Source organism: Pantoea piersonii, assembly GCF_003612015.1.
GTDB classification, from domain to species: domain Bacteria; phylum Pseudomonadota; class Gammaproteobacteria; order Enterobacterales; family Enterobacteriaceae; genus Pantoea; species Pantoea piersonii.
Map to the genome: position 1 here is coordinate 187,691 of NZ_RARB01000003.1, position 57,671 is coordinate 245,361.

46 protein-coding genes (2 of these 46 running past the window's edge) are annotated in these 57,671 nt (G+C 59.4%); 21 read left to right on the plus strand and 25 right to left on the minus strand.

Going from position 1 to position 57,671, the window contains the following annotated elements:
* The 3 genes from D7S44_RS10365 to speA form a co-directional block, all read right to left on the minus strand.
* Positions 1 to 11,292, minus strand: the 5' portion of a protein-coding gene (locus D7S44_RS10365) for an Ig-like domain-containing protein (RefSeq protein WP_120454561.1). It extends 5,340 nt beyond the left edge of the window; only the first 11,292 of its 16,632 coding nucleotides appear in the window; the start codon lies at positions 11,290 to 11,292; its stop codon lies beyond the left edge, outside the window.
* A 238-nt stretch (positions 11,293 to 11,530) separates the two neighbouring features.
* Entirely contained in the window at positions 11,531 to 12,307 is a 777-nt protein-coding gene (locus tag D7S44_RS10370; RefSeq protein WP_120454563.1) for an EAL domain-containing protein, read from the minus strand.
* Positions 12,308 to 13,013: 706 nt separating this feature from the next.
* Positions 13,014 to 14,990: a biosynthetic arginine decarboxylase gene (gene speA / locus D7S44_RS10375; RefSeq protein ID WP_120454565.1), complete on the minus strand. Its 1,977-nt coding sequence runs from the start codon at positions 14,988 to 14,990 to the stop codon at positions 13,014 to 13,016.
* Between the two features lie 809 nt (positions 14,991 to 15,799).
* Between speA and metK the strand changes: the two genes are divergently transcribed.
* The 8 genes from metK to ruvX all read left to right on the plus strand — a co-directional run bounded on the left by metK (position 15,800) and on the right by ruvX (position 23,133).
* A complete protein-coding gene (gene metK, locus D7S44_RS10380; protein ID WP_081140879.1) occupies positions 15,800 to 16,951 on the plus strand; it encodes a methionine adenosyltransferase in 1,152 nt (383 codons plus the stop codon).
* Positions 16,952 to 17,385: 434 nt separating this feature from the next.
* Positions 17,386 to 18,783: a sugar porter family MFS transporter gene (locus tag D7S44_RS10385; RefSeq protein ID WP_120455116.1), complete on the plus strand. Its 1,398-nt coding sequence runs from the start codon at positions 17,386 to 17,388 to the stop codon at positions 18,781 to 18,783.
* Positions 18,784 to 18,908: 125 nt separating this feature from the next.
* The gene (locus tag D7S44_RS10390; protein ID WP_120454567.1) at positions 18,909 to 19,421 is read left to right on the plus strand and encodes a SprT family zinc-dependent metalloprotease; all 513 of its coding nucleotides are present in this window, start codon (positions 18,909 to 18,911) and stop codon (positions 19,419 to 19,421) included.
* Between the two features lie 77 nt (positions 19,422 to 19,498).
* Positions 19,499 to 20,206 carry a deoxyribonuclease I gene (gene endA / locus D7S44_RS10395; protein WP_120454569.1) on the plus strand — a complete coding sequence of 236 codons (708 nt, stop codon included), beginning with the start codon at positions 19,499 to 19,501 and terminating at the stop codon, positions 20,204 to 20,206.
* Positions 20,207 to 20,279: 73 nt separating this feature from the next.
* Positions 20,280 to 21,011: a 16S rRNA (uracil(1498)-N(3))-methyltransferase gene (rsmE, locus tag D7S44_RS10400; protein ID WP_120454571.1), complete on the plus strand. Its 732-nt coding sequence runs from the start codon at positions 20,280 to 20,282 to the stop codon at positions 21,009 to 21,011.
* Positions 21,012 to 21,127: 116 nt separating this feature from the next.
* The gene (gene gshB / locus D7S44_RS10405; RefSeq protein WP_120454573.1) at positions 21,128 to 22,072 is read left to right on the plus strand and encodes a glutathione synthase; all 945 of its coding nucleotides are present in this window, start codon (positions 21,128 to 21,130) and stop codon (positions 22,070 to 22,072) included.
* Positions 22,073 to 22,153: 81 nt separating this feature from the next.
* Complete coding sequence (locus D7S44_RS10410) at positions 22,154 to 22,717, plus strand: YqgE/AlgH family protein (RefSeq protein WP_120454575.1); 564 nt, start codon at positions 22,154 to 22,156, stop codon at positions 22,715 to 22,717.
* Positions 22,717 to 23,133 (plus strand): Holliday junction resolvase RuvX, encoded by a 417-nt coding sequence (gene ruvX / locus D7S44_RS10415; protein ID WP_081140873.1) that lies wholly within the window; start codon positions 22,717 to 22,719, stop codon positions 23,131 to 23,133. The genes D7S44_RS10410 and ruvX overlap by 1 nt, the downstream gene beginning before the upstream one ends.
* Before the next feature lie 9 nt (positions 23,134 to 23,142).
* Here ruvX and D7S44_RS10420 read toward each other — a convergent pair whose 3' ends face one another.
* Positions 23,143 to 24,168 (minus strand): type IV pilus twitching motility protein PilT, encoded by a 1,026-nt coding sequence (locus D7S44_RS10420; protein WP_120454577.1) that lies wholly within the window; start codon positions 24,166 to 24,168, stop codon positions 23,143 to 23,145.
* Between the two features lie 16 nt (positions 24,169 to 24,184).
* Between D7S44_RS10420 and D7S44_RS10425 the strand changes: the two genes are divergently transcribed.
* Genes D7S44_RS10425 through hemW form a run of 4 tightly spaced genes read left to right on the plus strand, consistent with a single transcriptional unit; the run spans position 24,185 to position 27,202 of the window.
* Positions 24,185 to 24,892 (plus strand): YggS family pyridoxal phosphate-dependent enzyme, encoded by a 708-nt coding sequence (locus D7S44_RS10425; RefSeq protein WP_120454579.1) that lies wholly within the window; start codon positions 24,185 to 24,187, stop codon positions 24,890 to 24,892.
* Between the two features lie 12 nt (positions 24,893 to 24,904).
* Complete coding sequence (locus D7S44_RS10430) at positions 24,905 to 25,459, plus strand: YggT family protein (protein WP_120454582.1); 555 nt, start codon at positions 24,905 to 24,907, stop codon at positions 25,457 to 25,459.
* 17 nt (positions 25,460 to 25,476) lie between these two features.
* Positions 25,477 to 26,070 (plus strand): XTP/dITP diphosphatase, encoded by a 594-nt coding sequence (locus D7S44_RS10435; RefSeq protein ID WP_120454584.1) that lies wholly within the window; start codon positions 25,477 to 25,479, stop codon positions 26,068 to 26,070.
* Positions 26,063 to 27,202 (plus strand): radical SAM family heme chaperone HemW, encoded by a 1,140-nt coding sequence (gene hemW / locus D7S44_RS10440; protein ID WP_120454586.1) that lies wholly within the window; start codon positions 26,063 to 26,065, stop codon positions 27,200 to 27,202. Before D7S44_RS10435 ends, hemW begins: the two co-directional genes overlap by 8 nt.
* Before the next feature lie 37 nt (positions 27,203 to 27,239).
* Here hemW and D7S44_RS10445 read toward each other — a convergent pair whose 3' ends face one another.
* The 5 genes from D7S44_RS10445 to D7S44_RS10465 all read right to left on the minus strand — a co-directional run bounded on the left by D7S44_RS10445 (position 27,240) and on the right by D7S44_RS10465 (position 33,753).
* Entirely contained in the window at positions 27,240 to 28,310 is a 1,071-nt protein-coding gene (locus D7S44_RS10445; RefSeq protein ID WP_120454588.1) for an ABC transporter ATP-binding protein, read from the minus strand.
* Positions 28,303 to 30,072 carry an ABC transporter permease gene (locus tag D7S44_RS10450; RefSeq protein ID WP_120454590.1) on the minus strand — a complete coding sequence of 590 codons (1,770 nt, stop codon included), beginning with the start codon at positions 30,070 to 30,072 and terminating at the stop codon, positions 28,303 to 28,305. Before D7S44_RS10450 ends, D7S44_RS10445 begins: the two co-directional genes overlap by 8 nt.
* Before the next feature lie 71 nt (positions 30,073 to 30,143).
* Positions 30,144 to 31,232, minus strand: coding sequence for an ABC transporter substrate-binding protein (locus tag D7S44_RS10455; RefSeq protein WP_120454592.1), 1,089 nt, complete (start codon positions 31,230 to 31,232; stop codon positions 30,144 to 30,146).
* Positions 31,233 to 31,406: 174 nt separating this feature from the next.
* Positions 31,407 to 32,108, minus strand: coding sequence for a response regulator (locus D7S44_RS10460; RefSeq protein WP_120454594.1), 702 nt, complete (start codon positions 32,106 to 32,108; stop codon positions 31,407 to 31,409).
* Positions 32,101 to 33,753 carry an ATP-binding protein gene (locus D7S44_RS10465; RefSeq protein WP_120454596.1) on the minus strand — a complete coding sequence of 551 codons (1,653 nt, stop codon included), beginning with the start codon at positions 33,751 to 33,753 and terminating at the stop codon, positions 32,101 to 32,103. The genes D7S44_RS10460 and D7S44_RS10465 overlap by 8 nt, the downstream gene beginning before the upstream one ends.
* Positions 33,754 to 34,062: 309 nt before the next feature.
* Between D7S44_RS10465 and D7S44_RS10470 the strand changes: the two genes are divergently transcribed.
* The 4 genes from D7S44_RS10470 (at position 34,063) to D7S44_RS10485 (ending at position 36,087) form a co-directional block, all read left to right on the plus strand.
* A complete protein-coding gene (locus D7S44_RS10470) occupies positions 34,063 to 34,353 on the plus strand; it encodes a hypothetical protein (protein ID WP_120454598.1) in 291 nt (96 codons plus the stop codon).
* Between the two features lie 481 nt (positions 34,354 to 34,834).
* Positions 34,835 to 35,047, plus strand: a complete 213-nt coding sequence (gene cspE, locus D7S44_RS10475; RefSeq protein WP_120454600.1) for a transcription antiterminator/RNA stability regulator CspE — start codon at positions 34,835 to 34,837, stop codon at positions 35,045 to 35,047.
* Positions 35,048 to 35,298: 251 nt separating this feature from the next.
* The gene (locus D7S44_RS10480; RefSeq protein ID WP_120454602.1) at positions 35,299 to 35,775 is read left to right on the plus strand and encodes a cold-shock protein; all 477 of its coding nucleotides are present in this window, start codon (positions 35,299 to 35,301) and stop codon (positions 35,773 to 35,775) included.
* 66 nt (positions 35,776 to 35,841) lie between these two features.
* Positions 35,842 to 36,087, plus strand: a complete 246-nt coding sequence (locus tag D7S44_RS10485) for a DUF2543 family protein (RefSeq protein ID WP_120454604.1) — start codon at positions 35,842 to 35,844, stop codon at positions 36,085 to 36,087.
* A 160-nt stretch (positions 36,088 to 36,247) separates the two neighbouring features.
* On the opposite strand, the gene D7S44_RS10490 is transcribed toward D7S44_RS10485, so the two are convergent.
* The 3 genes from D7S44_RS10490 to trmB form a co-directional block, all read right to left on the minus strand.
* Positions 36,248 to 36,961 carry a YggN family protein gene (locus tag D7S44_RS10490; protein WP_120454606.1) on the minus strand — a complete coding sequence of 238 codons (714 nt, stop codon included), beginning with the start codon at positions 36,959 to 36,961 and terminating at the stop codon, positions 36,248 to 36,250.
* Positions 36,962 to 37,041: 80 nt separating this feature from the next.
* Positions 37,042 to 37,368 (minus strand): YggL family protein, encoded by a 327-nt coding sequence (locus D7S44_RS10495; protein ID WP_120454608.1) that lies wholly within the window; start codon positions 37,366 to 37,368, stop codon positions 37,042 to 37,044.
* Positions 37,368 to 38,087: a tRNA (guanosine(46)-N7)-methyltransferase TrmB gene (gene trmB / locus D7S44_RS10500; protein ID WP_120454610.1), complete on the minus strand. Its 720-nt coding sequence runs from the start codon at positions 38,085 to 38,087 to the stop codon at positions 37,368 to 37,370. The genes D7S44_RS10495 and trmB overlap by 1 nt, the downstream gene beginning before the upstream one ends.
* A 155-nt stretch (positions 38,088 to 38,242) precedes the next feature.
* Here trmB and mutY point away from each other — a divergent pair, with 155 nt between their 5' ends.
* The 3 genes from mutY to mltC are packed head-to-tail and all read left to right on the plus strand — an operon-like array spanning position 38,243 to position 40,737.
* Positions 38,243 to 39,325: an A/G-specific adenine glycosylase gene (gene mutY / locus D7S44_RS10505; protein WP_120454612.1), complete on the plus strand. Its 1,083-nt coding sequence runs from the start codon at positions 38,243 to 38,245 to the stop codon at positions 39,323 to 39,325.
* 2 nt (positions 39,326 to 39,327) lie between these two features.
* Entirely contained in the window at positions 39,328 to 39,600 is a 273-nt protein-coding gene (locus tag D7S44_RS10510) for an oxidative damage protection protein (protein WP_033792153.1), read from the plus strand.
* Positions 39,601 to 39,657: 57 nt separating this feature from the next.
* Entirely contained in the window at positions 39,658 to 40,737 is a 1,080-nt protein-coding gene (gene mltC, locus D7S44_RS10515) for a membrane-bound lytic murein transglycosylase MltC (protein WP_120454614.1), read from the plus strand.
* A gap of 944 nt (positions 40,738 to 41,681) precedes the next feature.
* Here mltC and D7S44_RS10520 read toward each other — a convergent pair.
* Positions 41,682 to 43,832: an ornithine decarboxylase gene (locus D7S44_RS10520; protein ID WP_120454616.1), complete on the minus strand. Its 2,151-nt coding sequence runs from the start codon at positions 43,830 to 43,832 to the stop codon at positions 41,682 to 41,684.
* Positions 43,833 to 44,402: 570 nt separating this feature from the next.
* On the opposite strand from D7S44_RS10520, the gene acuI reads away from it, so the two are divergent.
* Positions 44,403 to 45,386: an acrylyl-CoA reductase (NADPH) gene (gene acuI / locus D7S44_RS10525; RefSeq protein ID WP_120454618.1), complete on the plus strand. Its 984-nt coding sequence runs from the start codon at positions 44,403 to 44,405 to the stop codon at positions 45,384 to 45,386.
* Here the strand turns inward: acuI and D7S44_RS10530 are convergent.
* From D7S44_RS10530 to D7S44_RS10555, 6 genes are all read right to left on the minus strand, one after another.
* Positions 45,383 to 45,892, minus strand: coding sequence for a CinA family protein (locus tag D7S44_RS10530; protein WP_120454619.1), 510 nt, complete (start codon positions 45,890 to 45,892; stop codon positions 45,383 to 45,385). The genes acuI and D7S44_RS10530 overlap by 4 nt on opposite strands.
* Positions 45,893 to 45,988: 96 nt before the next feature.
* Complete coding sequence (locus D7S44_RS10535; protein WP_371315483.1) at positions 45,989 to 46,765, minus strand: heme ABC transporter ATP-binding protein; 777 nt, start codon at positions 46,763 to 46,765, stop codon at positions 45,989 to 45,991.
* Positions 46,765 to 47,763 (minus strand): FecCD family ABC transporter permease, encoded by a 999-nt coding sequence (locus D7S44_RS10540; protein WP_120454623.1) that lies wholly within the window; start codon positions 47,761 to 47,763, stop codon positions 46,765 to 46,767. The genes D7S44_RS10535 and D7S44_RS10540 overlap by 1 nt, the downstream gene beginning before the upstream one ends.
* Positions 47,756 to 48,577: a heme/hemin ABC transporter substrate-binding protein gene (locus D7S44_RS10545; protein WP_120454625.1), complete on the minus strand. Its 822-nt coding sequence runs from the start codon at positions 48,575 to 48,577 to the stop codon at positions 47,756 to 47,758. Before D7S44_RS10545 ends, D7S44_RS10540 begins: the two co-directional genes overlap by 8 nt.
* Positions 48,574 to 49,605: a hemin-degrading factor gene (locus D7S44_RS10550; protein WP_120454627.1), complete on the minus strand. Its 1,032-nt coding sequence runs from the start codon at positions 49,603 to 49,605 to the stop codon at positions 48,574 to 48,576. The genes D7S44_RS10545 and D7S44_RS10550 overlap by 4 nt, the downstream gene beginning before the upstream one ends.
* A gap of 55 nt (positions 49,606 to 49,660) precedes the next feature.
* Positions 49,661 to 52,018: a TonB-dependent receptor domain-containing protein gene (locus D7S44_RS10555; protein WP_120454628.1), complete on the minus strand. Its 2,358-nt coding sequence runs from the start codon at positions 52,016 to 52,018 to the stop codon at positions 49,661 to 49,663.
* A gap of 241 nt (positions 52,019 to 52,259) precedes the next feature.
* Between D7S44_RS10555 and D7S44_RS10560 the strand changes: the two genes are divergently transcribed.
* Positions 52,260 to 52,556 carry an Rdx family protein gene (locus D7S44_RS10560; protein ID WP_120454630.1) on the plus strand — a complete coding sequence of 99 codons (297 nt, stop codon included), beginning with the start codon at positions 52,260 to 52,262 and terminating at the stop codon, positions 52,554 to 52,556.
* A gap of 4 nt (positions 52,557 to 52,560) precedes the next feature.
* Here D7S44_RS10560 and D7S44_RS10565 read toward each other — a convergent pair whose 3' ends face one another.
* From D7S44_RS10565 to D7S44_RS10590, 6 genes are all read right to left on the minus strand, one after another.
* Positions 52,561 to 53,442, minus strand: coding sequence for a LysR family transcriptional regulator (locus tag D7S44_RS10565; RefSeq protein ID WP_120454632.1), 882 nt, complete (start codon positions 53,440 to 53,442; stop codon positions 52,561 to 52,563).
* Positions 53,443 to 53,475: 33 nt separating this feature from the next.
* Positions 53,476 to 54,192, minus strand: coding sequence for a DUF554 domain-containing protein (locus tag D7S44_RS10570; RefSeq protein ID WP_120454634.1), 717 nt, complete (start codon positions 54,190 to 54,192; stop codon positions 53,476 to 53,478).
* Positions 54,193 to 54,202: 10 nt separating this feature from the next.
* Complete coding sequence (locus D7S44_RS10575; protein ID WP_120454636.1) at positions 54,203 to 54,781, minus strand: UbiX family flavin prenyltransferase; 579 nt, start codon at positions 54,779 to 54,781, stop codon at positions 54,203 to 54,205.
* 11 nt (positions 54,782 to 54,792) lie between these two features.
* A complete protein-coding gene (locus D7S44_RS10580) occupies positions 54,793 to 56,274 on the minus strand; it encodes a UbiD family decarboxylase (RefSeq protein ID WP_120454638.1) in 1,482 nt (493 codons plus the stop codon).
* A gap of 193 nt (positions 56,275 to 56,467) precedes the next feature.
* Positions 56,468 to 57,004 carry a PadR family transcriptional regulator gene (locus D7S44_RS10585; RefSeq protein ID WP_120454640.1) on the minus strand — a complete coding sequence of 179 codons (537 nt, stop codon included), beginning with the start codon at positions 57,002 to 57,004 and terminating at the stop codon, positions 56,468 to 56,470.
* An 83-nt stretch (positions 57,005 to 57,087) separates the two neighbouring features.
* Positions 57,088 to 57,671, minus strand: the 3' portion of a protein-coding gene (locus D7S44_RS10590) for a siderophore-interacting protein (protein ID WP_120454642.1). The gene runs 208 nt beyond the window's last position; 584 of the gene's 792 nt are visible here — the last part of the coding sequence; the start codon falls outside the window, past its right edge; the stop codon is at positions 57,088 to 57,090.

The following is a 57,671-nucleotide window of genomic DNA, read 5'->3' on the forward strand; positions in this document are numbered from 1 at the left end:
GCCGTTGGCCAGCGGGCCGGTGGTGACGCCCGCATCGTCGCTTACCACCAGATCGGCGATTGCCGCCGGAGGCGTCAGATCGACGTTAATCGTGTAAGGCTGCGCCTCAATGCTGGTATTGCCCGCCGCATCGGTGACCGATACGGTAAAGGCGTACTGGCCGTCAGTAAGCGCGTCGGTTTCAAAACGCCAGACGCCGCTTTCGTTCACCGTGGCGCTGCCGATCAGATCGCTGCCCTGATAGATATTGACGGTCGTGCCCGCCTCGGCGGTCCCGCGCAGCACGGGCGTGGTGTCGTTGGTATAGCCGTCATTGCCGATCAACAGCGGCGTCGCGCCGTCAGTGTCGTAAATGTCGAAGGTGGCGACCGGCTGCGGCGCAACGGTGTCTACCGTCAGGGTGGCTGAAGAGGTGGCGCTGATATTGCCCGCCGCATCGGTCACCGTGACGTTCAGCGTATGGGTGGCGTCGGAGAGCGCAGCAGCGGGGGTAAGGCTCCATGCGCCCGCGCCGTCCGCCAGCACCGACCCAATCGCCGTGGTGCCGTCATAGACAGTGACAAGACTGTTCGCCTCCGCCGTGCCGCTGATGGCGGGCGTGCTGTCGTTGGTCACGCCGCCGTCGGCAATGATCGTACCGCCATCGTTACGCAGCGTCAGCGCGCCAGCCGGTTCCGGCGGCGTCACGTCGACTACCAGGGTAAAGCTTGCAGAACGCGCACTGACGTTGCCGATCTCATCAGTGACCGTCGCGCTCAGCGCATGGGTGCCCTCTACCAGCGTCGGCGAGCTAAAGCGCCACGCGCCGTCGCCGCCGGCCGTCGTCGACCCGATAATCACGTCGCCGTCATAGAGGGTGACCAGACTGTTGGCTTCCGCCGTACCGGTCAGCAGCGGCGTGTTATCGCTGGTGGCGGCACCCTGCGTCAGCGCAACATTTTCCGCGCCGTTGTCGTTGCTGACCGTCAGCGCGGTCACAACCGGCGCCAGCGTATCGACCGTAAAGCCGATCGCCGTCGAAGGCAGACTGGTATTGCCCGCCGCATCGGTAAGGGTCACGGTCAGGCTGTGAGCGGCGTCGCTCAGCGTCGGCACCGAGAAGCTCCACAGCCCGCTGGCGCCCACCGTGGTAGTGCCCAGCGCGGTGGTACCGTCATAGACGGTGACGATAGTGCCCGCCTCTCCGCTGCCGCTCAGCAGCGGCGTGCTGTCGCTGGTGGTGGTGCCGTCGGCGATCGCCACTGCGGTTGCGCCGTTATCGCTGCTGAGAGCGATATCCGCCGCCGTCGCTGGCGCGGTGGCGTCAACCACCACGCTGATGGCGGCGGATGCGCCAACGTTGCCCGCCGCATCCACAGGCGTGACGGTAAAGGAGTGGGTGCCGTCGGCGAGCACAGGCGAAATCAGGCTCCAGCTGCCGTCGGCGTTAACTGCGACGCTGCCCAGCAGCGCTGCGCCTTCATAGACGATGACCGTGCCACCCGCCTCCGCAAAGCCGCTCAGCACCGGGGTGCTGTCGCTGGTGAGACCGCCGTCCGGTATCGCCACCGTCCCCGCACCGCTGTCGTTGCTCAGCGCCAGGCTGGTGACCGCCGCAGGCGGCTGGGTATCGACGCTCAGCGCGATCGCGTCGCTTGCCGGGCTGACGTTGCCCGCCAGATCCGTCACGACCGCGCTCAGGCTATGCGCACCGTCGTTAAGCGTCGGCGCGGTGAAGCTCCAGTTGCCGTTGCCGTCCACGGTAGCGGTGCCGAGCACCGCCGTACCGTCCAGCACGGTAACCACCGTGCCCGCCTCCGCCGTGCCGCTCAGCACCGGCGTGTTGTCATTGCTCAGGCCGCCATCGGGAATAGCCGAGCCGGTCGCGTCGTTGGTCAGCGTCAGCCCGGCCGCGGCCACAGGCGCGACGGTATCGACGGTGAAGCTAACCGGCGTGGTAGTGCCGCTGCTGTTGCCCGCCGCATCCGTCACGTTAACGCTCAGGCTGTGCAGCCCGTCCGCCAGCGTCGGCGTGCTCAGGCTCCAGCTGCCGTCTGGCGCTGCGGTGACGGAGCCGAGCACTGCGGCGCCGTCATAGAGGGTGACGAGGCTGCCCGCTTCAGCCGTGCCGGTCAGCTCCGGCGTGGCGTCGTTAGTTGTGCTGCCGTCGACAATCGGTGTCAGCGTCTGGCCGGTGTTGTTGTTGACCAGCACATTGTCAGCCAGCGCTGGCGCGGTGGTATCGACGCTAAAGCCAAAGGCGTCTGATGCCGGGCCAACGTTACCCGCCGCATCGGTAACCGCGGCGATCAGGCTGTGCGCGCCGTCGGCCAGCGTGGGCGACGTAAAGCTCCAGCTACCGTCAGCGCCGACGGTCGCCGTACCGAGTACGGTAGCGCCATCGGAAACGGTCACCGTACCGCCCGGCTCCGCCGTGCCGCTCAGTACCGGCGTGGCGTCATTGGTCGAGCCGCCCGCCGCGATCGCCGTGCCGCTGGCATCACTGGTGAGCGCCAGATCCGTCGCCGCCGCTGGCGCGGAGGTGTCGATGGTAAAGCCGATCGCCCCAGACGGCGCGCTGCTGTTGCCAGCGGCGTTAGTGACCACCACGCTCAGGCTGTGCGCGCCTTCGCTAAGGGTCGGCGCGCTGAAGCTCCAGTTGCCGTTGCCGTCGACCGACGTGCTGCCCAGCACGGTCGCCCCATCAGAAACGGTGACGATGGTGCCAGCCGCGGCGGTGCCGCTCAGCACCGGCGTGGTGTCGTTGGTCTGCCCGCCCGCCGCAATCGCCGTGCCGCTGGCGTCACTGGTGAGCGCCAGGTCCGTCGCCGCCGCTGGCGGCGTCAGATCCACGCTAAAGAGATAGGCCGCCGAGGCCGGGCCGGTGTTACCAGCAGGATCGGTAACGGTGGCGGTCAGGCTGTGTTCGCCCTGCGCCAGCGCAGGGGTGGTGAAGCTCCAGCTGCCGTCGCTGGCCGCGGTTACCGTGCCCAGCACCGTGTTGCCGTCGGAAACGGTGACAATGCCGCCCGGCTCCGCCGTGCCGCTCAGTACCGGCGTCGCATCGCTGGTGGTGCCATCCGCAGGGATCGCTACCCCGCTCTGATCGTTGCTGAGCGAGAGATCCTGCGCTGCTGTCGGCGGCAGGGTATCTACCCTAAAGCTCAGCGCATCGGTCGCCGGGCTGACGTTGCCCGCGCCGTCGGTCACAGTCGCCGTCAGGCTGTGCAGGCCGTCAGCCAGCGCAGGCGAGGTGAAGCTCCAGCTGCCGTCGGCGTTGGCGGTTACCGTGCCCAGCACGTTATCGCCGTCAGAGACGGTAATCAGGCTGCCCGCGTCGGCAGTGCCGCTCAGCACCGGCGTGTCGGAGTTGGTCAGCCCGCCGGAAACGATAGCCGTGCCGTTCTCACTGCTGAGCAGCAGATCGGCCGCCGCCGCTGGCGGCGTGGTGTCGACGGTAAAGGCCAGCGCATCAGAAGCCGGGCCGACGTTGCCCGCCGCATCGGTAACGGTGGCGCTCAGGCTGTGACTACCCTCGCTCAGCGCTGGGGCGATAAAGCTCCAGCTGCCGTCCGTGCCTGCGACCGCGGAGCCGAGCGCGGTATTGCCGTCATAAACGGTGACGATGCCGCCCGCCTCTGCGGTTCCGCTCAGCACCGGCGTCGGATCGTTGGTGACGCTGCCGGTAACCGGTACAGGCGTGCCGCTCTGGTCGTTGCTGAGCTGCAGGCCGGTCGCCGCTATCGGCGCCAGGGTATCAACGGTGACGAGAAGTGGCGTTGTCGCCACGCTGCTGTTGCCCGCCAGATCGGTGGCCGCGGCGGTCAGGCTGTGGTCGCCGTCAGCCAGCACTGGCGCGGTATAACTCCAGCTGCCGTCGCTGCCCGCCGTGACGCTGCCCAGTACCGTAGCGCCATCGGAAACGGTCACGATGCTGCCAGCGTCGGCCGTCCCGCTCAGCGTCGGCGTCGCGTTATTGGTCGCATCGCCAGAGGCGAGCGGCGCGCCATCGTTGCTCAGCACTACATCCGCAGGCACGGAGGGCGGCTGGGTATCGACGGTGAAGGCGACAGGGGTGGAAGCCGGTCCGGCGTTGCCAGCCGCATCGGTGACTACGGTGGTGAGGCTATGCGCGCCATCGGAGAGCGTCGGCGTGGTGAAGCTCCAGCTGCCGTCGCTGGCCGTGGTTACCGTGCCCAGCACCGTGCTGCCGTCGGAAACGGTGACGCTACTGCCCAGTTCGGCGCTGCCGCTCAGTACCGGCGCGCTGTTACTGGTCGGTGTATCGGTCGCGACCGGATTGCCGCTGGCGTCGGTGAGCGTAACGCCCGTCGCGGCTGCCGGCGCGGTGGTGTCGATAGTCAGGGTCAGCGGCGTGGATTCAACCAGGTTGCCGGTCGCATCGGTGTAGCTGGCGAGGAAGGTATAGGTGCCGTCCGTCTGCGCCGCAGGGGTAAAGGACCACTGGCCGCTGGCGTCCGCGGTCACGCTGCCCAGCGCGACATCGCCGCTAAAGAGCGTCACCAGCGCGCCCGCCGTCGCCAGGCCGCTCAGCAGCGGCGTCGCATCTGACGTCGTGGCGCCGTCGGCCAGCGCTACCAGCTGGCTGCCGCTGTCATCGGTTGCCTGCAGAGAGAGGGTCGCGGGCGGCAGATCCGCCTGAATATTCAGGTTAAAGGCGGATGTCGGCAGGCTGACGTTGCCCGCCGCGTCGGTAACGGTGACGGTCATGCTGTGGTTGCCGTTGCTCAGCGCGGTGGTGGTCAGGCTCCAGTTGCCTGCGCCATCCGCCGTGACGGTGCCGATCAGCACGTTGCCGTCATAGAGGCTGACGAGCGCCCCCGCCTCGGCCTGGCCGCTCAGGGTCGGCGTGTTGTCATCGGTAGTGTCGCCAGAGGTCAACGGCCCCTGCGAGCCGCCGACGTCATCGCTTACCACCAACCCGCTGGCGGCGGCTGGCGGCGTGGTATCAACGGTAAAGGTAAGCGGCGCTGTCGCCGGGCTGACGTTGCCAGCGACATCGGTCACGGTGGTAGTGAAGCTGTGCGCGCCCTCCGCCAGCGCTGGCGAGGTAAAGCGCCAGCTGCCGCTGGCATCCGCCGTCGCGGTGCCCAGCAGATTGCCGCTGTCGGAAATGGCGACGGTGCTGCCCGGCTCGGCCGTGCCGCTCAGTACCGGCGAGACATCATTGGTGGCGCTGCCTTCGCCGATCGGCACGCTGGTGCTGCCTGCATCATCGGTGAGCTGCAGGTTGTCGGCTGCCGCTGGTGCGACAGTGTCGACGGTGATATTCAGCGGGCCAGAGGTGGTCGTAGCGCCGGTCGGACTGACCGCAGTGGCAAAGAAGGCGTGCGAACCGTTCGACAGCGCAAAGAGCCTGAAGAACCAGTGGCCGCTGCTGTTTGCCGTGGTGCTGCCGGCCAGCGTCTGGCCGTCATAGAGCGTAACTACGCTGTTTGGCTCGGCGAGGCCGCTCAGCACCGGGCTGTCGTTATTGGTGGTCGTGCCGTCTGCCAGCGGCGTGACCGTGCTGCCCGTTTCATTAACCGCCTCAAGCGGGGTGGTGGCTGGCGGCAGGCCGCCCTCGACGGTGAGGTTGAAGGCGTCGGAGGCGCTGCTGACGTTACCTGCCGCGTCGGTGACAGTGGTGGTCAGGCTGTGCAGACCGCTGCTCAGGGTCGGCGTGGTGAAGCTCCAGCTGCCATCGGTATCGACAGTGGTGTAACCCAGAACGGTCTGACCGTCATAAATGGTCACCAGCGCGTCTGGCTCCCCCTGCCCGCTCAGGGTCGGGGTGCGGTCATCGGTGGTATCGCCCGAGGCGAGCGCGCCCTGGACATCACCGTAATCGTCTGTCACCACCAGGCCGCTAACGGCCGCTGGCGCGGTGCTATCGACGGTAAAGGCCAGCGGAGCGGAGGCCGTGCCGGTATTGCCCGCCGGATCGGTCACCGTAGTGGTCAGGCTGTGGCTGCCCTCGTCCAGCGCTGGCGTAATAAAGCGCCAGCTGCCGTCGGTATTGACCGTGGCGGTGCCCAGCACCGCGTTGCCGTCAGAAACGGTAACGATGCTGCCCGGCTCCGCCGTGCCGCTCAGGGTGGGGCTGGTGCTGCTGGTGGTTCCGCCTGCGGCTATCGGCTGCAGCGTGCCGTCGCGGCTGTCGCTCAGCACCAGATCGGCTGCCGCCGCTGGCGGCGTGCTGTCGACGCTAAAGGTTACCGGTGCGGAGGCGTTGCTGACGTTACCCACCGCATCGGTGATGGTCGCGCTCAGGCTGTGGTCGCCTTCGCTCAGCGCGGGCGTGGTGAAGCTCCAGCTGCCGTCCTGGGCAGCGGTTACCGAGCCCAGCACGTCGTCGCCGTCAGAAACGGTGACGATGCCGCCCGGCTCCGCCGTGCCGCTCAGCAGCGGCGTCGTATCGTTAGTCGCGCCCGTGGTGACGGCAACCGGCGTGCCGCTGCTGTCGCTGCTCAGCTGCAGATTGCTGACCGCGTCCGGCGCGACGGTGTCGACAGTGATATTAAGCACAGGCGAATCAGTCACGGTGCCTGCGCCGTCAGCGGTAGCAGCGCGGAAGGCGTAGCTGCCGTCCGTCAGCGCGTCCGGCGTAAAGCTCCACTGCCCGTTAGCGTCGGCGGTGACGCTGCCTAGCAGCTGATCGCCGTTGTAGAGCGTTACCAGCGCACCGGCGGTGGCGACGCCGCTCAGCACCGGCGTCGCGTCGCGCGTGCTGGCCCCGTCGGTCAGATCGACCGGCGCGCTGCCGCTGTCGTCAGTCGCCACCAGCGTCAGGGTGGCAGGTGGCTGACCGGTCGCCACAGTCAGGTCGAAAGGCGCCGTCGGCACGCTGACGTTGCCTGCCGCATCGGTCACGGTGGTCGTCAGGCTGTGCGGCCCGTCGCTCAGTGCCGGCGTGGTAAAGCGCCAGCTGCCGTCGGCGTTGACCGTGACGCTGCCCAGCAACGTACTGCCGTCATAGACGCTGACAATGCTGCTCGCTTCCGCCTGGCCGCTCAGGGTCGGCGTGCTGTCGTCGGTGGTGTCGCCGAACGCCAGCTCGCCCTGCTGGGCGCCGACGTTATCGGTGACAATAACGCCCGAGGCCGTTTGCGGCGCGGTGGTATCAAGGGTAAACGTCACCGCCGTGGCAGGCGCGCTGACGTTGCCCGCCGCATCGGTGATGGTCGAGGTCAGGCTGTGGACGCCCTGCGCAAGCGTCGGCGCGGTAAAGCTCCAGCTGCCGTCCTGCGCCACGGTGGTGGTGCCCAGTACGCTGCTGCCGTCAGAAACGGTGACGATACTGCCCGGTTCCGCCGTACCGCTCAGCACAGGCGTGCTGCTGCTGGTAACGCCGTCGGCGGCAATAGCATTGCCGTTCGCATCCGTCAGCGTGACGCCCGCCGCGCTTTCCGGCGCAACGGTGTCAACGGTGATATTAAGCACAGGCGAATCGGTAACTGTGCCTGTGCCGTCATCGCTGGCGGCGCGGAAGGCGTAGCTGCCGTCCGTCAGCGCGTTCGGCGTAAAGCTCCACTGCCCGTTTGCGTCAGCGGTGACGGAGCCAAGCACCTGATCGCCGTTATAGAGCGTCACCAGCGCACCGGCGGTGGTGACGCCGCTCTGTACCGGCGTCGCGTCGCGCGTGCTGTCGCCGTTTGCCAGCTGCACCAGCGTGCTGCCGCTGTCGTCGGTCACGACCAGCGAGCTGGTAGCAGGCGGCGCCCCTGCGTCAACGGTCAGAGCGAAGGCGTCCGTCGGCGTGCTGACGTTACCTGCCGCATCGGTCACGGTCGCCGTCAGGTTGTGCTGGCCGTCGCTCAGCGCAGGGGTGGTGAAGCGCCAGCTGCCGTCCTGGGCGGCGGTGACGGTACCCAGCAGCGTGTCGCCGTCATAGACGCTGACGAGGCTGCTCGCGGGTGCCTGGCCGCTCAGGGTCGGCGTGCTGTCGTCGGTGGTGGCGCCCGGGAGGAGTTCGCCCTGCGTCGCGCCCACGTCGTCGCTGACCAACAGCCCGCTGACCGCCGCTGGCGGGAGAGTATCCACGCTGAACAGCAACGGTTCAGAAACCGGTCCGGTGTTGCCCGCCGGATCGGTGACGGTCGTGGTCAGGCTGTGACTCCCCTCGGCAAGGCCAGGCGCGGTAAAGCTCCAGCGGCCGTCTGCGCCAACCGTGGCGCTGCCCAGCGCCACATCGCCGTCAGAGACAGTGACGATGCTGCCCGGCTCCGCCGTGCCGCTCAGCACCGGTGAGGCGTCGTTTGTCGTACCGCCCGCAGTGACCGGCACGGAAACGCCGCTGCTGTCGCTGTTAAGCGCCAGATCGGCGGCGGCGGCAGGTGCCTGGGTATCCAGGGTAAAGAAAACCGGCACGGTCGCAGCGCTGGCGTTGCCTGCCGGATCGGTCACGACCGCCGTCAGGCTGTGGCTGCCGTCAGCAAGGCCTGCTGGCGTATAGCTCCAGCTGCCGTCTGTTCCGGCCGTGGCGCTGCCCAGCACCGTGTCGCCATCGGAAACGGTGACGGTGCTGCCCGGCTCGGCGCTGCCGCTCAGCACCGGCGCGCCGCTGTTGGTCAGGCCGCCGCTGACGATCGGATCGCCGCTGGCGTCAGCCAGCGAAACGCCGGTTGCGGCTGTTGGCGCGACGGTATCGACGGTGAGCGCCAGCGTCGCGGAGTTGATGGTGTTCCCTGCGGCATCGGTAGCGGTCGCGCGAAAATCGTAGGTGCCGTCCGCCAGCGCGGCGGGTGTAAAGCTCCACTGCCCGTTCGCATCGGCGGTGGCGCTGCCCAGCAGCTGGTCGCCGTTGTAGAGCGTTACCAGCGCGTTAGCGAGGGTCGCGCCGCTCAGCACGGGCGTGGTGTCGCGCGTGCTGGCGCCGTCGGCCAGCGCGACCGGCGTGCTGCCGCTGTCGTCAGTGGCTACCAGCGTCAGGGTGGCAGGCGGATCGCCTGCGGCGACGGTAAGATCGAATGGCGTGGTCGGCGCGCTGACGTTGCCTGCCGCATCGGTCTGGGTCAGGGTCAGGCTGTGTGCGCCGTTGCTCAGCGTCGGCGTGGTAAAGCGCCAGGTGCCGTCGGCGCCTGCCGTCAGGCTACCGATGGCGACGCCGTTATCGTAAATCGTCAGCAGCGAACCGGGTTCCGCCTGGCCGCTGAGAAGAGGCGTGTTGTCGTCGGTGGTGTCGCCAGAGGTCAGCGGGCCGGTGCTGGCGCCAGCGTCGTCGGTCACCACCAGACCGCTGACCGCAGCGGGTGGTTGGGTATCGACCGTAAAGTTCAGCGGCGCGGACGGCGCGCTGACGTTGCCCGCCGCATCGGTGACGGTGACAGCCAGGCTGTGGCTGCCATCGGTCAGCGCGGGAGAAGTAAAGCTCCAGAGCCCGTCGCTGCCTACGGTGACGGTGCCCAGCAGCGTATCGCCATCCAGAACAGAGACGGTGCTGCCAGGCTCAGCGCTTCCGCCCAGCGTCGGCGTATTGTCACTGGTCGCACCGCCGGAGGCGATCGCGCCGCCGCCGTCATTGCTCAACTGCAGGCTGGATGCAACATCCGGCGCAAGGGTATCAATGGTAATAGTAATGGTCGGCGACGTGGTAACGTTGCCGTTTGCGTCCGTACTGGTGGCGCTAAAGGCATAGGTGCCGTCCGCCAGCGTGGCGGGCGTAAAGTTCCACTGGCCGCTGCCGTCGGCGGTCACGCTGCCCAGCAGCTGATCGCCGTTATAAATCGTCACCACCGCACTGGCGGTGGTCAGGCCGCTCAGCACCGGCGTCGCGTCGTTGGTGCGGGTGCCGTCCGCTATCGGCACCAGGCCGCTGCCGTTGTCGTTAGTAATTTCCAGCGAGCTGGTTGCTGGCGGCAAATCCGCCGCAACGTTGATAACGATCCCCGTCGTCGGCGCGCTGACGTTGCCCGCCGCATCGGTCACGGTCGCCGTCAGGCTGTGGCTGCCGTTGCTCAGCGTCGGGGTGGTAAAGCGCCAGACGCCGTCTGCGCCTGCCGTCACCGTGCCCAGCAGCGTGTTGCCGTCATAAACGCTGACGGTCGCGCCCGCTTCGGCCTGTCCGCTTAGCTCAGGGGTATTGTCATCGGTCGACTCGCCGGACGTCAGCGGGCCCTGGCTGGTGCCGACATTATCTGTCAGCTGCAGGTTGCTGGCCGCATCCGGCGCCAGAGTATCGACGGTAAAAGAGAGAGTGGTCGCCGGGCTGGCGTTGCCCGCCGCATCGGCGGCGGTAATACTCAGCGTGTGGCTGCCTTCGCCCAGCGCGGGCGTCGTGAAAGACCAGCGTCCATCGCTGCCTGCGATAACGGTGCCCAGAACGGTGCCGTTGTCAGAAAGAGTAACGGTGCTGCCCGCTTCGGTAGTGCCCTGCAGCAGAGGCGTGGCGTCATTGGTCGCGCCGTTAGCGGCGATGGGCGTCAGGGTCGTGCCGTTGTCGCTGGCGGCACTGACATCGGATAGCGTCGGAGCGACGGTATCGACGGTGAAGGTAACCGGCGCGGTGGCGCTGCTGGTATTGCCTGCGGCATCGGTGACCGTCGCCGTCAGGCTGTGCTGGCCATCCGCCAGCACAGGCGAAGTAAAGCTCCAGGTGCCGTCTGCGTTGACGGTCGCCGTTCCCAGCAGCGTGCCGTTGTCGTAAACGCTGATGGTGGTGCCCGCTTCAGCCGTTCCGCTTAGAACCGGCGTATTGTCATCGGTGGTGGCGCCTGCGGTAATCGCGCCCTGAATGGTGCCGACGTTATCGTTAATAGCCAGATCGGTAACCGCGCCGGGCGCAGTGGTGTCGCTACCCGTGCCACCGCCTGTACCGCCGTCTGTTCCACCGCCCGTACCGCCATTATCGCCGCTGCCCGTACCGCCGCCGGTCGCGCCGCCGCTGTCGCCTGAACCGTTGCTGCCGTTAGAACCGGCGAACATCGCGGCAATACCCGCCAGCGCCCCGCCGCCGATACCGTAGGCAGCAATCGTGCCATCGTTGGTGATGTTATCCGCCAGCAGCCCCTCGGTGCTGTCGATAGAGACAAACTGGAAGCCCGGCTGACCCGGATCTTCTACCCACCACAGCGCGCCATGGTCATCCTGCAGCACCAGCTCGCTTTCGCCTGCCGGGCTATAAAAATTATGAATAACAACTGTTTCCCCAGATTTCGTGGTGACGACCAGGTCATTGCCGTTGCGCGCAAAAGATTTAATGTCAGATCGATTGAGGTTGAGCTTAACCACACTCGGAGCGTTTAAATTGACGTCGCTGCCACTCAGCTGCGAGGCGATCGTGCCGCCTTTAGGCGTTACTGAGATATTATTCATGTTATGTATATCCCACTGAGGTTATTAATATTCATAAAAATGCCCGGCATCCTGAGATCCCGGTTTATCCGTGAATAACGCTGTGTGCTATTCACTCCCCTCTTTGTCGATCCCATCCTTTTGACGAAATCGCTCTGAGCCGTGTTGAATCTTTATCCTGGTGAGGGAATCACTTTTATTTGTTTTAATAACCGCAATGGGCTAGCCCGCTTCCGTAATAACAGGAGCAGGCGGCATATCACAAAAAGTTTCGGTAGTGTGTTATTGCAGATCGTTGATTTTTTAGCGCTCCGGACAGCGGAACGTTTACAGATTGATCAATAAAATCATCTAAATATGCTGTGTTCCAGCAACGCCCTTGCAAACCAGCCGCCTGCTTGCTCGTCGCCATTTCCAGCTGTTGCTGCGTATCTACACCCTGAATAATGACGCCCTTGCAGAAATCATTGACGTGATTAAGCAACGTATCAAAGGCGTAGCCTGTGCCATATTTCCAGAAGAAGCTGCGACTGATTTTCACATATTCAACTATTCCGCTGCTCAGCATAGATAAGGTCGAACTGCCTGCGCCGAAATCATCAAGCCATAATAACGCCGGGGTAATACCTGCCAGTTTTTGCAGCAGCAGGCGATCGGCGGCGTGATAACGCGCAGTGAAAAAGGCGGAAATTTCGAGACGTAACAAAGGCAGCTGATCGAGTTTTTGCTGAACCGCGTGGTTATTCAGAATGCCGCGAATAATATCGCTGTCGATATTAAGGCTGAGAACAGACGAGAAACCAGACTGATAAAGCGCATCGATCCGTTCGAGCTGCAGCAAAAACAACTGCCATTTTTCCGCCTCAAGCAGGCGGTCAAATAGCCGGTGCCCGCTGTCGGCATCTGCCTGAACGGCACTTTCGTTCCCCTGCATGCAGCGCGTCAACAGCTCCCACGCCATCACTTCCCCGGAAGGGGCATGAATCGGTTCGAGCAGAAAGACGTAATGCTGACGAAGATGTAGTTGGCGACCCATGCTGCTGCTACCTGATCCACCCGATAAGTCAGCTACCTGAAAACAGCAACGGAAATGTCAGGAAAACTCATGTGAACGTTAAGAAAACCCAGAAGATTCTTAACACCTTAACCTGATGCTAACGTACAACTTACATTTTGAAAAATAGATTTAAGCCAAACCAGAAGAAATTTTCAATAGCCAAAACCAATCAAAAATGTTTTTTAAAAAGGTTTTTTAGAATTAAAGGGTCATAAAATATGCTTAAAATTAATTATTTCATCGACCTTGACGAATTAATAATTAATTACTCACCTGATTTTATTAAAAAATAATTTAAGGTGTCGCCCATAAACATCACTTTATCTGATAAATATTACTGGAAACCATGATTACAGTAAATTCCATTAAAAACCGTAAAACGCACGCAATCCACAAATTTTGCTTTAGCTATAAACTTTAATTTAATTAATGCATACACAATGAATGAAGGTTGAATACTCGACAGTAATTTACTATTTCAGCCAGTTTCAAACGGCACGGCTGGTAACGCCTCGTTTTTTCTGAAAAATTCCGCGACGCAGAAATGACCTACAAAATAAAGGGTCTTAAAGAAACTTAACGCAGCGTTAAACAGTGATGGCGATCACAAAGTCAGCAAAAAGCGGATAAGGGGGCGGGAAAGTGAAAAGCTGAGCCTCTGGCGAGGCCCAGCGTGAAGCGTTAATTATTCATCTTCGAGATAGGTATAGCCGTACAGACCGCTTTCAAACTCTTCCAGGAACTGCGCGCGCAGTTCGTCGTCAATATCGGTCTCTTTAACCTGATTACGGAACAGCGTCATCAGCTCGTCCGGATTAAGCTGCACGTACTCCAGCATATCCGCCACGGTATCACCCTCATCCGACAGCTCCACTTCGACTTCGCCGCCCGCACGCGCATAGACGTTGACCGCCTCGGTATCGCCGAACAGGTTGTGCATATTGCCGAGAATCTCCTGATAAGCACCCACCATAAAGAAGCCGAGCATCGGCGGGTTCTCAGGATCGTACTCTGGCATCGGCATCGTGGTGGCGATACCGTCGCCATCAACGTAGTGGTCGATAGTGCCGTCGGAGTCGCAGGTGATATCCAGCAGCACCGCGCGGCGCTCCGGCTTTTTATGCAGCCCTTCCAGCGGCAGCACCGGGAACAGCTGATCGATACCCCAGGCATCCGGCATCGACTGGAACAGCGAGAAGTTAACGTACATCTTATCCGCCATGCGCTCCTGCAACTCGTCGATAATCGGACGGTGCGCGCGGTTGCTCGGATCGAGATGCTGCTGAATATAGTGGCAGATGCTGAGGTAAAGCTGTTCCGCCCAGGCGCGCTGCGACAGATCGTAAGTGCCGGAGGCGTAGCCGGTGTGGATATCGTGGAGATCCATCTGGCTGTCGTGCAGCCACTCGCGCAGCGAACGACGCACGTTTGGTTCGTGCATCTCCTGCCAGGTTTCCCACATGCTAAGGATCGGGCGCGGCGCCTCTTCCTGCGGTGCCTGCGGCGTGATGAACTCATTACGCTCTACGCCGATAATGTTGGAGACCAGCACGGTATGGTGCGCGGTCACGGCGCGGCCCGACTCGGTGATCACCGTAGGATGTTCCAGCCCATGCTCTTCGCAGGCATCGCCAATCGCCCAGATCACATTGTTGGCGTATTCGTTCAGACCGTAGTTGACCGAGCAGTCAGACTGCGAACGGGTGCCTTCATAATCGACGCCCAGACCGCCGCCGACGTCGAAGCATTTAATATTGACGCCAAGCTTAGCCAGCTCAACGTAGAAACGCGCCGATTCGCGCACGCCGGTGGCGATGTCGCGAATGTTAGCCATCTGCGAGCCGAGGTGGAAGTGCAGCAGCTGCAGGCTGTCGAGACGGCCCGCGTTGCGCATAATCTCTACCAGCTGCAGCACCTGCGACGCCGCCAGGCCGAACTTCGATTTTTCGCCGCCGCTCGACTGCCACTTGCCGGATCCCTGCGACGCCAGGCGCGCGCGGATGCCCAGGCGCGGCACCACGTTCAGACGCTCGGCCTCCTCCAGCACCAGGCGCACTTCAGTCATCTTCTCAATCACCAGATAGACTTTGTGGCCGAGCTTTTCGCCAATCAGCGCCAGACGGATATATTCGCGGTCTTTGTAGCCATTACAGACGATAACCGTGCGGGTTTTGCCCGCGTGCGCCAGCACCGCCATCAGCTCCGCTTTCGATCCCGCTTCGAGACCCAGCGGTTCGCCGGAGTTAACCAGCGACTCGATTACGCGCTTATGCTGGTTGACCTTAATGGGATAGACCAGGAAGTAGTCGCCGCGGTAGCCGTAGGATTCACGCGCGCGCTTGAACGCCGCGTTAATCGAGCGCAGGCGATGCTGCAGAATCTGCGGAAAGCAGAACAGCGCGGGCAGACGCTGGCCCTGGGCTTCGCGCTCTTTCACCAGATTAGCCAGATCGACGCGCAGCGTCGGCTCATCCGGATTTGGACAGACGCTGACGTGGCCGAGTTCGTTGACGTCGTAGTAGTTATTGCCCCACCAGGCAACGTTATAGGTACGCAGCATTTTGCTGGCATCCTGGTCGTTCATTGCAACCTCCTGCATCGAGCGGAGCACACCCTGTTCGCCAGCTGACGAACCCTTGATAGTCTTCATGTCGTCAGACATCACGAACCTCGAATTTCTGTTGGAATGTGAAACAGTTACGCGCTTTCGCCACGCTCTGTCTGTTAATGAGTTGCCGCATAAAACGCTTTGCCCCGTCTGCCTGACGGCGAAGTCAGGATCAAAAAAGCATAAAACTAAGTGTAAAACACCCAGGCCCGTTACGTGTAAATGGACTGCGAATGCATTACGACGTTCACCAACGCGTGCTGGCCGGTAAGAGTGAATAAGGACGTACAGATTAACCGGCGCGCGTGTCGGGCGAATGACCGCAACAGGAGATACGTCGGCAAATCAGAGAAAAAGCAGGAAAGGAGAACGCCAGCGCGCCGGTAGAGCGCAGAGAACCGCAAGAAAGGAAAGCGTGGTTCATTACTTCTGTCACCTCCACACATGTTTTCGCATGTGGAAACAATCTGGGTGAACGTCAGAGAAGCTCTGACAGTGGCTACGCGCGGCGGCGGCGTCCTGATGGATGCGCCAGGGCAGCAGCGGCGTTTTATACCGCCTGACGGCTAAAAATGCAAAGCGTTTCGCTGGTTTGGCGCCGTTTCGCGTCACGTTTTTTTGCCAGGCGGCGCGTTTTCGAAAAATGCGGAAACAGAAAAAGGGCTGGCATTTAGTTCACGCCTTAACCTAAAATAGCCATCCAGATGGTTTTCCATCTAAACTGGTTAACATCCAGGCGTTTTACATCTGACATACTGACACTTCTTAAACTGCTCGCGGCTTTGCCTGAAGGGGCGTCAAGTAAGTTCATCTCACTTACGCTATGCAGTCGAATTCAAACCATTTGTAAGGTAAAGAACAGAATGGCTAAACACCTTTTTACGTCCGAGTCCGTATCAGAAGGACATCCTGATAAAATCGCTGACCAAATTTCTGACGCCGTACTGGACGCTATCCTCGAACAGGATCCCAAAGCGCGCGTGGCCTGCGAAACCTACGTAAAAACCGGTATGGTGCTGGTCGGCGGTGAGATCACCACCAGCGCATGGGTCGATATCGAAGAGATCACCCGTAATACCGTACGTGAAATCGGTTATGTTCATTCCGATATGGGCTTTGACGCCAACTCCTGTGCCGTTCTGAGCGCCATCGGCAAGCAGTCGCCTGATATCAATCAGGGCGTTGACCGCACCGATCCGCTGGAGCAAGGCGCGGGCGACCAGGGCCTGATGTTTGGCTACGCCACTAACGAAACTGACGTGCTGATGCCAGCGCCGGTGACCTATGCGCACCGTCTGGTACAGCGTCAGTCTGAAGTGCGTAAAAACGGCGCGCTGCCGTGGCTGCGTCCGGACGCGAAAAGCCAGATCACGTTCCAGTATGACGGCGGCAAAATCGTTGGTATCGACGCGGTAGTGCTCTCAACCCAGCACGCGGAAGATATCGATCAGGCCACTCTGCGTGAAGCGGTAATGGAAGAGATCATCAAACCGGTATTGCCGAGTGAGTGGATCAACGCCAGCACCAAATACCATATCAACCCAACCGGACGCTTCGTTATCGGCGGCCCGATGGGCGACTGCGGCCTGACCGGACGTAAAATCATCGTAGATACCTACGGCGGCATGGCGCGTCACGGCGGCGGCGCTTTCTCTGGTAAGGATCCGTCAAAAGTTGACCGTTCCGCAGCCTACGCGGCGCGCTACGTTGCGAAAAACATCGTTGCCGCTGGCCTGGCCGACCGCTGCGAGATTCAGGTCTCCTACGCTATCGGCGTTGCGGAACCAACCTCCATCATGGTGGAAACCTTCGGCACCGAGAAGATCTCGACCGAACAGCTGACCCTGCTGGTGCGCGAGTTCTTCGACCTGCGTCCTTACGGTCTGATTCAGATGCTGGATCTGCTGCAGCCGATCTATAAAGAGACCGCCGCTTACGGTCACTTCGGCCGCGAACATTTCCCGTGGGAAAAAACCGACAAAGCCGCTCAGCTGCGCGAAGCTGCGGGTCTGTAAGTTTTTTACTATCAGGCTCTCCTCCTCTTCAGGAGGAGAGCCTTGTTTTTTAAGCGCCTTTTCTTGCCCCTTCCCGCCCCGGTCAGCAATTTTTCTTTTCTCAACTACACTTCTGAGACTCGTCAACAGCAAGCGTGTTACCGATTACAAATTGAAACGCTTTATTTATCTGCTATTTAGGATTTAACCTCCGTGGTTATTCGGCTGAAAATGCGTTATTTTCAGCGTCCTCTGATAGCCGATAATTGACGCCATGTCAGAAACTTAACAGGTGCTATACCTTACTGGTTACTTAACCTTTTCGGGCTGAATATGCTGAATTTCAGGGTTTCGGCGTGTGTAAGCGATTACATTAGCGTGATCGCCCTCACTTTTTCCCCGAGAAAGGTTTTTTAACATTGATAACAACAATGATGGATAAACTCGGAGGCAAAATGCCTGGCAATACTCACAAAAGCAGAACCTCAAACAAGGCGATGACCTTGTTTGTCTGCTTTCTTGCGGCCCTTGCAGGGCTGTTATTTGGACTGGATATCGGCGTTATTGCGGGCGCGCTGCCGTTTATCGCCAAAGACTTTAACGTTACCGCACACCAGCAGGAGTGGATCGTCAGCTCCATGATGTTCGGCGCAGCCGTCGGCGCTGTCGGCTCCGGCTGGATGTCGTCACGTCTCGGTCGTAAAAAGAGCCTGATGGCGGGCGCCATTCTGTTTGTTATCGGTTCGCTCTGGTCCGCCATGGCGCCGAACCCGGAAATGCTGATCGTTGCGCGCGTGGTGCTGGGCCTGGCCGTTGGCGTCGCCTCTTATACCGCTCCGCTCTATCTTTCTGAAATCGCGCCGGAAAAAATCCGCGGCAGTATGATTTCTCTGTATCAGCTGATGATCACCATCGGTATTCTCGGCGCTTATCTCTCCGACACGGCCTTCAGCGCGTCCGGCGACTGGCGCTGGATGCTGGGCATCATCACGATCCCGGCGGTGCTGCTGCTGGTAGGCGTCTTCTTCCTGCCCAACAGCCCGCGCTGGCTGGCGGCTAAAGGCGATTTCCGCGACGCCCAGCGCGTGCTGGATCGCCTGCGCGACACCAGCGAGCAGGCGAAACGCGAGCTGGAAGAGATCCGCGAGAGCCTGAAGATCAAGCAGTCCGGCTGGCAGCTGTTCCAGAGCAACAGCAACTTCCGTCGCGCGGTGTTCCTCGGCGTGCTGTTGCAGGTCATGCAGCAGTTCACCGGTATGAACGTTATCATGTACTACGCGCCGAAGATTTTTGAGATTGCTGGCTTCTCTAATACCACCGAGCAGATGTGGGGCACCGTGATTGTCGGACTGGTCAACGTGCTGGCGACCTTTATCGCCATCGGTCTGGTGGATCGCTGGGGCCGTAAGCCGACTCTGATCCTGGGCTTCCTGGTAATGGCGGCGGGTATGGGCGTGCTGGGCACGATGCTGCATATGGGCATCCACTCGCAGGGCGCACAGTACTTCGCTATCGCCATGCTGCTGATGTTTATCGTCGGCTTCGCCATGAGCGCCGGCCCGCTGATTTGGGTGCTGTGTTCGGAAATCCAGCCGCTGAAAGGCCGCGACTTCGGTATTACCGTCTCTACTGCGACGAACTGGATCGCCAACATGATTGTCGGCGCGACCTTCCTCACCATGCTGAATTCGCTGGGCAACGCGCCGACCTTCTGGGTCTATGGCCTGCTGAACGTCTTCTTCATTCTGCTGACGGTTATGCTGATCCCAGAGACCAAAAACGTCTCGCTGGAGCATATCGAGCGCAACCTGATGTCCGGTAAGAAACTGCGCGATATCGGTTCAAACAACTAATCCGCGCCTGTGCCGGTTAGCGGGCCATCTTACCCGCGCCGCACATGAGCACCAAAAGGCGGGCCGCAAGGCCCGCCTTTTTTATTTGATTGAGTTCCCTTTCGTCGCCCCTTATCCTTTCCTGCATGAAAACGCCCCGACTTCCTATCGCCCTGCAGCAGGCAGTAATGCGCTCGCTGCGTCATTTTTTACAGCTTGCCAGCGACAGGCTGGAGCGCCCTTTTGCCGAACCGGCGCTGGTCTACCAGCAGCGCGGCACGGCGGCTGGCACCGCCTGGCTGGAGAAGTGGGAGATTCGCCTGAATCCGGTGCTGCTGATGGAAAACCAGCAGGCGTTTATCGAAGAGGTGGTGCCGCACGAACTGGCGCACCTGCTGGTATGGAAAGTTTTTGGCCGCGTGCCGCCACACGGCAAAGAGTGGAAGTGGATGATGCAGGAGGTGCTTGGCGTGCCCGCGCGCCGTACCCATCAGTTTGAGATCGCCTCGGTGCGCGCCGCGACTTTCCCCTACCGCTGCGGCTGCCAGCAGCATCACCTTACCGTCCGGCGCCACAACCGCGTACTGCGCGGCGAAAGCGAGTATCGCTGCGTGCGTTGCAAAAACCTGTTAAAACCCGGCGACTATTCGCCAGCCTGAGCGGAATTCTCATTCCGCTCGCCGCGCCGTTCTGCTACCCTGCCGCCCTTTTTTACCGACCGAGTAGATTCTGGAAAATGTCTCGCAAACTTATCGCCGCCATGGCGCTGCTGTTCTCCCCTCTCGCCGCCCAGGCGCTCTCGCTGACCGACTATCATCAGAATAACTTTCAGCAGGCGAAAACCTTTGCTGCGGCGATTAATGCCGATGCGCCCGGCTCCTTTTACTGCGGCTGCAAGATTAACTGGCAGGGTAAAAAAGGCGTGCCCGATCTCAACAGCTGCGGCTATCAGGTGCGGAAAAACGCCAACCGCGCCGGGCGCATCGAATGGGAACATGTGATGCCCGCCTGGGAGTTCGGCCATCAGCGCCAGTGCTGGCAGAACGGCGGCCGTAAAAGCTGCAGCAAAGACGCCGACTATCGCCGTATCGAAAGCGACCTGCATAACCTGCAGCCCGCGATCGGCGAGGTGAACGGCGATCGCGGCAACTTCGCCTACAGCCAGTGGAACGGCGGCGAAGGCCAGTACGGCCAGTGCGCCATGAAGATAGACTTCAAAAACAAACAGGCCGAGCCGCCGGCTCGTGCTCGCGGCGCAATCGCGCGCACCTACTTCTATATGCGCGACCAGTATCATCTGCGTCTGTCGCGTCAGCAGACTCAGCTTTTCACCGTCTGGGACAAGCTCTATCCGGTCTCCCGCTGGGAGTGTGAACGCGACCAGCGCATCGCGCGCGTGCAGGGCAATCACAATCCTTATGTGCAGCAGGCTTGCCAGCGTTAAAAACAGTGCCCTACACTAACGTCTTCTCGATTCCGCCGCGCCGGGTGCGCGGCGCTCAGCTTTCAGGGCCTGTATGCGCATACCTCGCATTTATCATTCCGAACCTTTAACCAGCGGCAGTGAAATTACGCTGGACGAAGACGCCTCAAATCACGTTGGCCGCGTTCTGCGCATGACCACCGGCCAGCGTCTGGAGCTCTTTGATGGCACTAATCTGACTTTTGCGGCAGAGATCACTCTTGTTGATAAAAAGCGTGTAAAAGTAACTGTCCTTGAAGGCCAGCCCGACGATCGTGAATCGCCCCTGTTTCTGCACCTCGGCCAGGTGATGTCGCGCGGCGAAAAGATGGAGTTCACTATCCAGAAATCGATTGAACTGGGCGTGAGCGTAATTACGCCTCTCTTTTCCGAACGCTGCGGCGTCAGGCTTGATGCCGAACGGCTGGCGAAAAAACTTCAGCAGTGGCAAAAGATCGCCATCGCCGCCTGCGAACAGTGCGGCCGCAATCGCGTGCCGGAAATTCGCCCGGCGATGACGCTGGAGGCCTGGTGCGCAGAAGCCGACGACGGCCTGAAGCTGAATCTGCATCCGCGCGCGCAGCACAGCATCAATACGCTGCCGCAGCCGGTTGAGCGGGTTCGCCTGCTGATTGGTCCGGAAGGCGGCCTGAGCGCCGAGGAGATCGCCATGACCGGCGAGTACGGTTTTACCGATATTTTGCTCGGCCCGCGCGTTTTGCGCACGGAAACGACCGCGCTTACCGCGATTACGGCACTCCAGGTGAGGTTTGGCGATCTCGGCTAGGGAATAATCAGGGTTTATATTAAGACGCGCACAGCACTTACTGGCGTCCTGACTGGTCAGCCTGCGCTGACCGCACAGAACGGGGCGGAAGAAGCCGCCTCTCTGAGGAGAGAATAATGATTAAACTTGGCATCGTTATGGACCCGATCTCGTCCATTAACATTAAAAAAGACACCAGCTTCGCCATGTTGCTGGAAGCACAGCGCCGCGGTTATGAAATTCACTACATGGAGATGGCCGATCTCTCTCTGCGCGGCGGCGTTTCTTATGCCCGCACTCGCCTGCTGAGCGTCGAACAGAACTATGATAAATGGTATGAGTTCGGCAGCGAGCAGGAGATCAAGCTGGCCGACCTCAACGTGATCCTGATGCGTAAGGATCCGCCGTTCGACACCGAGTTTATCTACGCGACCTATATTCTGGAGCGCGCCGAAGAGCAAGGCACGCTGATCGTCAACAAGCCGCAGAGCCTGCGCGACTGTAACGAGAAGCTCTACACCGCCTGGTTCTCGGAATTTACGCCGGATACGCTGGTGACGCGCAGCAAAGAGAAACTGCGCGCCTTCTGGCAGGAGCATGGCGACATTATTATGAAGCCGCTGGACGGCATGGGCGGCGCGTCGATTTTCCGCGTTAAGCAGGATGACCCGAACTTCGGTGTTATCACCGAGACGCTGACCAACCACGGCCAGTTCTTCTGTATGGCGCAGAACTATCTGCCAGCCATCAAGGAAGGCGACAAGCGCGTGCTGGTGGTAGACGGCGAGCCGGTGCCTTACTGCCTGGCGCGTATCCCGCAGGGCGGCGAAACACGCGGCAACCTGGCGGCAGGTGGGCGTGGCGAAGCGCGTCCGCTGAGCGAGAGCGACTGGGAAATTGCCCGCCGCGTCGGCCCGACGCTCAAAGCAAAAGGACTGATTTTTGTCGGCCTGGATATCATTGGTGATAAACTCACTGAAGTGAACGTCACCAGCCCGACCTGCGTGCGTGAAATCGAAGCCGCATTCCCGATCTCCATTACCGGTATGTTGATGGATGCTATCGAGAAGCGTCTGGGCTGAGCATGACCCTGGAGCCAGGCTCCGTGATCAACCCAAACCGGCGCATACCCGCGCCGGCTATTTTTGGTATATCGAGTGAGAATGAATTTACAGCATCATTTTTTGATTGCCATGCCTTCCCTGCAGGATCCCTTTTTCAAACGCTCCGTAGTCTATATCTGCGAGCACAATGAAGAGGGGGCGATGGGTTTGATTATCAACAAGCCGATGGAAAACCTGACGGTCGAAGGCATTTTAAAGAAGCTGAAAATTACCTCCGGCGAGCGCGATCCTGCGGTTCGTCTGGACAAACCGGTTTTCAGCGGCGGCCCGCTGGCTGAGGATCGCGGCTTTATTCTTCACTCCGCGCAGCGCACCTTCTCGTCCAGCATCCGCATCTCCGACAACACGGTGATCACCACCTCACGCGATGTGCTGGAGTCGCTCGGCACCGCTTCACAGCCGGAGCATGTGCTGGTGGCGCTGGGCTACTGCGCCTGGGAGAAAGATCAGCTGGAAAACGAGCTGATGGAGAACGCCTGGCTTACCACGCCTGCCAACAGCAATATTCTGTTCCAGACGCCGATTGCCGATCGCTGGCGCGAAGCGGCGCGCAGCATAGGCATCGATATCCACAGCATCGCCAGCGATGCGGGACACGCCTGATGACGACGCAAACCCTGCTGGGCTTCGACTTCGGCACGAAAAGCATCGGCGTGGCGGTCGGCCAGCAGCTTACCGGCAGCGCGCGCCCGCTTGCCGCCCTGAAAGCGCAGGACGGCACCCCGGACTGGCTGCAGATAGAGCGCCTGCTGAAAGAGTGGCAGCCCGATTTCGTTGTGGTCGGCCTGCCGCTGAATATGGACGGCACTGAACAGCCGCTCACCGCGCGCGCGCGTAAGTTCGCCAGTCGCCTGCATGGCCGCTTCGGCGTTCGCGTCGAGCTGCAGGATGAGCGCCTCAGCACCGTAGAGGCGCGCGCCGGTCTGTTTGAGCGCGGCGGCTATCGCGCGCTGAATAAAGGCTCGGTGGATTCGCAGTCGGCGGCGATTATTCTGCAGGACTGGTTCGAAACTCACTGAGGCGACAGCTCAGGCGGACCACCCGCCCTCGCCCGTCTCGGCCGCAATCAGCCCTTCCCGCTGGCGCGCCAGCAGGCTCTGCTCAAAGGTCTGCATACCGGCCTGCGCGCCGGTTTGCAGCAGCGCGCCGATTTGATGCAGTTTGCCGTCGCGGATCAGGCTGGCAATGGCGGGCGTGGCGATCAGCACCTCAAACAATCCGATGCGTTCGCCGTCGCGCGACGGCACCAGCTTCTGCGCCATCACCGCTTTCAGGCTGCCCGCCAGCTGCGTGCGCACCAGATTTTTCTCCTCCGCAGGAAAGAGATCCACCAGGCGATCGACCGCCTGCGCCGCGCCGCGCGTATGCAGCGTGGCGAGCACCAGATGGCCGGTTTCGGCGGCGGTAAGCGCCTGGCGGATGGTGTCGCTGTCGCGCAGCTCGCCCAGCAGAATAACGTCGGGGTCTTCACGCAGCGCGCCGCGCAGCCCAAGGCTGAACGAAGCGCAGTGCGCGCCAATCTCGCGCTGCTGGATCAGCGAGCGCTGGCTCTGGTGGACAAACTCGATGGGATCCTCCAGCGTAATAATGTGCTTTGCCTGCTGGCGATTGATGACGTCAACCATTGCGGCGAGCGTGGTCGATTTTCCGCTGCCGGTCGCGCCGGTTACTAAAATCAAGCCGTTATCCATTTCCAGCCAGCGCGGCACCGCAGGCGGCAGGCGCAGGCTTTCCAGCGTCGGACAATGGGTCGCCAGCGTACGCAGCGCCAGCGACAGCCCCTGCCGCTGGACAAACAGATTGCCGCGCACCCGCTGACCGGCGGCAAGGGAGAGCGCGAAGTCGGTTTGTCCCTGCGCCGCCAGCTCATCACGCTGCCGCGGCTCCAGATATCGCCCGGCGAAGCGCTCCAGCCAGTCGGCCGTCAGCGGCGCGAGATCGGGAATGCGTTCCAGTCTGCCGTGGCGCCGCCAGCGCGGGGAATGTCCGCTGCACAGGTGCAGATCGGCGGCATTATGTTTTACACTAAGCGCCACCATTTCCTCCAACTCCATAGATAGCCTCCTGACGATGACCTCAATCCAGCACAACCTACAGCAACTGCGTCAGCGTATCCGCGCTGCCGCGACGCAATGCGGGCGCGATCCAGAAGAAGTTACGCTGCTTGCCGTGAGCAAAACCAAACCTGCGAGCGCGGTCGAAGAAGCTATCGCCGCCGGACAGATCGCCTTCGGCGAAAATTACGTGCAGGAAGGGGTTGAAAAGATTGCAGCGCTGGCCGCACATCCTCAGGTGGAGTGGCACTTCATCGGCCCGCTGCAGTCGAATAAAAGCCGCCTGGTGGCGGAGCATTTTGCCTGGTGCCATACGGTGGACCGCCTGAAGATCGCCCAGCGTCTGAGCGACCAGCGTCCCGCCTCGCTGCCGCCGCTGAATGTGTTGATTCAGGTAAATATCAGTGACGAAAACAGCAAATCTGGCATCATGCTGGAGGATTTGCCTGAGCTGGCGCAGCAGGTCGCCACGCTGCCGCAGCTGCGCCTGCGCGGCCTGATGGCGATTCCGGCGCCGGAAAGCGACTATTCGCGTCAGCTGGCGGTGTGCCAGCAGATGGCTGACGCTTTTCGCCAGCTGAAGCAGCACTATCCCGACGTCGATACGCTTTCTCTGGGAATGAGCGACGACATGGAAGCGGCGATTGAAGCTGGCAGCACCATGGTGCGTATCGGCACCGCGATTTTCGGCGCGCGGGACTATGCGCGCAACCCACAACAATAATTGAGGAACCTCATGTTAACACTGACGTTTTTAGTCAAAACGCTGATCGACCTGTATGTAATGGTGCTGCTGCTGCGCATCTGGATGCAGTGGTCGCGTTGCGATTTTTACAACCCGCTGTCGCAGTTCGTCGTCAAGATCACCCAGCCGATTATCAAGCCGCTGCGCCGCGTTATTCCAGCTATCGGCCCGGTGGATACCGCCTCGCTGTTGCTGGCGTTTGTGCTGACGACGCTGAAATACCCGATTTTGCTGCTGATCCAGGTCGGCGCTTTCTCGGTCGATCCGGCCAACCTGCTGGTCGGCCTGCTGTCGCTGGTGAAATCCGCCGGCTACCTGGTGTTCTGGGTGATTATCGTTCGCTCGCTGATGAGCTGGATCAGTCAGGGACGCGGCCCGCTGGACTATGTGTTGATCCAGCTGACTGAGCCGCTGATGGCGCCGATTCGCCGCATGCTGCCTGCGATGGGCGGCATCGACTTTTCCGCGATGATTGTGATCCTGGTGCTCTATGCGCTGAACTTCCTCGGTATGGACCTGTTTCCAGGCCTCTGGTTTCTGCTGTAAATATGACTGGAACTGCTATGCAAAAAGTTGTGCTCGCCACCGGTAATCCCGGCAAGGTACGTGAACTGGCGGATCTGCTCTCCGCCTTTGGCCTGGATATTGTGGCGCAAACCGATCTGGGCGTGGAGTCGGCGGAAGAGACCGGCCTGACCTTTATCGAAAACGCCATTCTGAAAGCGCGTCACGCCGCGCAGATTACCGGCCTGCCCGCCATCGCCGACGACTCCGGCCTGGCGGTGGATGCGCTGGGCGGCGCGCCTGGCATCTATTCGGCGCGCTACGCTGGAGAAGCGGCCAGCGATCGGGAGAACCTCGAGAAGCTGCTGCAGGCAATGGATACAGTGCCGGACGGCGCACGCCAGGCGCAGTTCCACTGCGTGCTGGTCTATCTGCGTCACGCGGAAGACCCGACGCCGCTGGTGTTCCACGGCAGCTGGGCGGGCGAAATCACTCGCTCAGCGGCGGGTGAAGGCGGCTTCGGCTACGATCCAATTTTCTACGTGCCCGAACTGGGCAAAACCGCCGCCGAGCTAAGCAAAACGGAAAAAGGCGCGGTTTCTCATCGGGGCAAAGCATTGACGCTGCTGCTGGAAGCGATGCGCAATGCCTGATTTACCGCCGTTAAGCCTCTATATCCACATTCCGTGGTGCGTGCAGAAGTGTCCCTACTGCGACTTTAACTCCCATGCGCTCAAAGGCGAGGTGCCGCACGTTGAGTATGTGCAGCACCTGCTGCGCGATCTGGAAAATGACCTGCCGCTGACCCAGGGGCGCGAAGTGCGCACAATCTTTATCGGCGGCGGTACGCCAAGCCTGCTCAGCAGCGAGGCGATGCAGATGCTGATGGACGGCGTGCGTGCGCGTCTGCCGCTGGCGGCGGATGCGGAGATTACCATGGAGGCCAACCCTGGCACCGTAGAGGCGGACCGCTTCAGCGCCTACCAGCGTGCCGGGATTAACCGTATCTCTATCGGCGTGCAGAGCTTCAGCCCGCAGAAGCTGGAGCGGCTGGGGCGCATCCACGGCCCGGAAGAGGCGAAACGTGCCGCGCAGCTGGCTGAGGGGCTGCATCTGCGCAGCTTCAACCTCGACCTGATGCATGGCCTGCCCGATCAGTCGCTGGAGGAGGCGCTGAGCGACCTGGAGCAGGCGATTGCGCTTAATCCGCCGCACCTCTCCTGGTATCAGCTGACCATCGAGCCGAATACGCTGTTTGGCTCGCGGCCGCCGGTGCTGCCGGACGACGACGCGCTGTGGGATATCTTCGAGCAAGGGGATCGTCTGCTCACCGCCGCGGGTTATCAGCAGTATGAGACCTCCGCCTATGCGAAGCCGGGCTACCGCTGCGAGCATAACCTTAACTACTGGCGCTTCGGCGACTACCTCGGCATCGGCTGCGGCGCGCACGGCAAGCTGACCCAGCCGGACGGGCGCATCGTGCGTACCGTGAAGACGCGTCATCCGCGCGGCTTTATGCAGGGCCGCTATCAGGAGAAGCAGTATGAAGTCGCCGACGACGAGAAGCCGTTCGAATACTTTATGAACCGCTTTCGCCTGCTGGAAGCGGCGCCGCGCGAGGAGTTTACCCGCTACACCGGCCTGAGCGAGAGCAGGATCCGACCGCAGATGGATGCGGCGATCGCGGCTGGTTACGTAGCGGAAAGCGCGACGCACTGGCAGATAACGGATAAAGGCAAACTGTTTTTAAACTCGCTGCTGGAGCTTTTTCTGGCGGAGGAGTAAGCGCAGGCAACCGGGGCGGCGAAAGCCGCCCCTGACGTTATGATTTCGGGAAGATCCACAGATGGTTTTCGGGTAACGCCAGCCGGCAATGCTGAGGGTCGCGCACCTCATTGCCATAGGCGCGGATAACAAAGTCATCGCCTGCGGTGCGGAACAGATACTCCCAGCGGTCGCCAAGATACATGCTGGTCAGCAGCGGCAGTTCCAGCTGATTTTCACCCGCCCCCTCTACCAGCCTTACGCGCTCCACCCGGATCACCGCCGTGGCCTCCTGACCGTTTTGCACCCCTTCGCCTGCAATGCCCCACAGCGCCCAGCCTTTGCCCTCGATACGCGCTTTGCCGTCGCGCAGCTCGGTGATTTTACCGTGCAGCCGGTTATTGCTGCCCATAAACTCCGCGGTAAACAGCGTCCTGGGCGATCCGTACATCTCCTGCGGCGTCCCCTGCTGCTCAATCTTGCCGTTATTAAGCAGCAGGATGCGATCGGAAATCGCCATCGCCTCATTTTGATCGTGCGTCACCATCAGCGCGGAGAGGCCCAGCTTGATAATCAGCTCACGCAGAAAGACGCGCGCCTCTTCGCGCAGTTTGGCGTCCAGGTTCGACAGCGGCTCATCCAGCAGGATAACGGGCGGGTTGTAGACCAGCGCGCGGCCAATCGCTACGCGCTGCTGCTGCCCGCCGGAAAGCTGATGCGGATGGCGTTTGCCGAGGTGGCCCAGCCCCAGCTGGGTCAAGACGTCCTGCACCCGCTGGTTGATCTCCGCGGAAGCCACTTTGCGCAGCTTTAACGGGTAGGCCACATTCTCAAACACCGTTTTATGCGGCCACAGCGCGTATGACTGAAACACCAGCCCCAGGTTGCGCTCTTCCGCCGGGATTTCGCTGCGCGGCGTACCGGCATACACCTGTTTTTTGCCGATGGTGATATTGCCCTGCGTCGGTTTTTCCAGCCCGGCGACGGCGCGGAGCAGCGTGGTTTTGCCGCTGCCGGAGGGGCCAAGCAGCGAAACCACCTCGCCGCGCTGTAAGTTCATGGAGACCCCTTTCAGAACCGGGTTGTCGCCGTAGGTTAAATGCAGATTCTCAACCGATAATTCAATCATGTAATTTAACTCCAAATCGCAGGGCAATACCCAGGCCTACCACCACCAGCAGGATGTTAATAAAGGAGAGCGCAGCAACGATATCGATGGCGCCCGCCGCCCACAGGGAAACCAGCATCGAGCCGATGGTTTCCGTACCGGGCGAGAGCAGATAGACGCCGGTGGAGTATTCGCGTTCGAAAATCAGGAACATCAGCAGCCAGGAGCCAATCAGGCCGTAGCGGGATAGCGGAATAGTGACGTGGCGCGTAATCTGCCCGCGCGTAGCGCCGGTGCTGCGCGCCGCCTCCTCCAGCTCCGGCCCTACCTGCAGCAGCGTTGAGGAGATCAACCGCAGGCCATAGGCCATCCACACCACGGTGTACGCCAGCCAGACGCTGAAGATGGTGCTGCGCAGCGAACGCAGCCAGACGATCAGGTTATCGCGCAGCCATTGCGACCAGGCGAAATCGGACAGCCAGCCCGACTTAAGCGAGTTATCCAGCCACAGCGGCAGAAACAAAAAGACCCAGAGAAACGCCAGGCCCGCCAGCAGCCCCGGCACCGCACGCGGTACCAGCACGCTGTAGTCAAGGAAGCGCGTGGTGTTGTCAGGTTTACGGTGCATGGCGATGCCGATAAACAGGTAACATCCCACCGCTAAAGCGCCACCGATAACGCCAATCGCCATTGAGTTGACGATGGCGCGCAGCAGGTTCGGCTGCGCCCAGATGGTCTGGAAAGTTTTGATCGACAGCTCGTCCCACAGCGAGACGCCGACGCCCCAGTTGGAGATAAAGGCGCGCAACACCACGCCCAGCAGCGGCACGCCGATGGTCACGGTCAGCCAGAACGCCACCACCGCGCCCGCTACCCAGCGCCATTTCCCCAGCGGCAAGGCGCGCGCCTGCGACGCTTTGCCCTTCAGGGTCACGAAGCGGTTGGCGGTGCGCATCAGACGGCGTTGCAGCATTACCAGCGGAACAGTAATACAGATCAGCACCACCGCGACCGCCGCCATCAGATGATAGGAAGGCGTGCCGAGTTTATTGGTCAGCTGGTAGAGATAGGTCGCCAGCACCATGTTGCCTTCAGGGTCGCCCAGCACCAGCATCAGGCCAAACACCTCCAGCCCGAGGAAGAACAGCAGCACGATGGCATAGAGAATTGAGGGCCGTACCATCGGCAAGCTCACCGCCGTCATAACCTGCAACGGCGATGCGCCGGCGATGCGCGCGGCCTCTTCCACATCCGATCCCACGCTGCGCAGGGCTGAGGAGATATAGAGATAGGCATGGGGAACGTGTGTCAGACCCGCAATCACCACGATGCTCGACATGTCGTAGATATTCCAGGGCACAAAGCCCAGCAGGGACTGCGCCCACAGCGAGAAGAAGCCGACCGGCCCGGCCGCCACCACATAGCCGAACCCCAGCACCATCGGCGAGACGAAAATCGGCACGAGGATCAGCGGCTCAATAAAACGTCTTCCCGGCAAATCGGTACGCACCATCAGGAAGGCGAGAATGCCGCCCAGCGGAATGGCGATGATCACCAGCCCAAAGGCCAGAATAAAGCCGCTTCTCAGCGCCTTGTAGAAATCGGGGTCGGTAAAAATAAATTCAAACGACTCCAGGCTCCACTCTTTTGACGGTGCAAAGAACGGTGCGGATAAAAAGCTCTGTATGACGATAAAAGAGAGCGGAACGTAGATAACCAGCGCGGTTAACAGCACCACGACGCCGCGCGGCAGGCTTTGCCACTTTCTGCGCAATGCATTCATATTGAGACCCTGAATGGCGAAATCCTGAGAAAGAGAAGCGCGACGCAGCGGGCCGCGCTTCCGTACAGCCGTTATTTACCGGCGGCTGCGCGCCACTGCTTGATATAATCCAGACGTTTTTTCGGTTGCAGGTACTCCAGCAGGCTTTCGTCAACCGGGATAGGCTTCAGCGCGCTGCCTAACATTTTGGTCAGGCCATCAATGTCGTTTTTGCCTTCGATATCATTACGCAGGGAAGGAATATCGGCCTGACTGGCCAGGATGCTTTGCCCTTTCTCAGAGAGCACGTAATCCAGCCACAGCTTTGCCGCATGGCTGTTTTGCGCTTGCTGGCTAATAAACGAGACGCGCGACAGCACCAGCGTGTAATCCTTCGGCCAGGCGATACCCAGCGAAGGATCGGTTTTGGCGCGCGCTTCAGCGTAGGAGCCAAGGATGTTGAAACCGATCAGGTTTTCGCCCGAAGAGACCCTTTCCATCATGGTGCCGGTTGAGGACTGCACCGCTAAGCCGCCCTTCGCCACATCTGCCAGAGTCTGGAAGTAGTGCGGATCCGTTTTGGAATCCTGCACTGACAGCATGAAGCCCAGACCCGATTTTTCAATATCGTAGGTGGTGACTTTGCTTTTGAATTTATCGGTCTGGCTGGCGATTAACTTCGCCAGCGCGGCGTGCGAATCGGGCACGTCGCCAGCGGGGATCAACCGTTTGTTATAGATAAACACTACCGGCTCATAGGTGGTGCCGTAAGCCTTGTTTTTCCACACGGCCCACTTCGGCAGCTGCGCCAGTTCAGGCGACTGGTACTCTTGCGCGTAGTCGGTCGCCAGCTTCAGGCCGGTGTCCATTGAGGAGCTCCAGACCACATCGCCGCTGGTGCCGCCGGAGGCTTGCTCGCTGATAAAACGGTTGTACAGCTCGGTGCTGTTCATATCGTTGTATTCAACTTTAATGCCGGGATAGGCCGCTTCGAAACCCTTGATCAGCGGCCCGGCAGCTTTCGTGTCGGTGGTGGAGTAGATCACGACCTTGCCTTCTTTGGTCGCGGCATCGATAACGCTTTGATAGTCCGCCGGATAGCCCTGCGGCGGCGCGGAGAAGGCTGAGCAGGAGAAGAATACGGTAGCGGCAACCAGAGAGAGAGAATAATTTTTCGTCATTATATTTAACCTTTTAGTTACACTCAGGGAACTAAGGCTCAACATAAACGATCGATTCAGGCAGGCAAGAGGTGACGGTTCGTTATCTTCGCGAAGTGTGATTATTGGCGTTTTTTCGGCAATTAACACCATTAAAACCACGTCAGCGTCACGCACGGCTTGCGCGCGATCACACTATTTTGTGGCGGTAATTTTACGATAGAGCCGCCGCGGATGGCCGATATTGCCATACTGCATCTCAACGCCGATAAAGCCGATCTCCACGCAATATTCCAGGTAACGGCGACCGGTGGTTTTGCTGATCCCCACGCTCTCCACCACCTGCTCTACCGACCAGCTGCTGTCAGGTGCATCGCTAAAAAAATCTTTCACCCGCGTCAGAGTCAGCGACTCAATACCTTTCGTCGAAGGAGCCGCCGGCCCCTCGCTGGAGGGCAGATTAAACAGCTTATCCAGCGCATGCTGATCAACATTTTTCATTTGACTCATTGAGTGCACCAGCAGCATAAAGCGCTCCAGCGAGGCGCGCAGGCGGTGAAAAAAGACCGGTTTAAGCAGGTAGTCGAGCGCGCCGCTGCGCATCGCATGGCTACAGGTTTGCATATCGCTGGCGGCAGTGATGAAAATCACCGAGCATTCAAAGCGTTTCAACAGCGGATCGTCGATCAGCGTTACGCCCTGGCCGTCAGGCAAATAGTTGTCGAGCAGCACCAGCCGCGGCTGATGCTGCTCGATCAGCTGGCGCGCCTGCTCCAGCGTGGCCGCAATGCCCACCACGCGCAGATGAAAATGCTGCTCGATAAACTCGCGATGTAAATCGGCCAGATGCGGCTCATCCTCCACAATCACGACATTGAGTGCCTTCGCGTTATTCATGGGAAACTCCTGTCGAAGCGGCGGGCTGGAAGGGAATAAAAATCGAGAAGATGGTGCCCTGCGGCGAGTTGTTGGCGATTTCGATGCTGCCGCCCGCCTGATGAACGTAACCTGCCGCCAGATAGAGGCCGATACCGTGTTCCGAGCCCATCAGGTCATCGCCGCTTGAGGGCTTGCTGCTTACGCCCTGCTTAAAAAGATGCGGTTTTAGCTGCTCATCCACGCCGCAGCCTTGATCGGCGACTTCAATCAGCACTTCATGGTTGCGATCGGAGATATAGAGTTCGACCGGCGGCGCTGGCCTCTCCACGTTAAGCGTCGCGTCTACGGCATTATCCAGCACATTCCCCACCACCGACATCAGCGCCGTTTCGCTCATCGCCGCGGGGATGCGGGTCAGCTGGCAGGCAGGGTCGAATTTCAGCTCAACGCCTTTTTCCCGCGCGCTGACATATTTCCCCAGCAGCAGCCCGCACAGCGCTGGCGAAGTGAAGCGCGCCGAGACAAAATCGAGCACCTGCTGCGCCCCGGCAGACTGCGCCTGGATATAGCGCATCGCATCGTCGTAACGCTGCATCTGCAGCAGGCCCACCAGCGTGGCGGTCCAGTTAAGCTGCTCATGGCGCATGATGCGCAAATTATCCGCATAGCGCTTCACCTGACTCAGCTGGCTGCTCAGGGTATTGATATCGTTTTTATCGCGGAAGCTGCAGACCCAGCCGCCTGGCTCACCGGGTTCGAGATCGATAGCCACCCGGTTGACGATAACCTGGCGCTGGTTCAGTACGGTTATCTGATCGTGATGGCGGCCGTTCTCCGCTTCGGCGCGCTGGCTCAGAAAGGCGGGATGGACCTGCAGCACCTCATGGAGCGGTTTGCCCAGCAGCTCTCGCTCGCTCCGATCGATATCCAGCAGCTCTCTGGCGGCGCGATTGATTAAAATCAGCTGCATCTCGGCGTTAACGGCAAACACGCCTTCATACATCGCCTCAAGCAGCGCTTTTTGCTGCAGCACCAGCAGCGCGATATCTTTTGGCTCCAGCCAGAACATCTGCTTCTTGAGGTTGCGGCTAAAGACCCATGAAAAAATAAACAGCAGCAGAAGCAGGGCCAGCCCATACAGGCTCGCTTGCCACAGCAGTCTGACATTAATGTTGGCGATCCAGGAGGTGAGATAACCGACCGAAACGATGCCGATAACCTGATGCCGGGCGTTAAAGATCGGGGCTTTACTGCGCAATGAAACGCCGATTCCCCCTTTGCGTACTGAAATAATGGTTTTCCCCTGCAGCACCTCTGCATTATCGCCGCCAATCAGCGGCAAATTCAGGCGCTCTGGCGATTCTGAATGGTAGAGATGCTGCTCATGCACATCGCCGATCACGATGTAGCTGGCGTCGCTCTGACGGCGCAGAGGCTGAATCAAACGGGCGATCCCTGCGATATCACGGTTCTCGACCGTCTCTGCCAGGCCGGGCATCAGCGCAATCTGGCTCGCCTGAACGCGCGCGCGCTGCCCCAAATCATGGTGCAGCTGCCGGTCAATAAAATGAAACAGGATAGCACCCAGCAAAGCCAGCAGCAGGCAGGAAAAGAGCACCAGCGAGAGAAAGAGCTTCACCTGAAAAGGTAATCTGCGTTTCATATACTTTGTAGCGGAGCGAGGCATAGGCGAAGACTATCACGCGAAAAGAGCGCGGATGACCGGCTAAAGCCAGAGTTGTGAACTGGCTACAATCTCGGGTAGAAGCTGGCCCGAGGGCCGTGGACAGCAGACCAGCCGCCGTACGCCCGGCCGTAAGCGAATGGAAGCCGGCACGGCCAGCGAAGAGGCGTAAAATGGTGAAAATGCGTGCGTCGGCATCAGGGATGGGACATATCTTAAATCGCCTTTCCTCTCGTGGCAGGCGCTATAATTTAAGTAATCTTAAATTTCAGTTTTTCAGGCATGCCTATGGCCAGCTATACAGTCCGGGTCGAGCTGAAAGAGCAGACCGAAAAAATGCGCATCGAACTTCACTTTACGATGCTCGAAAATGGGTTTTCGCGAAGCGTTGTTTGCGACAGAGGCTTTACCTACGCCCTGCCCTCTAACGAGTTTGTCTACGTGGGTTCAGACGGAATAAAAAATCTGATGGACCAGGTTATTTCGTTGATAAGCGGTATCAGTGAAGATCCCTCTGTGCTGGTTACCCGCTCAGAGGAGCGCTGCTGGTCAGGGCTTCGCGTCGTTGACCTTGAGTAAAAGGGGGCGCAGGAGAAATTGATACTCCCCTTTTCAGGCGCGGTCACAGTCGGGATGTTCGAAGAGGTCGTTGCGGCTAAGCGAACGCTAATTGCTTTTATTCAGCAAAATTAATCGCGACGCGGGAAGAGATACCACATTAAACGGGTCGGTACCGATTTCTGCCAGCCTGGAAAATGAGGCCTGATATCGCCCTGAATTAAAGCGTTGCTGATCCTGACCTCCATATAGCCATCTGAGCGTTTAAACGGTTAAAATAAATTATATAAAAGTTGCTATATAAAATCCCCTGTGTCTTAATAGCGCCATCGGTTTGGAATACAGACCTTATTGAAAGCAGTTTTAGTAAAGCAGTCCTCAGTTCAAGTGTTATCCAAAGATACCCTTCTTCGTGAGCCTCCTCCTAAGTGCCCCATAAGTCACTCTCTAATTACAGGCCATTTTCGCCGCTCTTAGTGGCTCATCAATTAAGGAAGTATCTATGTCTAACAAAATGACTGGTTTAGTAAAATGGTTTAACTCTGATAAAGGTTTTGGCTTTATCACTCCGAGCGACGGCAGCAAAGATGTATTCGTACATTTCTCTGCTATCCAGAGTGACAGCTATAAAACCCTCGACGAAGGCCAGCAGGTTTCTTTCACCATTGAAAATGGTGCGAAAGGCCCAGCAGCTGGAAACGTCACGCCGCTGTAAGCTGCGCTAATTATCGGCGGCGCTTACAATAGCGATGAAGGCAACAGCCTGAGCAGTTAAATTCTGCTGATAATAAAATTAACCCGCCCTGTGCGGGTTTTTGATTTTAATGCCCTTTTCACCCTTCATCTCCCTCCTCGCATCTCCTGAATTTATCATCCACACTTACCCTGTTCTGTAGGGCCATTGTGCTTTACACTGCGCGCTGTAAAAAACTGAGCAGATTAACGATTAAACAGGCGGTAACGGCGATGAACGGAACGATCACAACCTGGTTTCAGGACAAGGGTTTTGGGTTTATCAAAGATGAGAACGGCGACAACCGCTATTTTCATGTGATCAAGGTCGCCAACCCTGAGCTGATCAAGAAAAATGCGGCAGTGACTTTCGAACCAACCACCAACAACAAAGGCCTGTCAGCTTACGCGGTCAAAGTCGTCCCGGAGAGCAAGTACATCTATATTGCTGGCGAACGCATCAAGCTCACGTCGATCAAGTCATACCTGGTCTACAGCGAAGAAGTACCTGTCGATACGCGGATAGATAAAGAAAATACCGTGCTTTCTGTGGGCACGCTGTTGAACAATATCAGGCCGAAAACAGCCGCTAAGCCCGATGAGATGCGCTCAATGAAAAAGCTGGCGATTACCACCTTTCAGGGCACGACGTTAATCTTCACGGAAGATGAGATCGATGTGGATGCCACGGTAAAAATGCTCAAGGTCTGACGCATCCAGACGGCCGATAACTTTTGCACTCCGCACGTGATACAGGTTTTAACCCTGGAGACTATGATGAACGATGAAATCCCACTTAAATATTATGATGTTGCGGATGAGTACGCGACGGAAACCGAAACGCCGGTAAGCGAGTCGGAGCGTGATGCTCTGGCGCGCTATTTCCAGCTGCTGATTACTCGCTTAATGAATAACGAGGAGATCAGCGAAGAGGCGCAGAAAGAGATGGCCAGTGAAGCGGGTATCAATGCGCTGCGCATTGACGAGATCGCTGAATTTCTTAATCAGTGGGGCAACGAGTAACGTCCAGGGGCGCGTCTGTAATCACCAGACGTGCCGACGCTCTGCACTAAGCCAGCCGAGTCAGGGCGTAAGTCGATAACACCAGCCTCGCCAGGCCGCCTGTCGGGGTCATTATCAGTGCTGTCACTTCCCCGACAGGAGAACGCTTAACGTAACCGGCTCAGGATTTAACGCTGCTCACCAGCTTCTTGCGCTGATCTTCCAGGCTGATTACGCGGTTACATACTTCGTGGCCGAAATTTTTGAAATCCTGCTCCTGATTGCTCCACTCCGCCTGAATCGACTGCTGCAGACCGCCCAGGTTGCCCATAATCGCCTGCAGCGGATTGCTGCCGCTCGCCTGCTTTGTGCCCATTTCGTTCAGACTGTCCTGCAACACGCCGCCCATGGTGCTCTGCACCAGACGTTCGCCATCGGCGCGCACCTGGTCGATCGCCTGATGATGGAAGGTCAGGCCGTCGTCGCGGTGCTCGATAATGCGGTTCATCTGCTGCTTCAGCTGGCCATTCAGGGTGGTGAGACGGTTGCGCACATTGCTGTCAGATCCGAGCTTCTCGACAATGACCTTATCCAGCGCCACCCGGCCCTTCTCCAGACGCGTCGTCGCACCGGTATCGATCCACGGCAGATCGCGACGCAGCGCATTCTGATAGTCGATCGCCTGCTGGCGCTGCGCGTTGTTCACCGCAATCTTCTGACCGTTAAACTGCACATCGCCCTGCGGGGAGATCTCCAGGTTGCCGTTCGCGCCGACGACCTGCACGCTCTGCGGCTTGATCACGACATCATCCTGCGGTTTTACGCTGCACTCCCAGGCAGCCTGTGCCTGCGTCGCTGCCAGCAGCAGCGCGGCGATAAGCGTTTTACGAACCATAATCTCTCCCTAACATGTGAACCAGGCGCGGTAATTACAGGTCGGCCGGCGGCGGCAAGTAAGCCAGGCCGATACGGATCTTAGTCCCACCAGACGTCGAAAAGTTCGGTCACCTGGATGTCGCTCAGCTGGCGATCTTCCAGCCACTTGCGCACCAGCTCACGATGCTCGTCGGTGCATTTGCCGGTGCGCTGCAGGCAAATCAATCCTTCCCACACCAGGTAGCCGCTGCCGTCATAGGCCAGCCCGTTCGGCGCAATCACTTCGTTAATGAAGTCGTCGACGGTTTTATCAATCTGCTGCTCTGTGGTTCCCTCGGCGAAGCGCCAGGCGACCGAGAAGCCCAGCTCCTGAAACTCGTCGATATGCAATTTTTTACGTAAACGACGGCTGCGTTGTGTGGCCATTATTTAATCCTCTCAAACATTAAGTCCCAAACGCCGTGGCCCAGTCGCTGCCCGCGCTGCTCAAATTTAGTCAGTGGACGCGTCTCCGGACGCGGCACATAATTCTGTGTTTCCGACTGGTTTTTATACCCGTCGATACTGCTCATCACGTCCAGCATATGTTCGGCGTAGGCTTCCCAGTCGGTCGCCATATGGAATACCCCGCCCAGCTTCAGCTTACGCATTACCAGCTCGGCGAAAGGCACCTGCACGATGCGACGCTTGTTGTGGCGCGCTTTATGCCAGGGATCGGGGAAGAAAAGCTGCACCATGCGCAGCGAGTTATCCGGGATCATCTTCTCCAGCACCTCTACCGCGTCGTGACACATTACGCGCAGGTTCTCCACGTTCGCCTCTTTCGCGGAGGCGAGACAGGCGCCCACGCCCGGCGCGTGCACTTCAATGCCGAGGAAGTTCTGCTGCGGGTTATTCTGTGCCATGGTTACCAGCGAAGCGCCCATGCCAAAGCCGATCTCCAGCACCACTGGCGCGTCGCGGCCAAACAGTTGCGTCAGATCCAGCGGCTCAGGTTGAAACTCTACGCCCATCTCCGGCCAGTATTGGTCGAGCGCCAGCTGCTGTCCTTTCGTCAGACGCCCCTGGCGGCGCACAAAACTGCGAATACGGCGCAGCGGCCGCCCGTTCTCATCAAATTCCGGAGTGATGACGTCATTAATCATGTTGTAGCCTGCTGAGTAGCCTGTTTGGGGAAAGGCGCATTATGCAAAGTTAATTAGCAGAAGCAAGCCCTTGCAATCTTCAGGTTTACACCGGGGCTGCGCCTGTGCTGGAATGCCTGCCTGAGTGTAGAGTAATCACGGAAAATTTCCTTCTTATGATGCAAGCGCCGCAGTTCGCGCAACAGGTGCTGGACTGGTATCAGCGCTTTGGCCGCAAGACCCTGCCGTGGCAGCAGGAGAAAACGCCCTATAAGGTATGGCTTTCTGAAGTCATGCTGCAGCAGACCCAGGTCACCACCGTTATCCCCTATTTCGAACGCTTTATGGCGCGCTTTCCCACCGTCGCCGATCTGGCCGCCGCGCCGCTCGACGAGGTGCTGCACCTCTGGACCGGGCTGGGCTATTACGCCCGCGCGCGCAATCTGCATAAGGCGGCGAAGCACATTGTCGACCAACATCAGGGCGAGTTTCCGCGCAATTTCGACGATGTCGCGGCGCTGCCCGGCGTTGGGCGTTCCACCGCAGGCGCGGTGCTCTCGCTGTCGCTCGGGCAGCACTTCCCGATCCTCGACGGCAACGTGAAGCGCGTGCTGGCCCGCTGTTACGCGGTCGGCGGCTGGCCGGGCAAAAAAGATGTCGAGAAGCGGCTATGGGAAATTAGCGAGACCGTGACGCCGGCGGAGGGCGTCAGCCAGTTTAATCAGGCGATGATGGATCTCGGCGCGCTGGTCTGCACCCGTTCAAAACCCAAATGCGACATCTGTCCGCTTAACAACGGCTGCATCGCTTACGCCAGCAACAGTCAGGCGAACTATCCCGGCAAAAAGCCGAAACAGATATTGCCGGAGCGCAGCGGCTGGTTTTTGCTGCTGCAGGATGGCGACAACGTCTGGCTGGAGCAGCGTCCGCCGGTTGGTTTGTGGGGCGGTCTGTTCTGCTTCCCGCAGTTCACCACCGAAGAGGCACTACACGACTGGCTGCAGGCGCGCGGCATTGAGTCAAAGCCGCGGCAGTTAACCGCTTTTCGTCATACCTTTAGCCACTTTCATCTGGATATCGTGCCAATGTGGCTATCGTGGTCATCTGTCGGGGCGGCGATGGATGAACCCGGCGGTCTCTGGTATAACTTAGCCCAGCCGCCGTCAGTGGGGCTGGCGGCGCCGGTTGAGCGGCTTTTGCACGAGCTGCGTCATCCGCAACAGCTGGCCCTGCCCCGGCATGAGATTGAAGAGGAATAGTAATGAGCCGCACGATTTTTTGTACGTTTCTACAGCGCGACGCTGAAGGGCAGGATTTTCAGCTCTATCCGGGCGAACTGGGTAAGCGCATCTACAATGAGATCTCGAAAGAAGCCTGGCAGAAGTGGATGGCCAAACAAACCATGTTGATCAACGAGAAAAAGCTCAACATGATGAATCCGGAAGACCGCAAGGTGCTGGAAAAGGAGATGGTCAATTTCCTGTTTGAAGGCAAAGAGGTCCACATCGAAGGCTATACGCCGCCAGAAGCATAAATTTTAGGGCCTCAGCGTTGAGGCCCCTCTCTTTTCCGGGTCAGGCACGTATTTACAATGAATAAGAAATTACTCGCACTGCTGGTGATCGCTCCGCTTTTGGTCTCCTGCTCAGGAAAGAAGTCTTCGCAGTATCACGAAGAGTGGGTAAAGGACACCAACGGCTTCGATATTTTAATGGGCCAGTTTGCGCATAACATCGAGAACATTTGGGGTATTAACGAAGTCCTGATTGCCGGGCCGAAAGACTACGTCAAATACAGCGATAACTATTACACCCGCAGCCATATCAACTTTGAAAGCGGCAACATCACCATCGAAACCATCGCCGGTACCGATCCAATGGCCAGCCTGCGCCAGGCGATCATTACCACGCTGCTGATCGGCGACGATCCGGGCAATGTCGATCTCTACTCCGACGCCAACGATATTGTGATCAGCAAAGAGCCGCTGCTCTACGGCCAGGTGCTGGACAATACCGGCCAGCCGATTCGCTGGCAGGGGCGCGCGGGCAACTTCGCCGATTATCTGCTGCAAAATAAACTGCAGCGCCGCGTTTCCGGCCTGCATGTTATCTACTCGGTCACTATTCCCATGGTGCCTAACCACCTCGACAAGCGTGCGCACAAATATCTGCCGATAGTGCGTAAAGCCGCTGAGCAGTATGGCGTTGATGCATCGCTGATCCTGGCGATTATGCAGACCGAATCGAGCTTTAACCCCTATGCGGTCAGCCATTCCGACGCGCTAGGCCTGATGCAGGTAGTGCAGCATACCGCGGGCGTTGATGTGTTCCGTATGAAGGGCAAATGGGGCAAACCGAGCCGCAGCTATCTGCTCGATCCCGAGAACAATATTGACGCGGGCACCGCCTACCTGTCGCTGCTGCAAAACAGCTATCTGGGCGGGATTCAGGATCCGCTGTCACGCCGCTATGCGGTGATCACCGCCTACAACGGCGGTGCAGGCAGCGTGCTGCGCGTCTTCTCCAGCGATAAGGATCGCGCCTTTAACACCATCAATAATATGTCGCCGAGTCAGGTTTATAACACCCTGACGACGCAGCATCCGTCTGCAGAGTCGCGGCGCTATCTCTATAAGGTGAGTACGGCACAGCGTAGCTATCGGCGGTATTGATGGTTTGCCTGGCGTTCGCTGCGCGAACGGCTGGCTCTGTGCAGGTTCCGGCCGCCGGTGATTTGCATGGCGTTCGCTGCGCGAACGGCTCTGTGCGGGTTCCGCCCGCCAGGCGTCGGGGAGTTTCAGCAGCTGCGCTGCCGGCGTGCGTGTTAAGGGGCTCGTCAGCCCCTTAACAATCCCGGCTTCCGGCAGCCTCCACGCCGCGCTGCGCGCGGTCCCTTCGTTGTTTACGTCAGCCTTACGGACCGCGCGGATTCGACATCCTGTCTCATGCCACGCTCTCGCCGACGTCCTGTCGGCTCATCCTGGCCGCCGTGCGCGCCTCAGCGTGTCGGATGCCTCTGTCACACCCCTGCCTGCGATTGCTCATTTGTTATAAACGGCTGCGTTGTCTGTATGCAGGATGCGCGCTTGCAGCGATAAGATTGCGTCTTCTGGAGTCAGGACTCTTCGTCCTCGCCGCCATACGCGCCTCAGCGTGTCAGATGCCTCTGTCACACCCTCGCCTGTGATTTCTCATTTTTTATAAACGACTGCGTTGTCTGATCGCGCTTACAGCAATAAGGCAGTTGATAAAAACACAGAATTTTCAGCGAGGGTGGTGAGGGCCATCGCAGCCGCTGAGCGGAGGAGGGATTTCAGGACGAGCGGCAGGGATGCCGCGAAGAGGCTGGCATGAGCCATGGATGGCGAATCCAGCCGGTCCGTCAGAAATCCTGACGAAGCGAAGGGGCCCGCGCAGCGGGCGGCGGAGCTGGCCCAGGGCGCGGGTGCAGGGCCGACGCCTTGCGGCCCTGCTCGGTCGCCCGCAGAGGGTGAAATGAAACTGCCCGGCTGTTGGGCGAACGAAACCTGCGCTGAGGCTCCTCCGCGGTCGGGCGAACGAAACCTGCGCTGAGGCTCCCCGCCTGGTGGGGCGCCCCCCGCCGCCCGGCCGGGCACTATCCCACTATCATATTCGCCACCAGCTGCTTGCGCCCCTGCCCGTCATCCTCGGTATACACGCCCTGCAGCTCCGGCGAGAACCCCGGCAGCTGGTTGATGCCCTCCTCCAGCGCCAGGAAATAGCGCTGCACCGCGCCGCCCCAGACTTCGCCCGGCACCACGCAGAGCACGCCAGGAGGATAAGGTAGCGCCCCTTCGGCGGCGATACGCCCTTCGGCTTTCGCGATCGGCACCAGCTCGACGTCGCCGCGAATATAGGCCTGATGCGCATCCTGCGGATTCACCTTCACCGCCGGGAAATTTTTCTGACGGAACATCGCCTTTTGCAGATCTTTTACGCCGAAGCTGACATAGAGATCGTGCATCTCCTGGCAGAGCTGACGCAGGGTATAGCCCTTGTAGCGCGCCTGATTCTTGCGATAAATCGTCGGCAGCACCTCCGCCAGCGGCGCATCCTCTCTGACATGCTGTTCAAACTGCGCCAGCATCGCCACCAGATGCGCCATCTTCTCCGGGCTCTCCGCTGGCGTCAGCAGAAACAGGATAGAGTTAAGATCGCACTTCTCCGGCACGATGCCGTTTTCGCGCAGATAGTTCGCCAGAATGGTGGCGGGGATGCCGAAGTCGGCGTACTCACCGCTCGCCGCGTCGATGCCCGGCGTCGTCAGCAGCAGCTTACAGGGATCGACCAGATATTGATCCTGCGCGTAACCGGCAAAGCCGTGCCATTGCGCCTCCGGCTCAAAGCTGAAGTAGCGGCTGTCGCTGGCAATGCTTTCCGTCGGTGCATCCTGCCAGCGTTCGCCGTTTACCCGCTCCGGCACAAACGGCAGGATCATTTCGCAACGTTCCAGGATCGCCTTGCGCGCCTCGATACCGAGCGTCACGCACGACTGCCACAGCTGACGGCCCGCGTCGCCCTGGTGCATTTTGGCGTTTACGTCCAGCGCGGCGAACAGCGGGTAAAACGGGCTGGTAGAGGCGTGCAGCATAAAGGCGTTATTCAGCCGCTTATGCGGGCAAAAGCGCTTCTGGCCGCGAATATGGTTATCTTTTTTATGGATCTGCGAGGTCTGCGAAAAGCCCGCCAGCTGCTTGTGCACCGACTGGGTAACGAAAATGCCCGGATCGTTTTCGGTCAGCTCCAGCGTCAGCGGCGAAGTGCCCGCCATCACTGGAATAAACTGCTCATAGCCGAGCCATGCCGAGTCGAAGAGGATGTAATCGCAGAGGTGTCCGATGCGATCCACCACCTGCCGCGCGTTATAGACCGTACCGTCGTAGGTGCCGAGCTGAATAATCGCCAGACGGAACGGACGCGCTTCCCCGGCGCGCTGCGGCGCGACCTCTTTGATCTGTTCACGCAGCCAGGCCTCGTCGAAGCAGTGCGCGTCGATGCCGCCGATAAAACCGAAGGGATTACGCGCCGCCTCCAGATAGACCGGCGTCGCGCCCGCCTGAATCAGCGCGCCATGATGGTTCGACTTATGGTTATTGCGGTCGAACAGCACCAGATCGCCGCGCGTCAGCAGGGCGTTGGTCACCACTTTATTGGCGCTGGAGGTGCCGTTAAGCACAAAGTAAGTTTTATCCGCGTTAAACACTTTCGCCGCGAACTTCTGCGCATCTTTCGCCGAGCCTTCGTGGATAAGCAGATCCCCCAGCTTGACGTCGGCGTTGCACATATCGGAACGGAAAAGATTCTCGCCGTAAAAGTCAAAAAACTGCCGCCCCGCCGGATGCTTTTTGAAAAAGGCCCCGCCCTGGTGTCCCGGACAGGCGAAGGTGCTGTTCTGCATATCGACGTAGCGCGTCAGCGTGTCGAAAAACGGCGGCAGCAGGTTCGCCTCATACTCCGCCGCGGCCGATTCCAGCGCCGCCCAGGCTTCCGCAGAGCCGTCCAGTTCGCCGGTCACGCCCGGCAGGTGCAGCACCTCCTCTTCCCAGGCGTTGGCGACAAATACCGGCAGGTTGAAGCCGGTATGGCGCAACAGCGCCAGCACGCCGCTGCGCGTATCGGCCAGCGAGACGACCACTGCCGCCACGTCGGTAAAGTCGGTATTGTCCAGCGTCACTACGTCACGCCCGGTATTCAGGGTAAGGCTGGGAGCCACAGCAGCGCTGGCGGCAATTTTCAGTGGTGTCATAACACAAATCCCCAACGGTGAAGGATGAGTGGGTGCCAGAGGCACGGCAATGGGGAAGATTCCCCGGCGAATAACGTCAGGCGGAGGCAGAGCAAAAGGTAAAGCCGCACCCGATAGACATCAGTAAAGCCAGATCGCGTCTGTCTTTACGCATGCCCAACAGCGAACGTTTAGCTGGCTTCACCGCATGGTGAGCGGGAAATGCTTAGCGAAGATAGTCGGGGAGAACGCCTTGCGCGCAGGGCAACGCGAGCGGAGACAAGTACGGTTGCGCATTGTTGCGACCATAACGGCATCCTCAACGGGTCAGCGAAAAAGAGGCGCAATGATGTCATTTTTCTCGCGCGGGAACAACCCGGGAAAAGTAAATAAGCTTGCGAAAAAGAATTACATAACACCATGATAATTAAATAATTAAACACAACACCCCGCAAATAAGTGCTTAATTATCTTTGCTTTATGAAATATTATGCAACAGCCAGCATCCCCCGGCGTCAGGTGCCCCTTCTCTACCCCTTCCCGCCGCAGAAGAGTAGACTGACCGGCACATTCCCCATTGCCGGAGGCTGCATGTTTAAAGCATTAGTCATTGAAAATGATGAGCAAGGCTACCGCACCAACCTGAAAGATCTCAACGAATCCCAGCTGCCCGACCATGACGTCACCCTCGACGTCGCCTGGTCCACGCTGAACTATAAAGACGCGCTGGCCATCTGCAATAAAGGGCCGATCGTGCGGCAGTTCCCTATGGTGCCGGGCATCGATTTCGTCGGCCGCGTCACCGCCAGCCGACATGCGGAGTGGCAGCTGGACGATGTGGCGCTGCTTACCGGCTGGGGCGTTGGCGAGAAACAGTGGGGTGGTCTGGCGCAGAAGGCGAGCGTCCCTGGCGACTGGCTGGTGGAAGTGCCTGCCACCCTGAGCCCGCTGCAGACCATGGCGATAGGCACCGCGGGTTTGACCGCGATGCTGTGCGTGATGGCACTGGAGAAACAGGGCGTCACGCCCGAGCGCGGTCCGGTACTGGTCACCGGCGCCAGCGGCGGCGTCGGCAGCTTCAGCGTCAGCCTGCTGGCGCGCCTGGGGTTTGAAGTGATTGCCGCCAGCGGACGCGCCAGCGACGAGAGCTATCTGATCGACACCCTCGGCGCGCGTTCGGTTATCGACCGCAGTGAGCTGTCACAGCCAGGCAAACCACTGGCGAAAGAGCGCTGGGCGGCCGCCATCGACAGCGTCGGCAGCCATACGCTGAGCAACGTGCTGGCCTCAACCCAGCGAGACGGCGTGGTAGCTGCCTGCGGCATGGCGCAGGGTCTGGATCTGCCCGCCAGCGTCGCGCCCTTTATTCTGCGCGGCGTGACGCTCACCGGCGTCGACAGCGTAATGTGCCCGAAACCGCTGCGTCAGCAGGCGTGGCAGCGGCTCGGGGAACTGCTGAATGACGATATTCTGACGCAGCTCACTACGCTAATTCCGCTCAGCGAAGCGAAACAGGGCGCGCAGGATCTGCTGGACGGCAAGGTGCGCGGCCGCCTGATCGTCGACTGTCGTTAAGCGTTCTGATGCAGGGCGGCGTCGCGCAGCAGCACCGCAAGACGCTCCAGCGCGAACTGCGCGCCCTGCTCCATCACCGATTTCGGCTCGCCCTCGAAGCGTCGCATCTCAGCCACCACGCTGCCGTCAGGCAGGGTCCAGCCAAACCAGATAGTGCCCGCTGGCGTGCCGTCTTCGCCGCCGTCTGGCCCGGCATAGCCGGTAATCGACAGGCTGACCGGCTCGCCGGAACGTTCGCGCGCGCCGATCGCCATCTCGCGCGCAGTCTGTTCGCTGACGGCGGTATGCTCTTCAAGCGTCTCCGGCCGGACGCCCAGCAGCTGGCTTTTCGCATTATCGCTGTAGGTGACGAAGCCGCTGGTATAGAAGTTGCCGCTGTTTGCTACCTTCGCCAGCGTCATGCTGATCAAGCCGGCGGTGCAGGACTCGGCGGTCGCTAACCGCCACTCAGAGGAGAGAAGCCGCTCGCCAAGCTGTTCGGCGGCCTGATCTAATGCATCGTTCATATTTTGCTTCCCTGTTAGTGGATTCAGAGTAGAAAGTATGGTCGAAAATCGGCGCGCCGTTAAAAGCTAACGTTATGAATAGTAAGCCAAACGGCTTCAGGCACGCAGCCGGATGCCTGGTCTGCCGCTCTCAGGGTCAGGAGAAACGCGCAGCTCTGCCCGGTACCAGCGCGTCAGCGTCTCTTCGGTCATCACCGCCTGCGCCGGGCCTTGCGCCACTAACCTGCCCTGATGCAGCAGCAAAATGCGATCGGCCCAGAGCGCGGCGAGGTTAAGATCGTGCAGCACAATGCACACGCTAAAATCCTTCTGGCGCGAAAGCCGATGCAGCAGGCGCAGCGCCTGCTGCTGCCAGAAGAGATCGAGCGCCGAGGTCGGCTCATCCAGAAACAGCCAGCCGCGCGGCGCGCCATCCTGCCAGAGCTGCGCCAGCACGCGCGCCAGCTGCACCCGCTGCTGTTCGCCGCCGGAGAGCTGTCGGTAGTCGCGTTCGGCCAGTTTTCCGCAGTCGGTCAACGCCATCACCTCTTCGACCACGGCTTGCGTATCCCCGCCAGACCAAGGCGCGCGGCCCATCGCCACCACGGCGGCGGCGGGCAAAGAGAAGGCGACCGGATTCTGCTGGCGCATTACCGCGCGCCGCTGCGCCAGCTTCGCGCGCGGCCACTCGGTTAAAGGCCTGTCGCCCAGCCGACACTCGCCGTAATCGGGCGTCAGAAAGCCGGTCAGCATACGCAGCAGCGTCGACTTACCTGCGCCGTTCGGGCCGATCAGCGCCACCAGTTCGCCCGGCACCAGCGACAGATCCAGCGAATCGATCAGCAGCCTGCCGCCGCGTGAATAGCGCAGGTTGCGCGCCTCTAACTGTTCCACTATTCCACTCCTCGCTGCTGGCGCAGGATCAGCCAGAGAAACCAGGGACCGCCCAGCATGCTGGTCAACAGGCCCACCGGCATTTCGGCAGGCACCACTATCGTGCGCGCCAGCGTATCCGCCAGCAGCAGCAGGATGGCGCCCGCCAGCGCCGAACCTGGCAGCATCCAGCGATGATCGCTGCCGAGACAGAAGCGCATCATGTGCGGCACCACTAAGCCGACGAAGCCGATAATGCCGCTTACCGAAACCGCCGCGCCCACCAGCAGCGCGCTCAGCACCAGCAGCTGCCGCTGCGTGCGTCTGACATCAATCCCCATATAGTGGGCATCCTCTTCGCCCAGCTGCAGCAGATTGAGATGGCGCGCGCGAAGCAGGGTCAGCAGCAGCGACGGAAGGATAAAGGCGGCACACACCGCCAGCATCGGCCACTGCGCCTGGCTCATGCTGCCCATTCCCCACAGCGACAGCTGGCGCAGCTGCTGGTCGTTGCTCAGCCAGGAGAGCACCCCCACCACCGAGCTGCACAGCGCGTTAATCGCGATGCCCACCAGCAGCAGACGCGCCAGATTGCCCAGCGCCAGCCGACTGAGGCTGAAGATCAGCGCCATCACCGCCAGGCTACCGAGAAAGGCCGCCAGGGTCGGCAACCAGAGCGCCAGCAGCGGCGGCAGCGCCAGCGGCAGGCTAATGGCGATGGCTACTGCCAGCCCCGCACCGCTGCTGATGCCGAGCAGGCCGGGGTCGGCGAGCGGGTTGCGAAACAGCCCCTGCATCACCGCGCCGGAAACCGCCAGCGCCATGCCGATCAGCACCGCCAGCAGCACGCGCGGCAGGCGAATATTCAGCCAGATCTGCCAGACCATATCGCTGAGCGGCGCCTGCCACAGCGCGCGCAGCGAGAGCCTTATCGCGCCCAGATTCGCCGCTATCGCCATCGCCGCCAGCATGCTAAGCAGCATCAGTGTCAGCCAGCGCAACGCGGTCGGGTTAGCCATGGCGTGCCGCTTCCGCCGCTTTACGCAGCTTAACGATCGCGCCCGGCGTATCCAGACCAAAGCCGAGCAGCGCCATCTCATCGATCACCAGCAGGTTTTTATGCTGGCCTGCGGGCGTCAGTGCCAGGCCAGGCAGTCGCCACACCTTCTCTTCATCGCCTAAGGTTTTCAGCCCGTCGCTGCCGATAACCACCAGATCCGGCGCGGCGGCGATAATGCCCTCCTGCGACAGCGTCTGATAATGCGGCATCGTTCCCATCGCGTTGATTAAGCCTGCGCTGCGGATAGCGCCGTCGGCGGCGGTATCCCTGCCTGCCGCCAGCGACTTCATGCCGCTGTGCGTCATAATAAACAGCACCCTGACCGGCAGCGGCCGATTCGGCAGCGTCGCCAGCGTCCGGTTAACCCGATCCGCCAGCGCCTGCGCCTCCTCATCGCGATGCAGCGCCTTACCGATGGTGGTGATTTTTTCCGGGATAGCCTTGAGGCTGTTCTCGCCGGTGACTTCCACCACCTTTACGCCCGTCTGAGCGATCTGCTGCAGCGCCAGCGAGGGTTTCGCCTGCGCACTGCTCAGCACCAGCGTCGGCTCTAGCGCCAGGATGCCTTCGGCGTTGAGCTGACGCATATAGCCGATATTCGGCAGACGCTTCGCCAGCGCCGGATGCTGACTGGTGCTGTCGCGCGCCACCAGCGCCTGCTGGCCCCCCAGCGCATAGACGATCTGCGTGACGTCGCCGCCGATAGAGATAATGCGCTCCGCTGCGAACGTCGGCAGCGCCAGCAACAGCAGCCAGGGGATCAGCCGTTTCATGCCGCCTCTCCCGCCGCGCTCAGCGAAGTCACCTGCTCGCGCCAGCGCGTTTGCTCCGGCGTGCCTTCGCTGCGCTGGCCGTAGAGCTGTGCGATCTGCGTACCGTCAGCGGCGAACAGCTCCAGGCTGGTGACGAAGCCGTCGCCGCTCGGTTTGCGCGTCACCCAGCTCTCATGGATGCGATCCGCCATCAGATGCAGCGTAAAGTTTGAATTGAATACGTTGAGCCAGTTTCCTGTCGGCACGAGCTTTTCCAGCGCGCCGGTAAAGATTTGCGTGCAGCCCCGATTGCCGACGAAAATCATAATTTCATTGCCCTCCTCCTGCACCTGCGTCAGCAGACGTGCCAGCGAGTTGTTGTCGACACGCCACGCCAGATCGTCTCCCGCCGCGCGGAACGCCTGCAGCCGCGAAACGTTATGGCGTTTCAGCAACCGGAAAAACTGGTGCACGTCAGTCATGGCGCGCCACTCGCTGTCCAGGGCGGCGGCGTCGAAATCGCAGGCGAAATTAGCTGCCTCCGCCGCCTCGACTCTCAGCGCGGCGGGCGCGTTATCAACAAAGCGCGCAATCAGCACCTGCCAGGCGTTCATATCGGTATGGTCGGTGGCGTAGATTTTCAGCACCGCGTCGCCGTAACGGTCAAAGATCTGGATACTCTGCCGCTCGCCGCGCGCGCTCTGCTCGCGCAGAAAGAAAGCGCTGCGCCACTGGTCAGGGAAAAAACGCAGGTCGAGCGCGCGTGGATTAAGCACCAGCCCGGCGTGGTCGCCCAGCCTGACGTTCTGGTAATGGCCGAGGTGCTCATGCACCGCATAAGCATTGCGGGTGATATTTTTCGTTTCGCCAACCGCTTCCAGCGCCAGCATCAGCTCGCGAAACTGCGGCTTCAGCGGCTGCGCCTCATGGCCGACGCGGGCGTGGCACAGCTCGGCTTCGCTGACGCCCATCAGGGCCGCCAGGTCGCGGGCATATTTTTTCGGATGTTCGCTTTTCGCTAGCTGGTACTGCTGCCAAAGTGGGTTCATTGCGCACTACTCCCTTCAGAAAAGCGCCCTGCGCCTGCGCAGGGCGGACGAGTGATTAAAATTCGACGTTAACGCCCAGTTGATACGTACGGCCCGGCATTACCGCCAGCGCCACATCGTTGCGATCCTGCGCCGTGTCGGTGGTCAGCTGGCGGCTGCTGGTGTAATCCCAGTATTTGCGGTCGGTCAGGTTATAGACGCCGCCGCTCAGCCGGACATTTTTCGCAACCTGCCAGTAAGCGGTAGCATCCACCATGCCATAGCCCGGCACGCGCATATATTCGCTGGTGGAGTCGGTAATCGCCGTGCCTGTATTTTTGTAGCTTTCGCGGTTGGTCTCAGTGGCGCGCTTGCCTTTAACAAAGGTTGCGGTAACGGCGGCGCCATAGCCGCGCTGCGCATCGTCCCACGCCAGGCCGACGATCGCCTTCAGCGGCGCGACGCTGTCGAGATCGACATATTTGTCGCCCGTGTAGTTCGATTTTGACTTCCCTTCGTTATAGCCCAGCGCAAAGGTGGCGCTCAGCCCGTCGACCGGCTGGAACCAGGTGCCAAAGTTAACTTTGGTCGTCAGTTCGGCGCCGTAGATATAAGCTTTATCGCGGTTCTCCGCCTGGAAAGAGGTGTAGATATTGCTCGGCACGTTAACAAATTTGTCAGGGTTGCCAGAGCGGGTGTAGCGGGTGTAGGCGATAAAGTTTTTGTACTGGTTGTAGAACAGCGAGGTATTCACCGTGACGCCTTCCGTTACCTGACCTTTCAGACCCCATTCAATATTATTGCTGGTTTCTGTTTTCAGGTCCGTGTTGCCGATCAAGGCATACTGGGCAGTGCCCGCATAGCTGGCGCCCATATTCCATGAGCCGTAAAGCTGGCTGGCGGTCGGGAACTGCACGCCACGCTTGTATTGCAGGTAAGTGATCAGCGCTGGCGTCAGATCGTACTGGAAGGTGAGCGACGGCAATACCTTAGTATCGCTGCTGCCGGAGCCGTAAAGCGCTTCCAGCTGTTCTGCGGTCAGCACGCTGCTGCCGGAGGCGAGATCGGAGAGGTCGCGCGGTTTGGTGTTCTGGTACATTACGCGCGCGCCGGGGATCACCGCGAAGTTATGGCTGGCGAGGTCGAAATTGATTTTGTCCTGGACGTAGCCCGCTACGGTATAGCTGCGACTGTCGGCCTGCGGCTGCATAATCGCGCCAGCGTTACCATACGACGAGGTTGAGGTAGAGCGGAACGGACGCTCGTTTTTTTCCGTACGGGCGTTAATACCGGCGCTCAGTTCATGACGGCCCAGGGTTTTAGTGGCGCGCGTGTCAAAGCCCAGGCTATCGGTGTTGTAGTCCGACCAGACCCTTTTATAAGCGCTGGCGCTGCTCGGCATCCAGGTGTTGTCGTGCGACTCGGTTTTCTGCCAGTAGAGACGCGTGGTCAGCGTATCAAGCAGGTCATTGTAAGGCGTCCACTCATCCCCGAGGCTGACGCCGAAGCGGCGCGTATCGCTCTGCTGCTGCGTGGTACCCCAGATGGCAGTGCCGGCACTGTTCCAGCCATCGTAGTGGGTATGGTTAGTTTTTTGGTAGTAGTCAAAAGTGGCGCTCAGCTTATGCCGATCGTTCGGCTGCCAGATGCCTGAGGTCATAAAGGCATCAGAGTGCCAGTTGGCCGGATAAGATGCTTTCACGCCGCTGTTGTTTCTGGTTTCCTGACCGTCACGGCGGCTGTAGACGAACACCCCGCGCAGCTCGTCGTCGCCCGCTGCCGCCGTGATGCCGTTGTGCCAGCTGCGGTTAGAGGAGTCGTAGTCGCTCTGATAGCCGAAATAGGTGTGTTTGCTGCTGCTCAGGTAGTCATCGGCGCTTTTGTTATGGAAAGAGACGTTACCGCCGATAGCGGTGTTAGGCTGGCTGACCGCCGTTGCACCCTTTTCAATATCTATGCTGCCGAACATATAGGGATCGATATAGTCGCCGCGACCAATACCAAAAGTATTATTGCCGACGCGGCTGACATAGGGGCGGCCTGTCGCGTCCGGCAGCGGAATGCCGTCAACGTCGAGTCCGACGCGATTGCTCTCCAGACCGCGAATGTTGTAGCCAGTGTAGCCTGCGCGGTCGAAGCCGCTTTTACCTACTGAAGAGCCGCCTGCCGCTCCGTTGGCGCTGATTAACGGCTCGTAACGCATAATAGAGCCGAAATCGTTCGCCCCGCGTTTTTGAAGGTCATCAGCGGTAAGAGTGGTTTTATTTCCCGCGTCAGGTTTCGGTGCGGTAACGGTCATCACAGGCTCGCTGCTGTTTTTTTCAGCGGCAATTGTGTCGCTGTCGGCATAGCCGCAGGCTACGTGAACTGAAGAGGCCAGCAGCGCAATTTTACAGAGCCGCTGTTGGGTCAATCCCTGAAACATTGAAGACATAAGCGCAAATACCTTTATAAATGTTAGTATTTGCTCACTTACTTGCTATCAGTAATCAGACTACGGCTTCGCACATAAAACCGTAAACAGAAACGCCGTTTTTATTATAAGTAATTTCGCAAGGACTGTAATGCAAGTGGGAATCATTATCAACTAGGTGCAGATTAAGATGTATCTTGTACCGCACAATTTGCTAATCTGCGCTTTACGTCATTGACTACTGCCACGCTGGAACATTGCCATGACTGAGAAACCCACCATCACTATCCACTACTGCACGCAGTGTAACTGGCTGCTGCGCTCCGCCTGGATGGCGCAGGAACTTTTGCATACCTTCGCAGACGATCTGGCGGCAGTCACGCTCCGGCCCGGGACCGGCGGGATTTTCGTGATCACCATTAATGATGAAATCCTCTGGGAGCGTAAGCGCGACGGCGGCTTTCCAGACGCGGCGGCGCTGAAGCAGCGCGTGCGCGACGTCTGCTTCCCGGAGCGTTCGCTGGGACATCTGGATAAGAAGAAAAAGGATGCAGGTTAAATTGCTACTCTTCCGGCAGCTCATGCTCCAGCGGCCACAGTAACCGGTCGCGGGCGGTACTAAGCGTGACAATTGCTGGCGTATAGATCGCGAGCGGATGCACCAGCGGGCAGGCAAGATAGCGCCCTTGCGCGCTGGGAACGTACTCAGAGCGCGGAATAAAAGCCGCGCCGTTAAAGCCCAGCTCCATCATTTCCATAATAAGCTTTGGCTCAGAAACCTTCATGCTGATATTGACCTGCGACAGCTGGTCGAAGAGCGTGCTGCGCAGAATTTCATAGGTGCCCTCCCCGCCGATGCGGTGCAGCAAAATCAGCGGAATACCGTTCAGATCGCTAAATTTCAGCGCTTTTCCCGCCAGGTTTTCTGCGTAACGCGTGGAGAGGACTACTACGGTGTCAATCGGTTCCAGCTCGCGCACATGCCACTGTTTATGCTGGTGGGGCAGCTGCATCAGCGCAATATCAAGAGTATGTTCCAGCAGCATCTCTTCCAGATGGCTGGAGTCTGAGACGACAACGTTGATATCCCACTCTGGTCGATTACGGTAGTAATCCATCAGAACCGGATTGAAAAAGCGTAAATAGAGATAGGAAACGCCAATATTAACCACGCGTTTTTTACGCGTGGCAATAGTGATGGTTTCACGCTTCAGGCTGTTGACCTTGCTGAGAATGTCGCAAGCCTGACGGTAAAGAAAGGTACCGGCTTCGGTCAGCACCATTTTACGCGGCGTGCGTAGAAACAGCGGCGATCCAATCTCCTCTTCCAGCTCCTGAAGCCGTTTGCCGAGCGGCGGCTGCGCCATATTCAGCAATCGTGCGGCTTTGCTGATTGACCCCTGTTCCGCGATGGTACAAAAGTAGTGCAGTCGTTTGAGATCCATATGCTCTCCGCTCCCCACAGGCCTCCGCTTATCTTAATGAATAAAGTGCGTCCAGAGATGGCTAACCGGCATCACCAGCAGAAGTGCGGGCAGCATATTCGCTACGGGGAAGGATTTGATCCCAGCAATGCGGAACCCCGCCGCCAGCATGACGAATCCTCCCGCCGCGGTGAAGTCATTCATCATCGCCTGGCTGGTATGCGGCATAATCAATACCGCGCACGACGCCAGCAGGAGCTGCACAATTAGCTGCGGCACGGCGATAACGGCCACCGCATAGCCAAGAAGCGTAGCGAATATAGCAGCGGTGAAGATATCCATAATTGATTTCACCAGCAGGATATTGGGATCGTGCGTCATCCCTTCCGTCATCGCGCCGATGATCCCGGTTCCGCTGGCGCAAAACAGCACCAGAATCGCAACGTAGCGCTCGGTAAAAGCCGCCTGATCCAGGCCGCCGTCGCTGCGTTGAAAGCGCGCCACCAGCCCTCTGGCCAGGTTGCCAAGACGCCCGATTTTTTCTTCCAGAAAAAACAGCTCGCCGATAGCCGCTCCCAGAATCAATGCCAGAATAACCGCCGGCAGGCTGTGAATCTTACCGATTAATACGATCCCAAGCCCCATTGAAGAGAGCCCAAACGTCATTGGCAGCGAGACACGCAGCCTTTCCGGCATTTTATCGCCGAGCCATGCGCCAACGATGCCGCCAATTAATACCGCGCTGCCGTTAACGAAAGGTCCTGTGACCATGACATTCTCCTTATTTTATTGCTTGCTGTTCGCCCCAGCGACGCAAATTGCCGACGTCTAAACCAAAAAGATCTAACGCGCGCGCCACGCTGTGATGCACCATCTCGTCCACCGACTGCGGCTGCTGATAAAAAGCCGGCACCGGCGGATAGATAATGCCGCCCATCTCCGTCACATACTGCATATTGCGTATATGCGTCATATTGAGCGGCGTTTCCCGCGCCATCAGTACCAGCCGACGCCGCTCTTTAAGGATGACATCCGCCGCGCGCGTCAACAGGTTACCTGTCAGCCCTTGCGCCACTGCGGCCAGCGTATTCATTGAACAGGGCGCAATCAGCATACCGAGCGTTTTAAAAGATCCGCTGGCGATCGAGGCGCCCAAGTTGCTGATGCTGTGTACCTCATCCGCCAGCGACGTCACATCCTGCCGCTGCCACTGGGTCTCCATCGCACGCGTGACCTCTGCACCTTTAGTCACCACCAGATGCACCTCAATATCCTGATCGTGCAGCAGCTGCAACGCCTTCATCCCATACTGAAACCCTGACGCGCCGCTGATGCCGACAATAATGCGCTTTCTGCTCACGATAGCCTCGCTTATACGAAGTCGGGTAAAAAGCGCTTCACATCCACTGCTTTGAACTTCGATCGCTCAAAGTTCGCCTTGAGATGCCAGGGCACAGTGCAGTCGAAAACGGTTTTGCAGGTGACGCCCTGCTGCGAGATAGTGGGGCTGTATGCCGGCACCTGCGACGGATCGAGCGGATGGCAGCGCACGCCGGGAATGGTGAGCGTGTCAACATCACCCTGATAGCGTGTTTGCATCGCCCACAGAATGTCATCCGTGTCGAAAATATCGACATCTTCATCGACCAGGATCACATGCTTCAGTTCGGAAAACGCGGCAAAGGCGATAAGCGCGGCCTGACGCTGGCGCCCTTCATCCACCGCAGAGGATTTCTTAAACTGAATCACCGCCAGCAGCTTGCCGCCGCCTGAGGTGTGCGCATTCACATTCAGCACGCGGCCGGGCATAGCGCGATCCAGCATATCGAGAATGCTCGCTTCGGTTGGGATACCCGCCATACTGACATGTTCGCCGCTCGGTCCCAGCGTGGTTTGCAGAATCGGCTGCTTACGGTGCGTCACCGCTTTCACTTTAATCACAGGCAGAGCATCTTTGGCTTCGCCGGTATAACCGGGAAACTCCGGCATCGCTTTGCCTGTATCGGTATTTTGATCTTCCCGCACCCGCAGGTTTGGCAGCAGTTCGCCTTCAATAACGATTTCAGCGTGGGCAATTGCGCGTTCGTTGATGCTGACGCATTGCGCCAGTTCTACCGGCTGACCACGCAGCGCACCGGCGATGCTCAGTTCGTTGAAACCAAGCGGCGTCGTGGGCGGTTCAAAGCAGGCCGCGATTTCAATGGCGGGATCGACGCCGATGCTAATGGAGATCGGCAGCGGCTGCCCCATCTTCTCCGCTTTCTCGCGGAAGGCGTCGATATGACGGCCCGGCGTCAGCCACATCGACAGTTCGTCGCGGCTTTGAATGCAGAGACGATGGATAGTGATATCTGATTCGTGCGTTACGGGATCCGAGGCGTAACACATGCCCATAGTAAAATAGGGACCAGCATCCTCTTCGGTATTGGTCGGCGCAGGAAGCAGCGTGCGCAGGTCGAAAGCGGGATCTTCAGCATAGTGAACCACTTCCTGACAAAGCGGTTTTTCCTGCGTCATGACCGGCGCCACAGCGTGATGCACCGAGTCGCGCAGCAGAAAGCCGAGTTTTTCCGGCGGGCAGTTCAGCAAATGACCTACCCGTTCACGCGTGGACATAATGCCTGTGACTACACGCACGCCAGGAAAGCCCTTGATGTTGTTAAACATCATAGCGGGCCCTTTACGCGTTGGGCGTTCGCAGGTGCCGCCTGCGCCAACATAGCGGTAGACGCCAGAGAGCTCGGCGTGCGGATCGACCTCTGTGTCGGTACTGACGAACTCCCCTTTCAGGTTTTGCAATAGCGCGATGGCCGAACGCAGATCATGGCGAGCAGGATGGTGTTTTTCAGACATTGTTGTTCTCCAGTGTTGCAACTAAGCGATACGGAGAACTTTGCGCTGGAAATGAAGAAGGGAAAACTACCGTTTATATTTATCGGCTATACCATTCTGGTTTATCAAATATTTATCAACATTTTTAACTTTATTATTTAAATATTGAAACACAATGAATTAACGATACCTTTAAATTAAAAAACATTTGAAATCAAATGTTTATTATCTTTTCGGCCGCATTGTTAAGCGCATCTGTTATCTGTTCCAGTGTTTCAGAAGAAATATTTTCCTGCGACAAACGGCTATTAAGTGCGGTACGAATTCGATGGATTGCTTGATCTACATCAGGAATGCTGCGGTTATTGACCAGGATAGCCAGCGAGGAGAGACGCTCGATAATATGTTCGACAGATGCCTGCTGTTCTGCCAGCAGCGCACGTCCCGCCGCATTCAGCGTATAGGCTTTGCGCGACGCCTGCGAATCCACCACGCGGATAGCGTCCATCTCCTCCAGCAGCGTCAGGTTAGGATAAATAATGCCGGGGCTGGGAGAGTATTCCCCTTTGGAAAGCTCTTCGATTGATTTGATCAGCTCGTAGCCATGCGCATCGTTTTGCGCCAGAAAGTGCAGCATTAACAGGCGGATATCGCTGGCATCCAGCATCTTCTCACGACGTTTACGGCGACCGCCGCAGCCACCGCGCGCGGGGGAATCCTGATGACACGAGAAAGCCGGATCCTGTTTCATTGCCTGCCTGAAGGGGGAGTATGGTCGGGAGGAAGATAGTAGTCCGCCGCCTGGCAAAATTCAACACGGGCGGCGGCGGCAGCTTATTTCGCGTGCCAGTAAGCGACGGCGCGCACAAAGGTACCATCCAGGCCGCGGCGCTCGACAAAGTAGTCGCCGAGCGCTTTCGCGAAGTCGCCTTCGCCGGTCAGCCAGATAAAGTAATCTGACGACGGAACGGCGATGTTATCCAGCGCGGCGATGAGCGCGTCGAGTTTATTCGCCTCTGCCGCGCCGCTACCAAGCCAGTGGGCATTCACCCCGCTCAGATCCGGCAGATAGTCGCGCCCGGTCGCTTCATCTACGCAGGCGAACAGATGCAGCTCCTGCGCCTCGATAGTCGCCTGACGGCGCTTAAAGGCAGGCAGGCCGGTTTCATCGCAGACATAGAGCTGAAAACCGTAGTCGGTCGGTACCACCAGCGAGCCGCGCGGGCCGCCCATAATGAGCCGATCGCCCTCTTTCGCCTGCTGCGCCCAGTTGCTGGCGACGCCGCCGTCGTGGATGTAAAAATCGAGCGTTAGCAACGCTTCGCCGTCAAAGGCGAGCGGCGTATAGTCGCGCGCTGGCGGACGCGCCCCATTCGGCCAGACGATGCCTTCATCGGTCATCTGCGGCAACTGCAGCG

Coding starts and splice junctions, on each gene's coding strand:
- D7S44_RS10370 (WP_120454563.1), bottom strand. CDS start 12,307: ATGGGTCGCCAACTACATCTTCGTCAGCATTACGTCTTTCTGCTCGAA.
- speA (WP_120454565.1), bottom strand. CDS start 14,990: ATGTCTGACGACATGAAGACTATCAAGGGTTCGTCAGCTGGCGAACAG.
- metK (WP_081140879.1), top strand. CDS start 15,800: ATGGCTAAACACCTTTTTACGTCCGAGTCCGTATCAGAAGGACATCCT.
- D7S44_RS10385 (WP_120455116.1), top strand. CDS start 17,386: ATGCCTGGCAATACTCACAAAAGCAGAACCTCAAACAAGGCGATGACC.
- D7S44_RS10390 (WP_120454567.1), top strand. CDS start 18,909: ATGAAAACGCCCCGACTTCCTATCGCCCTGCAGCAGGCAGTAATGCGC.
- endA (WP_120454569.1), top strand. CDS start 19,499: ATGTCTCGCAAACTTATCGCCGCCATGGCGCTGCTGTTCTCCCCTCTC.
- rsmE (WP_120454571.1), top strand. CDS start 20,280: ATGCGCATACCTCGCATTTATCATTCCGAACCTTTAACCAGCGGCAGT.
- gshB (WP_120454573.1), top strand. CDS start 21,128: ATGATTAAACTTGGCATCGTTATGGACCCGATCTCGTCCATTAACATT.
- D7S44_RS10410 (WP_120454575.1), top strand. CDS start 22,154: ATGAATTTACAGCATCATTTTTTGATTGCCATGCCTTCCCTGCAGGAT.
- ruvX (WP_081140873.1), top strand. CDS start 22,717: ATGACGACGCAAACCCTGCTGGGCTTCGACTTCGGCACGAAAAGCATC.
- D7S44_RS10420 (WP_120454577.1), bottom strand. CDS start 24,168: ATGGAGTTGGAGGAAATGGTGGCGCTTAGTGTAAAACATAATGCCGCC.
- D7S44_RS10425 (WP_120454579.1), top strand. CDS start 24,185: ATGACCTCAATCCAGCACAACCTACAGCAACTGCGTCAGCGTATCCGC.
- D7S44_RS10430 (WP_120454582.1), top strand. CDS start 24,905: ATGTTAACACTGACGTTTTTAGTCAAAACGCTGATCGACCTGTATGTA.
- D7S44_RS10435 (WP_120454584.1), top strand. CDS start 25,477: ATGCAAAAAGTTGTGCTCGCCACCGGTAATCCCGGCAAGGTACGTGAA.
- hemW (WP_120454586.1), top strand. CDS start 26,063: ATGCCTGATTTACCGCCGTTAAGCCTCTATATCCACATTCCGTGGTGC.
- D7S44_RS10445 (WP_120454588.1), bottom strand. CDS start 28,310: ATGATTGAATTATCGGTTGAGAATCTGCATTTAACCTACGGCGACAAC.
- D7S44_RS10450 (WP_120454590.1), bottom strand. CDS start 30,072: ATGAATGCATTGCGCAGAAAGTGGCAAAGCCTGCCGCGCGGCGTCGTG.
- D7S44_RS10455 (WP_120454592.1), bottom strand. CDS start 31,232: ATGACGAAAAATTATTCTCTCTCTCTGGTTGCCGCTACCGTATTCTTC.
- D7S44_RS10460 (WP_120454594.1), bottom strand. CDS start 32,108: ATGAATAACGCGAAGGCACTCAATGTCGTGATTGTGGAGGATGAGCCG.
- D7S44_RS10465 (WP_120454596.1), bottom strand. CDS start 33,753: ATGAAACGCAGATTACCTTTTCAGGTGAAGCTCTTTCTCTCGCTGGTG.
- D7S44_RS10470 (WP_120454598.1), top strand. CDS start 34,063: ATGGCCAGCTATACAGTCCGGGTCGAGCTGAAAGAGCAGACCGAAAAA.
- cspE (WP_120454600.1), top strand. CDS start 34,835: ATGTCTAACAAAATGACTGGTTTAGTAAAATGGTTTAACTCTGATAAA.
- D7S44_RS10480 (WP_120454602.1), top strand. CDS start 35,299: ATGAACGGAACGATCACAACCTGGTTTCAGGACAAGGGTTTTGGGTTT.
- D7S44_RS10485 (WP_120454604.1), top strand. CDS start 35,842: ATGAACGATGAAATCCCACTTAAATATTATGATGTTGCGGATGAGTAC.
- D7S44_RS10490 (WP_120454606.1), bottom strand. CDS start 36,961: ATGGTTCGTAAAACGCTTATCGCCGCGCTGCTGCTGGCAGCGACGCAG.
- D7S44_RS10495 (WP_120454608.1), bottom strand. CDS start 37,368: ATGGCCACACAACGCAGCCGTCGTTTACGTAAAAAATTGCATATCGAC.
- trmB (WP_120454610.1), bottom strand. CDS start 38,087: ATGATTAATGACGTCATCACTCCGGAATTTGATGAGAACGGGCGGCCG.
- mutY (WP_120454612.1), top strand. CDS start 38,243: ATGATGCAAGCGCCGCAGTTCGCGCAACAGGTGCTGGACTGGTATCAG.
- D7S44_RS10510 (WP_033792153.1), top strand. CDS start 39,328: ATGAGCCGCACGATTTTTTGTACGTTTCTACAGCGCGACGCTGAAGGG.
- mltC (WP_120454614.1), top strand. CDS start 39,658: ATGAATAAGAAATTACTCGCACTGCTGGTGATCGCTCCGCTTTTGGTC.
- D7S44_RS10520 (WP_120454616.1), bottom strand. CDS start 43,832: ATGACACCACTGAAAATTGCCGCCAGCGCTGCTGTGGCTCCCAGCCTT.
- acuI (WP_120454618.1), top strand. CDS start 44,403: ATGTTTAAAGCATTAGTCATTGAAAATGATGAGCAAGGCTACCGCACC.
- D7S44_RS10530 (WP_120454619.1), bottom strand. CDS start 45,892: ATGAACGATGCATTAGATCAGGCCGCCGAACAGCTTGGCGAGCGGCTT.
- D7S44_RS10540 (WP_120454623.1), bottom strand. CDS start 47,763: ATGGCTAACCCGACCGCGTTGCGCTGGCTGACACTGATGCTGCTTAGC.
- D7S44_RS10545 (WP_120454625.1), bottom strand. CDS start 48,577: ATGAAACGGCTGATCCCCTGGCTGCTGTTGCTGGCGCTGCCGACGTTC.
- D7S44_RS10550 (WP_120454627.1), bottom strand. CDS start 49,605: ATGAACCCACTTTGGCAGCAGTACCAGCTAGCGAAAAGCGAACATCCG.
- D7S44_RS10555 (WP_120454628.1), bottom strand. CDS start 52,018: ATGTCTTCAATGTTTCAGGGATTGACCCAACAGCGGCTCTGTAAAATT.
- D7S44_RS10560 (WP_120454630.1), top strand. CDS start 52,260: ATGACTGAGAAACCCACCATCACTATCCACTACTGCACGCAGTGTAAC.
- D7S44_RS10565 (WP_120454632.1), bottom strand. CDS start 53,442: ATGGATCTCAAACGACTGCACTACTTTTGTACCATCGCGGAACAGGGG.
- D7S44_RS10570 (WP_120454634.1), bottom strand. CDS start 54,192: ATGGTCACAGGACCTTTCGTTAACGGCAGCGCGGTATTAATTGGCGGC.
- D7S44_RS10580 (WP_120454638.1), bottom strand. CDS start 56,274: ATGTCTGAAAAACACCATCCTGCTCGCCATGATCTGCGTTCGGCCATC.
- D7S44_RS10585 (WP_120454640.1), bottom strand. CDS start 57,004: ATGAAACAGGATCCGGCTTTCTCGTGTCATCAGGATTCCCCCGCGCGC.